This is a genomic window from Pseudomonas shiyinii, assembly GCF_056725765.1.
The window spans coordinates 4,122,022-4,178,243 of record NZ_CM161522.1 but is presented as its reverse complement, the minus strand read 5'-3'; the positions used below and the strand labels follow the sequence as shown (position 1 = coordinate 4,178,243).

At 64.6% G+C, this 56,222-nt stretch carries 51 protein-coding genes (1 of these 51 running past the window's edge); 19 read left to right on the top strand and 32 right to left on the bottom strand.

What is annotated here, in order from left to right; genetic code table 11:
• From livM to ACXHGZ_RS18860, 4 genes are all read left to right on the top strand, one after another.
• Window positions 1–745, top strand: the 3' portion of a protein-coding gene (gene livM, locus ACXHGZ_RS18875) for a high-affinity branched-chain amino acid ABC transporter permease LivM (RefSeq protein WP_324817887.1). The gene continues 560 nt to the left of window position 1, outside the view; only the last 745 of its 1,305 coding nucleotides appear in the window; its start codon lies beyond the left edge, outside the window; it ends in the stop codon at window positions 743–745.
• Window positions 742–1,617, top strand: coding sequence for an ATP-binding cassette domain-containing protein (locus ACXHGZ_RS18870; protein WP_084854238.1), 876 nt, complete (start codon window positions 742–744; stop codon window positions 1,615–1,617). The genes livM and ACXHGZ_RS18870 overlap by 4 nt, the downstream gene beginning before the upstream one ends.
• Window positions 1,614–2,330, top strand: coding sequence for an ABC transporter ATP-binding protein (locus ACXHGZ_RS18865; RefSeq protein WP_084854241.1), 717 nt, complete (start codon window positions 1,614–1,616; stop codon window positions 2,328–2,330). The genes ACXHGZ_RS18870 and ACXHGZ_RS18865 overlap by 4 nt, the downstream gene beginning before the upstream one ends.
• Window positions 2,331–3,239: 909 nt before the next feature.
• Window positions 3,240–4,007, top strand: coding sequence for an SDR family oxidoreductase (locus ACXHGZ_RS18860; RefSeq protein WP_224457074.1), 768 nt, complete (start codon window positions 3,240–3,242; stop codon window positions 4,005–4,007).
• Window positions 4,008–4,109: 102 nt separating this feature from the next.
• On the opposite strand, the gene ACXHGZ_RS18855 is transcribed toward ACXHGZ_RS18860, so the two are convergent.
• The 3 genes from ACXHGZ_RS18855 to ACXHGZ_RS18845 form a co-directional block, all read right to left on the bottom strand.
• A complete protein-coding gene (locus ACXHGZ_RS18855) occupies window positions 4,110–5,207 on the bottom strand; it encodes an AGE family epimerase/isomerase (RefSeq protein WP_480460955.1) in 1,098 nt (365 codons plus the stop codon).
• A gap of 109 nt (window positions 5,208–5,316) precedes the next feature.
• Window positions 5,317–5,949: a TetR family transcriptional regulator gene (locus tag ACXHGZ_RS18850; RefSeq protein WP_084854253.1), complete on the bottom strand. Its 633-nt coding sequence runs from the start codon at window positions 5,947–5,949 to the stop codon at window positions 5,317–5,319.
• Between the two features lie 121 nt (window positions 5,950–6,070).
• Entirely contained in the window at window positions 6,071–6,571 is a 501-nt protein-coding gene (locus ACXHGZ_RS18845) for a phage infection protein (RefSeq protein WP_480460953.1), read from the bottom strand.
• A gap of 320 nt (window positions 6,572–6,891) precedes the next feature.
• Between ACXHGZ_RS18845 and ACXHGZ_RS18840 the strand changes: the two genes are divergently transcribed.
• Window positions 6,892–8,955: an AsmA family protein gene (locus ACXHGZ_RS18840; RefSeq protein ID WP_480460951.1), complete on the top strand. Its 2,064-nt coding sequence runs from the start codon at window positions 6,892–6,894 to the stop codon at window positions 8,953–8,955.
• 461 nt (window positions 8,956–9,416) lie between these two features.
• Here the strand turns inward: ACXHGZ_RS18840 and osmE are convergent, their stop codons facing one another.
• Complete coding sequence (gene osmE, locus ACXHGZ_RS18835; protein ID WP_084854257.1) at window positions 9,417–9,758, bottom strand: osmotically-inducible lipoprotein OsmE; 342 nt, start codon at window positions 9,756–9,758, stop codon at window positions 9,417–9,419.
• A 125-nt stretch (window positions 9,759–9,883) separates the two neighbouring features.
• On the opposite strand from osmE, the gene ACXHGZ_RS18830 reads away from it, so the two are divergent.
• Window positions 9,884–10,774 carry an esterase/lipase family protein gene (locus tag ACXHGZ_RS18830; protein ID WP_480460949.1) on the top strand — a complete coding sequence of 297 codons (891 nt, stop codon included), beginning with the start codon at window positions 9,884–9,886 and terminating at the stop codon, window positions 10,772–10,774.
• On the opposite strand, the gene ACXHGZ_RS18825 is transcribed toward ACXHGZ_RS18830, so the two are convergent.
• A complete protein-coding gene (locus tag ACXHGZ_RS18825) occupies window positions 10,755–11,648 on the bottom strand; it encodes a DMT family transporter (RefSeq protein ID WP_480460947.1) in 894 nt (297 codons plus the stop codon). The genes ACXHGZ_RS18830 and ACXHGZ_RS18825 overlap by 20 nt on opposite strands.
• A 137-nt stretch (window positions 11,649–11,785) precedes the next feature.
• On the opposite strand from ACXHGZ_RS18825, the gene ACXHGZ_RS18820 reads away from it, so the two are divergent.
• From ACXHGZ_RS18820 to ACXHGZ_RS18810, 3 genes are all read left to right on the top strand, one after another.
• Window positions 11,786–12,571, top strand: coding sequence for an AraC family transcriptional regulator (locus tag ACXHGZ_RS18820; protein WP_480460946.1), 786 nt, complete (start codon window positions 11,786–11,788; stop codon window positions 12,569–12,571).
• Between the two features lie 73 nt (window positions 12,572–12,644).
• On the top strand, window positions 12,645–12,917 hold the full coding sequence (locus ACXHGZ_RS18815; RefSeq protein WP_084854266.1) for a PsiF family protein: 273 nt from the start codon (window positions 12,645–12,647) through the stop codon (window positions 12,915–12,917).
• Window positions 12,918–12,988: 71 nt separating this feature from the next.
• Window positions 12,989–13,996: an AI-2E family transporter gene (locus ACXHGZ_RS18810; protein WP_084854268.1), complete on the top strand. Its 1,008-nt coding sequence runs from the start codon at window positions 12,989–12,991 to the stop codon at window positions 13,994–13,996.
• 134 nt (window positions 13,997–14,130) lie between these two features.
• Here ACXHGZ_RS18810 and ACXHGZ_RS18805 read toward each other — a convergent pair whose 3' ends face one another.
• On the bottom strand, window positions 14,131–15,402 hold the full coding sequence (locus tag ACXHGZ_RS18805) for an Hsp70 family protein (protein WP_480460943.1): 1,272 nt from the start codon (window positions 15,400–15,402) through the stop codon (window positions 14,131–14,133).
• 164 nt (window positions 15,403–15,566) lie between these two features.
• Here ACXHGZ_RS18805 and cbpA point away from each other — a divergent pair, with 164 nt between their 5' ends.
• Both cbpA and ACXHGZ_RS18795 read left to right on the top strand, forming a co-directional pair.
• On the top strand, window positions 15,567–16,514 hold the full coding sequence (gene cbpA / locus ACXHGZ_RS18800) for a curved DNA-binding protein (RefSeq protein WP_084854273.1): 948 nt from the start codon (window positions 15,567–15,569) through the stop codon (window positions 16,512–16,514).
• Window positions 16,515–16,516: 2 nt separating this feature from the next.
• Window positions 16,517–16,822, top strand: coding sequence for a chaperone modulator CbpM (locus ACXHGZ_RS18795; protein ID WP_084854275.1), 306 nt, complete (start codon window positions 16,517–16,519; stop codon window positions 16,820–16,822).
• Between the two features lie 208 nt (window positions 16,823–17,030).
• Here the strand turns inward: ACXHGZ_RS18795 and ACXHGZ_RS18790 are convergent, their stop codons facing one another.
• The 13 genes from ACXHGZ_RS18790 to cbiE form a co-directional block, all read right to left on the bottom strand.
• Window positions 17,031–17,549 (bottom strand): GNAT family N-acetyltransferase, encoded by a 519-nt coding sequence (locus ACXHGZ_RS18790; RefSeq protein ID WP_480460941.1) that lies wholly within the window; start codon window positions 17,547–17,549, stop codon window positions 17,031–17,033.
• Window positions 17,550–17,588: 39 nt separating this feature from the next.
• Complete coding sequence (gene cycA, locus ACXHGZ_RS18785; protein WP_480460939.1) at window positions 17,589–19,004, bottom strand: D-serine/D-alanine/glycine transporter; 1,416 nt, start codon at window positions 19,002–19,004, stop codon at window positions 17,589–17,591.
• A 196-nt stretch (window positions 19,005–19,200) separates the two neighbouring features.
• Entirely contained in the window at window positions 19,201–20,172 is a 972-nt protein-coding gene (locus tag ACXHGZ_RS18780) for an IS110 family RNA-guided transposase (RefSeq protein ID WP_480460242.1), read from the bottom strand.
• A gap of 285 nt (window positions 20,173–20,457) precedes the next feature.
• Window positions 20,458–21,822 carry a PepSY-associated TM helix domain-containing protein gene (locus ACXHGZ_RS18775; protein WP_480460938.1) on the bottom strand — a complete coding sequence of 455 codons (1,365 nt, stop codon included), beginning with the start codon at window positions 21,820–21,822 and terminating at the stop codon, window positions 20,458–20,460.
• 57 nt (window positions 21,823–21,879) lie between these two features.
• Window positions 21,880–23,919, bottom strand: coding sequence for a TonB-dependent copper receptor (locus tag ACXHGZ_RS18770; protein ID WP_480460936.1), 2,040 nt, complete (start codon window positions 23,917–23,919; stop codon window positions 21,880–21,882).
• A gap of 68 nt (window positions 23,920–23,987) precedes the next feature.
• Window positions 23,988–24,422, bottom strand: a complete 435-nt coding sequence (locus tag ACXHGZ_RS18765; RefSeq protein ID WP_480460934.1) for a DUF2946 domain-containing protein — start codon at window positions 24,420–24,422, stop codon at window positions 23,988–23,990.
• A gap of 19 nt (window positions 24,423–24,441) precedes the next feature.
• Window positions 24,442–24,924, bottom strand: a complete 483-nt coding sequence (locus ACXHGZ_RS18760) for a copper chaperone PCu(A)C (RefSeq protein WP_480460932.1) — start codon at window positions 24,922–24,924, stop codon at window positions 24,442–24,444.
• A gap of 46 nt (window positions 24,925–24,970) precedes the next feature.
• Window positions 24,971–25,360: a DUF2946 domain-containing protein gene (locus ACXHGZ_RS18755; RefSeq protein ID WP_480460931.1), complete on the bottom strand. Its 390-nt coding sequence runs from the start codon at window positions 25,358–25,360 to the stop codon at window positions 24,971–24,973.
• Window positions 25,361–25,532: 172 nt separating this feature from the next.
• Complete coding sequence (gene vapC / locus ACXHGZ_RS18750) at window positions 25,533–25,943, bottom strand: type II toxin-antitoxin system tRNA(fMet)-specific endonuclease VapC (protein WP_480460929.1); 411 nt, start codon at window positions 25,941–25,943, stop codon at window positions 25,533–25,535.
• The gene (gene vapB, locus ACXHGZ_RS18745) at window positions 25,943–26,173 is read right to left on the bottom strand and encodes a type II toxin-antitoxin system VapB family antitoxin (RefSeq protein ID WP_084858774.1); all 231 of its coding nucleotides are present in this window, start codon (window positions 26,171–26,173) and stop codon (window positions 25,943–25,945) included. Before vapB ends, vapC begins: the two co-directional genes overlap by 1 nt.
• Window positions 26,174–26,218: 45 nt before the next feature.
• A complete protein-coding gene (locus tag ACXHGZ_RS18740; protein WP_480460927.1) occupies window positions 26,219–26,983 on the bottom strand; it encodes a cobalt-precorrin-6A reductase in 765 nt (254 codons plus the stop codon).
• Entirely contained in the window at window positions 26,980–28,074 is a 1,095-nt protein-coding gene (locus ACXHGZ_RS18735) for a cobalt-precorrin-5B (C(1))-methyltransferase (RefSeq protein ID WP_480460925.1), read from the bottom strand. Before ACXHGZ_RS18735 ends, ACXHGZ_RS18740 begins: the two co-directional genes overlap by 4 nt.
• On the bottom strand, window positions 28,067–29,278 hold the full coding sequence (cbiE, locus tag ACXHGZ_RS18730) for a precorrin-6y C5,15-methyltransferase (decarboxylating) subunit CbiE (RefSeq protein WP_480460923.1): 1,212 nt from the start codon (window positions 29,276–29,278) through the stop codon (window positions 28,067–28,069). The genes ACXHGZ_RS18735 and cbiE overlap by 8 nt, the downstream gene beginning before the upstream one ends.
• A gap of 177 nt (window positions 29,279–29,455) precedes the next feature.
• Here cbiE and cobG point away from each other — a divergent pair, with 177 nt between their 5' ends.
• From cobG to ACXHGZ_RS18695, 7 genes are all read left to right on the top strand, one after another.
• Window positions 29,456–30,781 carry a precorrin-3B synthase gene (gene cobG / locus ACXHGZ_RS18725; protein ID WP_480460921.1) on the top strand — a complete coding sequence of 442 codons (1,326 nt, stop codon included), beginning with the start codon at window positions 29,456–29,458 and terminating at the stop codon, window positions 30,779–30,781.
• Window positions 30,774–31,400 (top strand): precorrin-8X methylmutase, encoded by a 627-nt coding sequence (locus ACXHGZ_RS18720; RefSeq protein ID WP_084858769.1) that lies wholly within the window; start codon window positions 30,774–30,776, stop codon window positions 31,398–31,400. The genes cobG and ACXHGZ_RS18720 overlap by 8 nt, the downstream gene beginning before the upstream one ends.
• Window positions 31,397–32,131, top strand: coding sequence for a precorrin-2 C(20)-methyltransferase (locus ACXHGZ_RS18715; protein WP_480460919.1), 735 nt, complete (start codon window positions 31,397–31,399; stop codon window positions 32,129–32,131). Before ACXHGZ_RS18720 ends, ACXHGZ_RS18715 begins: the two co-directional genes overlap by 4 nt.
• Entirely contained in the window at window positions 32,119–33,825 is a 1,707-nt protein-coding gene (cobJ, locus tag ACXHGZ_RS18710; protein WP_480460917.1) for a precorrin-3B C(17)-methyltransferase, read from the top strand. Before ACXHGZ_RS18715 ends, cobJ begins: the two co-directional genes overlap by 13 nt.
• 113 nt (window positions 33,826–33,938) lie before the next feature.
• Window positions 33,939–34,622, top strand: coding sequence for a hypothetical protein (locus ACXHGZ_RS18705; RefSeq protein WP_480460916.1), 684 nt, complete (start codon window positions 33,939–33,941; stop codon window positions 34,620–34,622).
• A gap of 53 nt (window positions 34,623–34,675) precedes the next feature.
• The gene (locus ACXHGZ_RS18700) at window positions 34,676–35,362 is read left to right on the top strand and encodes a hypothetical protein (RefSeq protein WP_480460914.1); all 687 of its coding nucleotides are present in this window, start codon (window positions 34,676–34,678) and stop codon (window positions 35,360–35,362) included.
• Window positions 35,359–36,015: a hypothetical protein gene (locus ACXHGZ_RS18695; RefSeq protein ID WP_480460912.1), complete on the top strand. Its 657-nt coding sequence runs from the start codon at window positions 35,359–35,361 to the stop codon at window positions 36,013–36,015. The genes ACXHGZ_RS18700 and ACXHGZ_RS18695 overlap by 4 nt, the downstream gene beginning before the upstream one ends.
• Here ACXHGZ_RS18695 and ACXHGZ_RS18690 read toward each other — a convergent pair.
• The 8 genes from ACXHGZ_RS18690 to prmA form a co-directional block, all read right to left on the bottom strand.
• Complete coding sequence (locus ACXHGZ_RS18690) at window positions 36,012–36,608, bottom strand: MarC family protein (RefSeq protein ID WP_480460911.1); 597 nt, start codon at window positions 36,606–36,608, stop codon at window positions 36,012–36,014. The two genes, ACXHGZ_RS18695 and ACXHGZ_RS18690, sit on opposite strands and share 4 nt — an antisense overlap.
• 191 nt (window positions 36,609–36,799) lie before the next feature.
• On the bottom strand, window positions 36,800–39,571 hold the full coding sequence (locus ACXHGZ_RS18685; protein WP_480460910.1) for a hybrid sensor histidine kinase/response regulator: 2,772 nt from the start codon (window positions 39,569–39,571) through the stop codon (window positions 36,800–36,802).
• 134 nt (window positions 39,572–39,705) lie between these two features.
• Window positions 39,706–40,998 carry a phosphoribosylamine--glycine ligase gene (gene purD / locus ACXHGZ_RS18680; protein WP_224457042.1) on the bottom strand — a complete coding sequence of 431 codons (1,293 nt, stop codon included), beginning with the start codon at window positions 40,996–40,998 and terminating at the stop codon, window positions 39,706–39,708.
• A gap of 182 nt (window positions 40,999–41,180) precedes the next feature.
• A complete protein-coding gene (gene purH / locus ACXHGZ_RS18675; protein WP_480460909.1) occupies window positions 41,181–42,788 on the bottom strand; it encodes a bifunctional phosphoribosylaminoimidazolecarboxamide formyltransferase/IMP cyclohydrolase in 1,608 nt (535 codons plus the stop codon).
• A 77-nt stretch (window positions 42,789–42,865) separates the two neighbouring features.
• Window positions 42,866–43,186 carry a DNA-binding transcriptional regulator Fis gene (gene fis / locus ACXHGZ_RS18670; RefSeq protein WP_008093076.1) on the bottom strand — a complete coding sequence of 107 codons (321 nt, stop codon included), beginning with the start codon at window positions 43,184–43,186 and terminating at the stop codon, window positions 42,866–42,868.
• Entirely contained in the window at window positions 43,183–44,196 is a 1,014-nt protein-coding gene (dusB, locus tag ACXHGZ_RS18665) for a tRNA dihydrouridine synthase DusB (protein ID WP_480460907.1), read from the bottom strand. The genes fis and dusB overlap by 4 nt, the downstream gene beginning before the upstream one ends.
• Window positions 44,197–44,566: 370 nt before the next feature.
• Window positions 44,567–45,886, bottom strand: a complete 1,320-nt coding sequence (locus ACXHGZ_RS18660) for a DUF3426 domain-containing protein (RefSeq protein ID WP_480460904.1) — start codon at window positions 45,884–45,886, stop codon at window positions 44,567–44,569.
• A gap of 39 nt (window positions 45,887–45,925) precedes the next feature.
• On the bottom strand, window positions 45,926–46,804 hold the full coding sequence (gene prmA / locus ACXHGZ_RS18655; protein ID WP_480460903.1) for a 50S ribosomal protein L11 methyltransferase: 879 nt from the start codon (window positions 46,802–46,804) through the stop codon (window positions 45,926–45,928).
• A gap of 250 nt (window positions 46,805–47,054) precedes the next feature.
• On the opposite strand from prmA, the gene ACXHGZ_RS18650 reads away from it, so the two are divergent.
• Window positions 47,055–49,937: an RHS repeat-associated core domain-containing protein gene (locus tag ACXHGZ_RS18650; RefSeq protein ID WP_480460902.1), complete on the top strand. Its 2,883-nt coding sequence runs from the start codon at window positions 47,055–47,057 to the stop codon at window positions 49,935–49,937.
• A gap of 107 nt (window positions 49,938–50,044) precedes the next feature.
• Here ACXHGZ_RS18650 and accC read toward each other — a convergent pair whose 3' ends face one another.
• From accC to ACXHGZ_RS18625, 5 genes are all read right to left on the bottom strand, one after another.
• Window positions 50,045–51,400 (bottom strand): acetyl-CoA carboxylase biotin carboxylase subunit, encoded by a 1,356-nt coding sequence (gene accC, locus ACXHGZ_RS18645; RefSeq protein WP_084858756.1) that lies wholly within the window; start codon window positions 51,398–51,400, stop codon window positions 50,045–50,047.
• A 17-nt stretch (window positions 51,401–51,417) separates the two neighbouring features.
• Complete coding sequence (gene accB, locus ACXHGZ_RS18640; RefSeq protein ID WP_416767188.1) at window positions 51,418–51,885, bottom strand: acetyl-CoA carboxylase biotin carboxyl carrier protein; 468 nt, start codon at window positions 51,883–51,885, stop codon at window positions 51,418–51,420.
• 100 nt (window positions 51,886–51,985) lie between these two features.
• Window positions 51,986–52,438 carry a type II 3-dehydroquinate dehydratase gene (gene aroQ, locus ACXHGZ_RS18635; RefSeq protein ID WP_070090423.1) on the bottom strand — a complete coding sequence of 151 codons (453 nt, stop codon included), beginning with the start codon at window positions 52,436–52,438 and terminating at the stop codon, window positions 51,986–51,988.
• A gap of 180 nt (window positions 52,439–52,618) precedes the next feature.
• Window positions 52,619–54,403 carry a protein-disulfide reductase DsbD gene (locus ACXHGZ_RS18630; RefSeq protein ID WP_480460899.1) on the bottom strand — a complete coding sequence of 595 codons (1,785 nt, stop codon included), beginning with the start codon at window positions 54,401–54,403 and terminating at the stop codon, window positions 52,619–52,621.
• 117 nt (window positions 54,404–54,520) lie between these two features.
• Window positions 54,521–55,300 carry a methyl-accepting chemotaxis protein gene (locus tag ACXHGZ_RS18625; protein WP_480464101.1) on the bottom strand — a complete coding sequence of 260 codons (780 nt, stop codon included), beginning with the start codon at window positions 55,298–55,300 and terminating at the stop codon, window positions 54,521–54,523.
• Window positions 55,301–56,222 lie beyond the last annotated feature (922 nt).

Here is a 56,222-nt window from a genome sequence, read left to right as displayed (position 1 = left end):
GATCGCCGCGGCGCTGGCCGGGTGCATACTCGGGTTCCCGGTGCTGCGCATGCACGGTGACTACCTGGCGATCGTGACCCTGGGCTTCGGCGAAATCATCCGCCTGGTGCTGAACAACTGGCTATCGTTCACCGGCGGCCCGAACGGTATGCCGGCACCGGCCCCGACCTTCATGGGCCTTGAGTTCGGCCGCCGGGCCAAGGACGGCGGCGTGCCGATCCATGAATTCTTCGGCTTCGATTACAACGCCAACCTCAAGTTCGTGTTCATCTATGCGGTGCTGTTCATCGTCGTGCTGGCGGTGCTGTACATCAAGCACCGCCTGACCCGCATGCCGGTCGGCCGTGCCTGGGAAGCCTTGCGCGAAGACGAGATCGCCTGCCGCTCCATGGGCCTGAACCATGTGCTGGTCAAACTCTCGGCCTTCACCATCGGCGCCTCCACCGCAGGGCTTGCAGGGGTGTTCTTCGCCACCTACCAGGGCTTCGTCAACCCATCCTCGTTCACCTTCTTCGAGTCGGCGCTGATCCTGGCCATCGTGGTACTCGGTGGCATGGGTTCCACCGTGGGCGTGGTGATCGCAGCGTTCGTGCTGACCGTGGCGCCAGAACTGCTGCGCAGCTTCTCGGAATACCGGGTGCTGCTGTTCGGCGTGCTGATGGTGTTGATGATGATCTGGCGACCTCGCGGATTGATCCGTATCAGCCGCGCCGGTGTAGTTCCGCGTAAAGGAGTGGCGCCATGAGCGACGATATCATTCTCTCGGTCGACAACCTGATGATGCAGTTCGGTGGCATCAAGGCGCTCAGCGATGTCAGCCTTAAGGTCCGGCGCAACCAGATCTTCGCCCTGATCGGCCCCAACGGTGCCGGCAAGACCACCGTGTTCAACTGCCTCACCGGGTTCTACAAGGCCAGTGGCGGGCGCATCGAGCTGAACGTGCGCGGCGGCAAGACCAACGTCATCCAGCTGCTGGGCGAGCGCTTCCAGCCAGGCGACTTCGTGTCGCCGGCGCGTTTTGCCAACCGTATGTACTACAAGATGTTCGGCGGTACCCACCTGGTCAACCGCGCCGGCCTGGCCCGCACGTTCCAGAACATCCGGTTGTTCAAGGAAATGTCGGTGGTGGAAAACCTGCTGGTGGCCCAGCACATGTGGGTCAACCGCAACCTGCTGGCGGGCGTGCTCAATACCAAGGCCTACCGCAAGGCCGAGAGCGATGCCCTGGACCATGCATTCTACTGGCTGGAGGTGGTCGACCTGGTCGACTGCGCCAACCGCCTGGCGGGCGAGTTGTCCTACGGCCAGCAGCGCCGCCTGGAAATCGCCCGGGCCATGTGCACCCGGCCGAAGATCATCTGCCTGGACGAACCGGCCGCCGGCCTCAACCCCCAGGAAACCGAGGCGCTGAGCCGTATGATCCGGGTGTTGCGCGACGAGCACGACATCACCGTGGTGCTGATCGAACACGACATGGGCATGGTCATGAGCATTTCCGACCATATCGTGGTGCTCGACCATGGCAACGTGATCGCCGAAGGCGCTCCGCAGGATATCCGCAACAACCCGACGGTGATCGCCGCCTACCTGGGTGCCGACGAAGAGGAACTGGTATGAGTGCACCCATTCTCGAGCTCAAGGACCTGGACGTGTTCTACGGGCCGATCCAGGCGCTGAAGAAAGTCAGCATGCACATCAACGAAGGCGAGACGGTGAGCCTGATCGGAGCCAACGGCGCCGGCAAATCGACCCTGCTGATGTCGATCTTCGGCCAACCGCGGGCGGCCTCTGGGCATATCGTGTATCGCGGTACCGATATCACTCGCAAGTCGTCGCACTACATCGCCTCCAATGGCATCGCCCAGTCGCCGGAAGGGCGCCGGGTATTTCCCGACATGACCGTCGAGGAGAACCTGATGATGGGGACCATCCCCATCGGCGACAAACATGCCGATGCGGACATGCAACGCATGTACGAGCTGTTCCCACGGTTGAAGGAGCGCCGTAACCAGCGGGCGATGACCATGTCCGGCGGCGAGCAGCAAATGCTCGCCATCGCCCGGGCATTGATGAGCCGGCCCAAGCTGTTGCTGCTCGACGAGCCATCGCTGGGGCTGGCCCCGATCGTGGTCAAGCAGATCTTCTCGACCTTGCGCGAACTGGCCCAGAGCGGGATGACCATTTTCCTGGTGGAGCAGAACGCCAACCATGCGTTGAAGCTTTCCGACCGGGCCTATGTGATGGTCAACGGGCAGATCCGCATGAGCGGGACGGGTAAGGAGTTGCTGGCCAACGAGGAAGTGCGCAACGCGTACCTGGGCGGGCATTGACCCCATCGTTCGATCGCCGGCAAGCCGGCTCCCACAGGCATTTCGCAAGTTTTGAGAGCGGCGCAATCTCGGTGGGAGCTGGCGACAGCCTGCGATGGGCTGCAAAGCAGCCCCAAGCCTTCAAACGGTGGAGCCCTCCAGACCTAAGGGGCCGCTTTGCGGCCCATCGCAGGCTGTCGCCAGCTCCCACGAAGCGAGCGGAGCCTGGGCCGTATTTGTACGGCTGAGAAGTATTAAACCAACCTGGGGCAATTTGAGCTTGTCCAGCACCATAGAACCTCCCACAGGTTTGGCGCGGTTCTTCCCTGTGAGAGCCGGCTTGCCGGCGATCGTGCGCCTTGAACGTTATGTGGACAACTTGTCGCACTGCTCGCAGGAAGCCCCGCAAAACCGCTTCGCAAGTCGTTGTTTCCACAGGCTTCGCTTTGTCCACGGATCGTGTGGAACCGGCTGTGGAAAACATGGTGGCATGTGCCGCAAAGCCTTTGTCGTCAAGGCTTGCAGCATTCTGTACGTTTTTTGAACAAAAGCATTTCAGGGATGATTTTCCTTTGGTTTCAACTACCTGGGGAGGCTTGCAGCCGTCTGGAAAACTCTGTGGATAACTCTGTGTAAAAGCCTTGGACAGACTGCTGCAGGCGGCGTCGCTGAAAGCCTTGGGCCATCACGACAGGGCGTTTTCGAGCGCCTGTCGGAGGAAAAGCGTTCCGCAGGATGGACAAGTTGCCCCCAATCCGTGGGGAAAGCCTTGTGGATAACATGAGCATAGGCGTATCCGAGACCTCTGCCACAAGGGTTTCAGGTATCTGGCTATTTCTTGACCAGCAGTTGGATCGGCTTGCTGGCAACCGCGCCGGCGGGCATGCTGCAAGCCTGCCTATCCACTTATCCACCTGAAAGGAGATCAGCATGACGTCCACCGTATTCATTACCGGCGCCACTTCCGGGTTCGGTGAAGCCACTGCCCGACGTTTCGCCAAGGCCGGTTGGAAGCTCGTGCTCACCGGTCGGCGCAAGGAGCGCCTGGATGCCCTGTGCGCCGAGCTGTCGGGCCAGACCGAAGTCCATGGCCTGGTGCTCGATGTGCGTGACCGCAAGGCCATGGAACAGGCGATTGCCAACCTGCCGCCAGCGTTCGACAAACTCCAGGGCCTGGTCAACAACGCAGGCCTGGCCCTGGGCGCTTCGCCTGCGCAGGACTGCGACCTGGACGACTGGGAAACCATGGTCGACACCAACATCAAGGGGCTGATGTACACCACCCGGCTGCTGCTGCCTCGCCTGATCGCCCATGGCCGTGGCGCGAGTATCCTCAACGTGGGCTCGGTGGCGGGTAACTATCCCTACCCGGGCAGCCATGTGTATGGCGGCACCAAGGCCTTCGTCGGGCAGTTTTCCCTGAGCCTGCGCTGCGACCTGCGTGGCACGGGCGTGCGCGTCAGTAATATCGAGCCGGGCCTGTGCGAAAGCGAGTTCTCGCTGGTGCGCTTCGGCGGGGACCAAGCGCGCTACGATGCCACCTATGCAGGCGCCGAGCCGATCCAGCCGCAGGATATCGCCGAGACCATCTTCTGGATTCTCAACCAGCCAGCGCACATCAATATCAACAGCCTTGAACTGATGCCGGTAAGCCAGGACTGGGCAGGGTTCTCGATCGATCGCTCGGCCAAAGGGTAGGTAGGCACCAGACATGTGGGAGCGGGTTTACCCGCGAACAGGCACACACGGGTTGTGTTTTCTTCGCGGGTGACCCTGCTCCCATAGGTAGGGGGAAATCTTTCAAGCCAGGTGCTGCAAGCCTTCCAGGCAGGTCGCCAGGTGGTAGGGCGTGGTCGAGGGCATGTCATGCCGGCTCACCGCGCCGTTGCCGTCGCGGCATTCGTGCCAGCCACCTGCATGCAGGAACCGCTTCTCCAGCGCTTGCAGCTGGACCTGCACCTTGCCCTCGCTACCCGGACGCAAGGCCAGCGCCCGCAGGTACTCGGCCTGGGCCCAGATGCGTTGGGTCGGGTCGATCACCTTGCCGTCTACATCCAGCATGGCCAGCACCGCCGACTCCTTGACCCCATGCCGCTCGGCATAGTCGAACGCCCGGGTGATGGAGGCGTGCAGCGCGCTTTCACGCAACAGCGGCGACGTATCGAGCAGGTAGAACCATTCGAACTGGTGGCCCGGTTCGAACCAGTTATCCACAGCCCCACGGGGCTTTTCCAGCATCAGGCCGTGGGCCGGGTCGATGAAGTGGGCTTGCAGGGCCTCGCACAGGTTCAGCAGGGCCTGGCGGGTAGCGTCATCGCTGCGTACCGCCAGCGTTTGCAGGAAGGCCTCGGCCAAGTGCATCTGTGGGTTCTGCAACGGGCCGCTGCCCAGGTCCGACCAGTCTTCGTCCAGGCTGGCCTCATACAGCCCGTCATCCCGAGCGAAACGCTCGGCGACGATATCCAGGGCGGCATTGAGCGCGGACTCCACCAGACCCTCGCGCACCTTGCCCCAGTAATGGGCGCAAGCGAAGACGATGAAGGCATGGGTATAGAGGTCCTTGCGCCGGTCCAACGGCCGGCCTTCGGCATCGATGCTGTAGAACCAGCCGCCGTGTTCGGCATCGTGGAAGTGACGTTGCAGCGAACGGAACAACGCCGCAGCCCGTTCGGCCGCGCCCGGTTGCTCGATCCGGCTGCTGAACAGGTACAGCTGACGGGCGCAGGCCATGGCTCGGTAGCGTTGGACCGGCATGGGCCGGTGCGTGCCGTCGAGCGCCTCGAAGGGCAGGGCCAATTCGGCGTTCCAGCCCGGGCCTTGCCACAACGGCACGATACGTTCGGCGAAATGCTGGTTGAAGCGGGCCAGTTCGGGGAAAGGGAGGCGGGGGTTGGGCATGAAGGCGCTCGTCGCTATCGGGCAGTGCGCCATGGTAGCAGAACGGGGTTGTGGGTTGCTTTCGCCTTCACGTTCACCCGTGGGAGCGGGCTGTCGACGGAAAGCAGGATCAGCCCGGGTTGCCGAGCCCTTGCCAGTGCCGAGCGCCGACGAAGATGAAGCGCAGTTGCTGGGTGATCTTTTCCTGTGGCGTCAGGGCCTGGGGGTTGTCGGGGTCGGGGCAGTCGATCAGCTCTGGCAAGGTGGCGAACACGGTCTTGACCACTAGGTCGGCCATGACGGCCAGGGCCGCATTATCCAGGTGCTGCCAGCGCGCCATGCGGGCAAGGTCGGTGGCCAGGTCGTCGCTGATGTCCTGGCGCAGGCGGGCGATGGCCTGGCGCACGGCCTGGGAGCCGCCGTACTGCTCGCGGGCAAGGAACAGGAACTGGGCGCGGTGCGCGGCGACCACGTCGAGGAAGATGCGCACCGAGGCGTCGGTGATGCCTCCGAGCTCGAATTCGTTGTGCCGCACGAGGCGGATGGTCTGGCGGAAGGTGGCATCGACTTCGGCGACCAGGGCCAGGCCCAAAGCGTCCATGTCCGGGAAGTGGCGGTAGAAGCCCGTGGGGACGATGCCGGCGGCCCTGGCCACCTCGCGCAGGCTGATGCTGCCGAAACCCCGGCCGCTCTCCATGAGCTGGCAGGCGGCATCCAGCAGGGCCTGGCGGGTCTGTAGCTTTTGTTCGGCGCGCGGCAGCATGGGGCGGATTCTGTGGCTGTACGGCTGGGCACTCTAGATAAAAAAACGAAGCCCGGTCAATGGACCGGGCTTGGAGGGGAACAGCAAGCGCAGGGAGGGTTGTTGTTCTTGGTCATGGCGATCAGCTCATGCGGCTGAGTTCGACCAGGCGATCGGAACCACCCTCGGCAACGCGGTTGTTACGCTCGATCAGGCGATCGGAACCCCCTTCGGCGACGCGGTTGTTACGCTCGATCAGGCGATCGGAACCCCCTTCGGCGACGCGGTTGTTACGCTCGATCAGGCGATCGGAACCGCCTTCGGCGACGCGGTTGTTACGCTCGATCAGGCGATCGGAACCACCCTCGGCAACACGGTTGTTACGTTCGATCAGGCGATCGGAGCCGCCTTCGGCGACGCGGTTGTTACGCTCGATCAGGCGATCGGAGCCGCCTTCGGCGACGCGGTTGTTACGCTCGATCAGGCGATCGGAGCCACCTTCTGCCAGCGTGTTCAGCGGTTGCGAAACAGTGGCGGCGCTGGAGCGCGACTCGGCGTTCAGGTGTTGTTCCTCGGCCGGCAGGGCGAAGGCATTGGCGGCAAGGGCAGACAGGGCAAGGCTCAGCAGCAGGTGGCGTTTCATGATCTCGGTGCTCCTCTGGGGGGCTGGAAAGTGGGTACGAGGCCAATGCTACGCTTGGTAACTCCACAGAGAAGTTCATACGGATAATGGTAACAATCGACGGCATTGATACAGCGGGCGACGGCTCTGGCCCGGCCATTCCAGCGCCGCGGGCGAATGCGTGCGCCTGGCGCAGGGCCGGTGACGGCCGACCAAAAGCTGAGAAAGGCGCCAGGAAAATCTCCGTTATCATCGCCATTGATAAAACCCAGCGGGTTTTCGTCAGTCCGACATACTAAGTTCGCACCCGCTTCGTGCCATGCAGTCAGGAGAATCACGCAATGACGCGTCCCGTCCGAATCCTCGTCTGGATTTTCACCAGCCTGTTGACCCTGCTGGCGATACTGGTGGTAGTGATCGCTACATTCGACTGGAACCGCGTCAAGCCGCTGCTCAACGAGAAGGTGTCCGAAGCCCTGCACAGGCCATTCGCGATCAACGGCAACCTCGCCGTGCAGTGGCGCCGCGAACCCGAGGAGGGCGGCTGGCGGGCTTGGGTGCCCTGGCCGCACTTCATCGCCGAAGACCTCACCCTGGGCAACCCCGACTGGCTCGAGGAGCCACGCATGGTCGGCCTGGAGCGCGTGGCCTTCCGCCTGGCGCCGGTGCCGCTGGTGTTCCAGCAGATCGTCATCCCGCGCATCGACCTCACCAAGCCGACCGCAAGCCTCACTCGGCTGGCCGACGGCCGTGCCAACTGGACCTTCGACTTCGGGCCCAAGGATGAAAATGCCGAGCCGTCCAAGTGGGTATTGGACATCGGCGCCATCGGCTTCGACCAAGGCAACGTGCGTTTCGACGACCAGACCCTCAAGACCCGCATGAGCGTGCAGATCGACCCCTTGGGCAAGCCGATCCCCTTCAGCGAAATCGTCGGCAAGGCCAGTGCCGAGAAAGCTGGTGGTGCCCAGGACTACGCCTTCGGCCTGAAGGTGCAGGGTACCTACAAGGGCCAGGCCGTGTCCGGCACTGGCAAGATCGGCGGCCTGCTGGCCTTGCAGGACGCCAGCCAGCCATTCCCGTTGCAGGCCGATGCACGCATCGGCGATACCCGGGTGGCGCTCGCCGGCACCCTGACCGACCCGCGCAATCTCGGCGCGCTCGACCTGCGCCTGCGCTTGTCCGGCAGCAGCCTGGGCAATCTCTACCCGCTGACCGGCGTGACCCTGCCCGACACCCCGGCCTATGCCACCGATGGCCACCTGATCGCCAACCTGCACGAGCCTGAGGGGGCGCGATTCCGCTATGAAGGTTTCAACGGCAAGATCGGCGACAGCGACATCCATGGTGACCTGGCCTTCGTCGCCAGCAAGCCGCGGCCCAGACTCTCCGGCACGCTGGTGTCCAACCAGCTGCTGTTCAAGGACCTGGCACCGCTGATCGGTGCCGACTCCAACGCCGAGCAGAAGGCTCGCGGCGGGGCGAGCAAGCAGCCAGCAGGCAAGGTGCTGCCGGTGGAGGCGTTTCGTACCGAGCGCTGGCGGGCCATGGATGCTGACGTCACCTTCAGCGGCAAGCGCATCGTTCACAGTGAGCAACTGCCGTTCAAGGACCTGTCCGCCCATGTGGTGCTGGAGGATGGCGTGCTGCGCCTGGAACCCCTGCGCTTTGGCGTGGCCGGCGGCAACCTGAATTCGAACATCCGCCTGGATGGCCGCAGCGTGCCGCTGCAGGGTAGGGCACGGTTGTCGGCCCGTGGCTTCAAGCTCAAGCAGTTGTTCCCGACCTTCGCCCCGATGCAGACCAGCTTCGGCGAGCTCAATGGTGATGCGGACCTGAGTGGGCGCGGCAATTCGGTGGCGGCCTTGCTGGGCACCGCCAATGGTGACCTGAGCCTGTTGATCAATGATGGCGCCATCAGCCGTAGCCTGATGGAGATCGCCGGGCTCAACGTGGGCAACTATGTGCTGGGCAAGCTGTTCGGCGACGAGGAAGTGAAGATCAACTGCGCGGCGGCCGATGTCGGCATCAAGGATGGCCTGGCGACCACCCGATTGTTCGTCTTCGACACCGAGAACGCGATCATCTACGTCAACGGCACAGCGAATTTCGCCAGTGAGCAACTGGACCTGAAGATAACGCCTGAGTCCAAGGGGGTGCGCCTGTTCTCCCTGCGTTCGCCGCTTTATGTGCGTGGCACCTTCGCCAACCCGCGCGCGGGGGTGCAAGCGGTACCGCTGGCGCTGCGTGGAGCGGGGATGGTGGCCTTGGGTGTGGCGATCGGGCCGGCGGCGGGACTACTGGCGCTGATCGCGCCCAGTGGGGATGTGCCCAACCAGTGCACGCCGTTGCTCGAGCGGATGAAGGCGGGCAAGGCGCCGGCTGCGGTGAAGGGCAAAAAGTAAGGTTCTTCACGGAAAGCCGGGGGAAGCGTGGCTGCGATTTGCTTGTCGGGGAGGTAGGGTGAGGGCCTCCAGGTGCATGCCTTGGGATTCAAGGTGAGGTACAGATCGAGCGCCGCCCGCGCGGCGCATCGCGAGCTGCGCTCGCTCCTACGTTTGTTTCGGGCCAGTCCATCCTGTGGGATTTTCGCGCGGACGCTTTGGCGCCTGACGCAAGGTTGTGTCGTACGAACCCGGCGGTCGCGCGCGCTTGTCACAGGCGTTACTGGCCGTAAACAAACGTAGGAGCGAGCGCAGCTCGCGATGCGCCGCGCGGGCGGCGCTCGATCGGATAGGCGCTGAACCTCTCACGACGAACCCGCCCCCCGGCAACCTAAAGCCCCTTCAACAGGTCCGCCATATCGTCGGCATGCTCATGTTCATCTCCGAAAGGATCAGGTGGGTCACGGTCAATCAGGGAGGGCTCAGGCACCAGGGACGGCCTCGCGGTCCTCTTCTCGTTGCTTGCAGGTCTTGAAGCCCTTGGCGTCGACATGGCCGGTGGCGTCGAAGCGCACGTAGTACGGCTGCTGATGGCCGTCACGGTTGAGGATGTAGTCGTTGCAGGTGCCGCCGTTGGGCAGGTCGGTGGCGCTCGAAGGGCTGCCGCCGATGGCGATGACCTTCTGCATGGTCATGCCGTTCTCCACCTGCTTGACCAGCGGTTCGTCGCGGTAGGTCACGTAGTCCACCGGGTTTTCCGGGTGGCTGCCGCAGCCGGCCAGGGCCGCGCTGGTCAGAAGGATTGCCAGGGTCTGCTTGTACATGGTCCCGCTCCTTGCTCAGGGGTCTGTTCTGGTTTGGAACCGCACCGCGCGCCAGGAGTTCGATTGCGATGGCCAGGCCCTGCGCGGTAGTGTTGGGCGCATCGCCCAGGAGAGGGGAGGGAGCCATGAACCAGGCGCTGGCCACGCGCTACCCGCTGGTGCTGGTACCGGGCATGCTCGGTTTCGTGCGGGTGCTGCTCTACCCCTACTGGTTCGGCATCGTGCCGGCGCTGCGCCGGGGCGGTGCGCAGGTGTTCCCTGTGCAGGTCTCGCCGCTGCATTGCAGCGAACTGCGCGGCGAACAGTTGCTGGCGATCATCGAGGATATCTGCCAGCGTACCGGCACCGAGCGGGTCAACCTGATCGGCCATAGCCAGGGCGCCTTGAGCGCCCGCTACGCCGCGGCCAAGCGCCCTGACCGGGTGGCCTCGGTGACCTCGGTTGCCGGGCCCAACCAGGGGTCGGAGCTGGCCGACTACCTCGAGCGCAAGGCACCGGGCGATTCACCCCAGGGGCGGCTGCTCAAAGCGGCCTTGCATGCCCTGGCCGTATTGCTGGTATGGCTGGAGACCGGCTGGCGCCGCGACCCGCTGCCCATCGATGTGCACGCTTCGCACCAGTCCTTCACCACCGCCGGGGTCGCTCGCTTCAACCAGGCCTATCCACAGGGCCTGCCGACGACCTGGGGCGGTGAAGGCGCCTACGAAGTCGATGGGGTGCGCTATTACTCCTGGTCCGGGACCTTGCAGCCTGGGCGCACCGACCAGGGCCGCAACCGCTTCGATGGCAGCAACCGCTTCTGCCGGCTGTTCGCGCGTACCTTCGTGCGTGAAAGGGGCCAGTGCGACGGCATGGTCGGGCGCTACAGCTCGCACCTGGGCCAGGTGATCGGCGACGACTACCCGTTGGATCACTTGGACATCGTCAACCAGTCCCTTGGTGCCGTGGGCAAGGGCGCCGACCCGGTGCGCTTGTTCACCGAGCATGCCGCAAGGCTCAAGGCCGCGGGGCTGTAGCGACCTTGCGCAGCGGCGTAGTCCAGCGCTCGGCAAGGAGCACGCCCAGCAGAGTCAGCAGGCCGCCGTACAAGTGGTAGCTGGCCAGGCGCTCGTCCAGCACCACGGCGGCGATCAGCGCAGTGACCACCGGCAGCAGGTTGAAGAACAGCGTGGTACGGCTCGGGCCCAGGCGGTGCACGGCCTGCATCCATACCCGGGGGGCGACCATGGAGGCGAGGATACAGGCATACAGCACCAGGCCGATGTTATGCGCGTTCAGGCCGGTCTTCGGCGACAGCACGAACAGCGGCAGCAGCACGATGATCGCCACCAGCACCTGCAAGTACAGCAGCTGCATCGCGGGTACGCGCAGTTGCCATTTCTTCAGCAGGAAGCTGTACAGCGCATAGGCGAAGGTGGCCACCAGCATCATCAGGTCGCCGCCGTTCAGGCCTTGCTGCAGCAGCGCCGCAGGCTGGCCTGCCGAGACCACTTCCAGTACGCCGACGAACGACACCAGGGCGCCGAACAGCGCACCGAAGGTCAGCCGCTGGCCGAGCCAGGCGATGGCCAGGGCCAGGGACATCAGCGGCATCAGCGAGAGGATGATGCCCATGTTGGTGGCACTGGTGATGCCGGCGGCGAAGTAGGCCAGGCTCTGGTACATGGCCATGCCCAGCACGCCGAGGATGAAGACCTTGCCCAGGTGCGGAGCGATGGCCGCACGGTTGCGCCAGACCTGCGGCAACAGGAATGGGGTGAACAGCAGGCCTGCCAGCAACCAGCGGTAGAAGCCGATTTCCGCAGGGTGGATAGCGCCTGCGGACATCTTGGTGACTACGGTATTGCCGGCCCAGATAAGGATCGCCAGCAGGGGGAACAGGTAATTCATGCAGCAGTGAATCTCGTGTAGGAGCGGTCTTGTGCCGCGAAAGGGTCGCGCAGCGACCCCGACTGGCAGCCATTATCTCTTGTCCGTCCATATGCCTATACTTGCAAACGGACAATCCACCCCACGAAGCAGCCAACATGGCCCGCAAATACCTCGACATCCCAACCTTCGACCACCTCCCGGCCCCGGTGTACTTCCGCTACGATGAGTTCGGCGCCGACACCCACAGCGCCCCGCACCGTCATCCCTGGGGGCAGCTCAATTACGCTGCCCACGGCGTCATGCACCTAGATGTCGAGGGGCAGCGCTTCGTCTCGCCGCCGCATTACGCCGTGTGGGTCCCGCCGGGCACCGAGCATGGCTGCTATAACCCCCAGGCCATTGTCTATCGCTCGGTCTATCTCGACCGGGACGTGTGCCAAGGCTTGCCGGCAACCCCTTGCAGCCTGGTCATCAGCGACATCCTCAAGGCCATCCTCGGCGACTTCGCCCAGCGCGACCTCAAGGTCGCGCAGGACGAACGTGATCTGCGCCTGGTCCAGGTGCTGCTCGACCAGTTGCACCTGGCGCCGACCCAACGCTGCTACTTGCCCTTCGCCCGCAGCGAGGGCCTGCGCCAGGTGCTCGACGCCTTGCATGCCGAGCCCGGGGACAACCGCCCGCTGGCCGACTGGGCCAGCCAGGTGTTCGTCAGCGAACGGACCCTGGCGCGCCAGTTTCTCCGCGAGCTGGGTATCAGCTTCGGCGAGTGGCGCCTGCGCCTGCGTTTTTTGCGTGCGATCGAGGCGCTGGAGGCGGGCCTGCCGATCCAGGCCATCGCCTTCGACCTCGGCTACAGCACCGCGTCGGCGTTCATCGCCATGTTCCAGCGCCAGGCCCATTGCACGCCGGAGCAGTACCGGCGGCGGGCACGCATGGGCTGAGCAGGGAATGACAAATTTTGTCTACACTCTGCTCGACGACCGCGCGCACAGCGTGGAGACAAGGAGATGCTTCATGAAGATGCTGCACGTACCATTGCTGGTATTGGGTGTGATGATCAGCGCGCAGGGATTCGCCGCCACTGCGCAGCAAGAAAAGATGAAAACCTGCAACGCCGAAGCCACCGCACAAACCCTCAAGGGTGACGAGCGCAAGGCCTTCATGAGCAAATGCCTGAAAACCACCCAGCAGGAGAAAATGAAGACCTGCAACGCCGATGCCACCAGCAAGGCGCTCAAGGGCGATGAGCGCAAGGCCTTCATGAGCGACTGCCTCAAGAAGAAGTGACCTGCGCCTATGTTTGTACGGCGAAGGCTGGCAGACTGCGGATCTTTCCCGTTGTCTGCCGTTGAGGCTGTATGACCTTCACCCCCCGCCAGGTCACCCTGGCCAGCTGGATCATCGTGTTTGCCGGCCTACTGCTGGCGTTGCCCCTGAAGCTGTTGCCCAGCCTGTTGGCCGGCCTGCTGGTGTTCGAGCTGGTCAACATGCTCACCCCCCGGTTGCAACCGGTCATTGCCGGGCAGCGTGCGCGCTGGCTGGCCGTGGCCCTGCTCGGCACCCTGGTGGTCAGCACCCTGACCCTGCTGATCGCAGGTGCCTTCAGCTTCCTCTTGCACGAGGCGGAAAACCCTGGCGCGTCGCTGGACAAGTTCATGGGGCTCGTAGAGCGGGCCCGCAGCCAGCTGCCGCCGTTCATCGAAGGCTACCTGCCGGCCAGCGCTGCCGAGTTCAAGGTGGCCATCGGCGACTGGCTCAAGAGCCACCTGGGCGAGCTGCAACTGGTGGGTAAGGGCATGGCGCACATGTTCGTCACCTTGCTGATCGGCATGATCCTGGGCGCCATCGTCGCCCTGCAGCGGATCCCCGACATCTCCCGGCGCAAGCCGTTGGCCGCGGCGCTGTTCGAACGCCTGAGCCTGCTGGTGCAGGCGTTTCGCAACATCGTCTTCGCGCAGATCAAGATCTCCCTGCTCAACACCTTCTTCACCGGGATCTTCCTGGCCGTGGTGTTCCCGCTGTTCGGCGTGCATCTGCCGTTGACCAAGACCCTGATCGTGTTGACGTTCCTGCTGGGCCTGCTGCCGGTGATCGGTAACCTGATGTCCAACACGCTGATCACCATCGTCGGCCTGTCGCTGTCGATCTGGGTGGCGGTGGCGGCGCTGGGCTACCTGATCGTGATCCACAAGGTCGAGTACTTCCTCAACGCGCGGATCGTCGGCGGGCAGATCAGTGCCAAGTCGTGGGAGCTGCTGTTGGCGATGCTGGTGTTCGAGGCGGCGTTCGGGCTGCCGGGGGTGGTGGCGGGGCCGATCTATTACGCCTACCTCAAGAGCGAGCTGAAGCGGGCGGAGTTGGTCTGATTTCGGTGGTGGCCTGCACTGGCCCTATCGCCGGCAAGCCGGCTCCCACCGAGATTGCGCCGTTCTCAAGACTTGCGAAATCCCTGTGGGAGCCGGCTTGCCGGCGATAGGGCGGTGCAGACAGACGCCGGTTATCAGGCTACGCCGTAGCGCTTGCGCGCCTCGATCGCCAACCCGCTGCCGATGCTGCCGAAGATATTGCCTTCCACATGGCGGGCATTGGGCAGCATCGCTGCCACGCTGTTGCGCAGCGCCGGGATGCCGCTGGAGCCGCCGGTGAAAAACACCGTGTCCACTTGCCCCTCGCTCACGCCGGCCTTGTTCAGCAGTTCGCTGACGCTGCCGCGCACCCGTTCCAGCAGCCCTTCGATGGCCTCCTCGAACAGCCCACGGGTCAGGTCCACGGCCAGCGCCGGCTCGATACGGCCCAGGTCGATGCGCCGGCTTTCGTGCTCGGTCAGCTCGATCTTGCTCGCTTCCACTTCCATGGCCAGCCAGTGCCCGGCACGCTCCTCGATCAGCTTGAACAGCCGGTCTATCCCCAAGGTGTCCTCGATGTCGTAGCGCATGCTGCCCAGGGCCAGTTGCGACTTCTGCGAATACAGCGCGTTGATGGTGTGCCAGGTCGCCAGGTTGAGGTGGTAGCTGGTAGGCATCAAGGCTTGGCTCTTCATCCGGCTGCCGTAGCCGAACAAGGGCATCACGCCTTGCAGGCTCAGTTGCTTGTCGAAGTCGGTACCGCCGATGTGCACGCCGCCCGTGGCGAGGATGTCGCTCTGGCGCTCGGCCACCAGGTGGCGTTGCGGCGACAGGCGGATCAGGGTGAAGTCCGAGGTACCACCGCCGATGTCGACAATCAGCACCAGCTCTTCGCGGCTGATGCCCGACTCGTAGTCGAACGCCGCGGCGATCGGCTCGTACTGGAACGAGACCTCCTTGAAACCGATCTTGCGGGCCACCTCGGCCAAGGTGTCCTCGGCCTCCTGGTCGGCGACCGGGTCGTCGTCGACGAAGAACACCGGGCGGCCCAGCACCACTTCGTCGAAGCTGCGGCCGGCATTGGCCTCGGCGCGTTTCTTCAGCTCGCCGATGAACATGCCCAGCAGGTCCTTGAACGGCAGGGCGGTACCCAGCACGCTGGTGTCGTGCTTGATAAGCTTGGAGCCGAGCAGGCTCTTGAGCGAGCGCATCAGGCGCCCTTCGTAGCCTTCCAGGTATTCGTGCAGGGCCAGGCGGCCATAGACCGGGCGCCGCTCCTCGATGTTGAAGAAGACCACCGAGGGCAGGGTGATCTTGCCGTCTTCCAGGGCGATCAGCGATTCCACGCCGGGGCGGTGCCAGCCGACCGTGGAATTGGAGGTGCCGAAGTCGATGCCACAGGCACGGGCCGGGGATACGTCAGACATGGGGAGCAGCTTCCGGAGGCAAAACGGCCGCGCAGTTTATGCCAGTGGCCAGCTAAATCAAGACCGGTCGTCTGCTCTACAGCAACCCCAGGCGAACCTTGAAAGGCTATGCTTGACCCCAATCTTCAGAAACATCGTAAAAATTTCCAACGGTGATGCCTTAGATGGACTTCAAAGACTATTACAAGATACTCGGCGTGGAGCCGACGGCGGATGACAAGGCGATCAAGGCCGCCTACCGCAAGCTCGCGCGCAAGTATCACCCCGACGTCAGCAAGGAACGCGACGCCGAGGAAAAATTCAAGGAGGCCAACGAGGCCTACGAAGTGCTGGGCGACGCCCAGAAACGCGCCGAGTTCGACGAGATCCGCAAGTACGGTGGCCAGCACGGCAGGCCGTTCCAGGCGCCGCCGGGCTGGGAAAGCCGTGGCGGCGGCGGTGGTTTCGAAGGCGGCGACTTCTCCGATTTCTTCAGTTCGATCTTCGGCGCCCGGGGCGGCAACCCGTTCGGTCGTGGTCAGCAGCGCAGCGCGGGCAGGCGAGGGCAGGACGTGGAGCTGGAACTGGCGATCTTCCTCGAAGAAACCCTGAGCAAGGAATCCAAGCAGATCAGCTTCCAGGTTCCGCAGACCAACGCGGCCGGGCAGCGTACCGGGTTCACCACCAAGACCCTGAACGTCAAGATCCCTGCCGGGGTGACGGACGGTGAGCGCATCCGCCTCAAAGGCCAGGGCGCCCCGGGTATCGGTGGCGGAGCCAATGGCGACCTGTTCCTGACCATCCGCATGGCACCGCACCCGCTGTTCGATGTCGAAGGGCACGACCTGATCATCACCGTGCCTCTGGCGCCATGGGAGGCGGCCCTGGGTGCCAAGGTGGCAGTGCCGACGTTGACCGGCAAGATCAACCTGACCATCCGCCCCGACAGCCAGAGCGGCCAGCGCCTGCGGGTCAAGGGCATGGGCCTTGCGAACAAGCAGGGCGAGCGCGGCGATCTCTACGCCCAGCTCAAGGTGGTGATGCCCAGCCAGTCGGACGCCACCACGCGCGAACTCTGGACCAAGCTCTCCGAGAAAGCCGCGTTCAATCCGAGGACACAATGGAGTAGTTGATCATGAGCAACACCCTGATCGTTCAACTGGACATGCGAACCCTCTGCCAGGAAGCCGACATCACGGCCGACTGCGTGATCGAAATCGTCGAACACGGCATCGTTGAACCCTCAGGGCGAACGCCGGAGGACTGGTTGTTCGATGACCAGGCGCCGTTGCTGGCCAAGCGGGCGGTGAAGCTGCATCAGGAGCTGGAGCTGGAATGGGAGGGCGTGGCCCTGGCATTGGAGTTGCTGGACGAGGTGCAGCAACTGCGCAGCGAGAACAGCATGCTGCGCCAGCGGCTGGGCCGGTTCATCCATATGTGAGCCTGCTTGGATTGATTGTGCAGGCGCCCTGCAGGCCCCTTGTAGGAGCTGGCGGAGCCTGCGATGGGCCGCAAAGCGGCCCCTTAAATCCACCGTTTGAGGCTTGGGGCTGTTTTGCAGCCCATCGCAGGCTGTCGCAAGCTCCCACCGAGATTGCGCCGCTCCCACAGGTTGTGCAAAACCCAATAGTTGGCGAACTGACAGGCCTTCAGTCCCTTGGCTCGGCCCCTGGGTCGAGCATCAGCTGCATGAAGGTCAGGTCCAGCCAGCGGCCGAACTTCACTCCCACCTGCGGCATCTGCCCGGTCACCACGAAGCCCAGCCGCTCGTGCAGGCGGATCGAAGCGGCATTGCCGCTTTCGATCGCCGCGACCATCACATGCTTGCCGCACGCCCGCGCCCGTTCGATCAGGGCCTCCAGCAGCATCAGGCCCAGGCCCCTGCCGCGCTGGTCGCTGCGCACGTAGACCGAATGCTCGATGGTGTGGCGAAACCCTTCGAACGGCCGCCAGTCCCCGAACGAGGCATAGCCCAGCACCCCGCTGTCATCCACCGCCACCAGGATCGGGTAACCCTGTTCGGCCCGCGCGGTGAACCAGGCCAGGCGGTTGGCAAGATCCACCGGCGCTTCGTTCCAGATCGCCAGGGTGTTGCGCACGGCGTCGTTGTAGATGTCGAGGATGCCGGGGAGGTCTTCGGGCTGGGCTTCGCGGATTTCAGGGTGCATGGTGGCGGCTCGCAAGGGAGAGTGCGGGTTGGGGCAGCTTCAGCTGCCCTGGTTGCCACGCACGGCGGTGCGTGGGTGGCGTTTGTTCCGCACCACCTGGTAGGTCACGGCCAGGATCACGAACCACAACGGCGTGACGACCAGCGCAGCGCGGGTATCGGCCTCCAGGCTCAGCAATACCAGGATGAAGGCGAAGAACACCAGGCATACATAGCACATCAGGCGCCCGCCAGGCATCTTGTAGGTCGAGGCCTGGTGCAGTGCGTGGCGGTGCTTGCGGTAGGTCAGGTACGACAGCAGGATCAGCGTCCAGACGAACATGAACAGCAGCGCCGAAACCGTGGTGACCAAGGTGAAGGCCTCCACCAGGTCGGGGATCACGTAGATCAGCACGGCACCGAGCAGCAGGCAGGTGCAGGAGAAATACAGCCCGTTGGCCGGCACGGCCCGCCGCGACAACTTCTCGAAGGCCTTGGGCGCGTCGCCTTCCTGGGACAGGCCGTAGAGCATGCGGCTGGTGGAAAACACGCCGCTGTTGGCCGAGGACGCCGCTGAGGTCAGCACCACGAAGTTGATGATGCTCGCTGCCGCCGGCAAGCCGGCCAGGACGAACAGTTCGACGAACGGGCTCTTGCCCGGCACCACGTCGCGCCACGGAGTGACTGCCATGATGGCGATCAAAGCCAGCACGTAGAACACGATGATGCGCACGGGGATGGAGTTGATCGCCCGTGGCAGGGTGCGTTCGGGGTTCTTCGCTTCGGCGGCCGTGGTGCCTACCAGCTCGATGCCGACGAAGGCGAACACGGCGATCTGGAAACCTGCGAAGAAGCCCATCATGCCGTTGGGGAACATGCCGCCATCGTTCCACAGGTTGGCCAACTGCGCCGTGCGCCCGGCGGGCGACGCGAAGCCGGTGATCACCATGTACAGGCCCGTTGCGACCAGGCCCAGGATGGCGACGATCTTGATCATGGCGAACCAGAACTCGATCTCGCCGAACATCTTCACGGTGATCAGGTTCAGCGACAGCAGCACCGCCACGCAGGTGAGCGCCGGTATCCACTGGGGCAGGTCGGGGAACCAGAACTGCGAGTAGGCGGCGATGGCGATCACGTCGGCGATGCCGGTGATGACCCAGCAGAACCAGTAGGTCCAGCCGGTGAAATAACCGGCCCAGGGGCCCAGCAGGTCGGCGGAGAAATCGATGAAGGACTTGTAGTTGAGGTTCGACAGCAGCAGTTCGCCCATGGCGCGCATGACGAAGAACAGCATGAAGCCGATGATCATGTAGACGAAGATGATCGACGGGCCCGCCAGGCTGATGGTCTTGCCCGAGCCCATGAACAGGCCGGTACCGATGGCGCCGCCGATGGCGATCAGCTGGATATGGCGGTTGGTGAGGTTGCGTTGCAGATGGGTGTCGTCTGCCGGTGTGGAGGAGGTCTGGGTCATGGGCTGCATTCCATTGAGATCGGTCTTCTTGCGGGAAAGCCAGGTAGGCTAACACGCGCGTTCCAGATCGTGGCGCGACAGATCGACTCCATTTTGCCGGGGCAGAGCGTGTGCAAGAGGGGCTGCTGTACAGCCCTTTCGCGGCACAAGGCCGCTCCACAGGGGCACGGCTCTTTTGTAGATACCGTCTTGACCCTCACCCCGCAAGGGCGATTTGAGGGTCAAACGGTTTACCGGACTTCACCACGCCATACACCAGGTGCAAAAGCTTGCGCATAGCAGCGCAAACTATCTGCTTATAGGCTTTACGCCGGCTGTTCAAACGCTCTGCCAGTGCCTTCACGACCGGGTTGTGTCTGATCGAGACCGTGCCTGACATCCACAAGCCGGCGCGCAGCCTCGGCGCTCCTGTGCGAGAAATGGTCGATTGGCCAATCTTCTCCCCCGATTGATGGATCATCGGGTTCAGACCTGCAAACGCAACAATGGCTGACGGGCTTTCGTATTTCAGCGGATCACCCAGTTCTGCGAGGATCAGTGCGGCTGTGGTATCACCCAGACCATCAATCGATGTAATCAGTTTTCGCCGTTGGCGCAGATCCGGATCGTCATCGATCGTCTGCTCAATCGCCTTGCGGGTTTTCTCTATTTCTTCGGTGATATGCCCAATTACAGCTCTGATTGACTCCTGCACAGCTGTCTGCGCCACATCCAGACGGTTCTGCTCCATCTGCTGCATTTCTTTCAGGTCGTCCAGACGCCGTACTAAGGCCCGCAAACGCCGCTGAGCTGGCGGCTCAGGCTCCCACTGACGGAGCTCATCCTGTTTTTGCTGGCCATAAGCAGCAATAACCTTGGCATCAGCCTTATCGGTTTTGACGCGTCGAAGGTCGGCCTCGGCAAACTTGGCAATTACGGCGGGATTCAGAATGCACACCCGGTAACCCTTGGCATGAAGGCAATCGGCAAGCGCCTCGTGATAAGTGCCAGTGGCCTCCATGACAACCCAGGCACGCGGTTCGGCATGTTTCTCAAGCCAGGTTGCGAACTGCTCAAAACCACTCGGATCATTGGACAGCTTGGCCTTGGTGCGAACCTTCCCATTGGGAAGTGGAGTCGCAATATCGAAGGATCGCTTGGCTACATCGACGCCAACAACAACAGACATGATCTTCTCCTTCAGACAACGAAAGTTCGATCACCCAGCACTCGGTTCAACCTTGTGAATGCGTGCTCACGCCGGGGGCGGGCACTAGATACCGTTCGAACTGTTCGAGTGGGGTTGGAGGGTCTGAGCGTTATCTACAATACGGGCTCGATGCCCTTGGAGCGGCTCCGCTTCATGACCCTCCCTCGATGATCAGTCGAGAACTTTCGCCTCTTGGAAGGCGAAAGTCGAGATACAAGGAGCGGCCTTGTGCCGCGAAAGGGCCGCACCGCGGCCCCTATGGAGTCACGCCCTGGCGAGCACCTTGCGGCGCACCACCAGGCTGTCGACGGCCCACATCACCAGCATCGACACTCCCACCAGCGGGAACGCGACACCCAGCACCAGCATCACCCCTGTGGCGGTCTTCCAGCGTGGCAGGTCATGGCGCAGCGGCGGCACACCCAGGCCGCCGTTGGGGCGGCGCTTCCACCACATCACCAGCCCGCTGACCGAGCCCAGCAGGATCATCAGGCACACCAGCAGGATGATGAGCTGGTTGAGCGGCCCGAACATCTTCCCTTCGTGCAGCATCACCCCAAGCTCGGTAGCGCGGGCGACCGGGCTGTAGTCCTGCCAGCGCACATCGGCCAGCACCCGGCCGGTGTACTGGTCAACGTGCAAGGTGGCGTCATTGCGAGGGTCGTCGGCGAACACCGCGATGGTGAACACGCCTTCGGCGGTGGTCGGCAGGGTGATGCTGTAGCCTGGCTCGACCTTGCGCGCGGTGGCCACGTCCTCGACCTGTTGCAAGGTCACCTGGGGTGCTGCGGGGCCGCTGGCCATGGCGTGGTGGCCCGCATGCTCGGCATGGGCGCCGGACACCGGCATCGGCGTATTCTCCACGGCCCAGGGCACGGTCTGGCGGTGGGCATTGTTCAGCTCGCGGGCCTGCTGATCGGACTTGGGCACGTCGTTCCACATGGCCGCCGGGAAGCGATTCCACAGGTCGGCGTACTGCTTGCCCCACAGGCCCGTCCAAGTCATGCCGCTGAGCAGCATCAACAGCAGCAGGAGCGAGCCCCAGAACCCCGTGACCGCATGCAGGTCGCGCCACAGCACCCTGCCGCGTGCCGACAGCCGTGGCCACAACACGCCAGCACTGCTGCGCCCGCGTGGCCACCACAGGTACAGGCCGGACACCACCAGCACGATGCCCCAGCCGGCGGCCAGCTCCACCAGCCGATCACCCACGGTGCCGACCATCAGCTCACCGTGCAGGGCCCTGGCCACTGCTTGCAGGTTGTTCTTGCCGTCCTGCTCGCCGAGTACCTTGGCGCTGTACGGGTCGATGAACACGTTCAGTTCGCGCCCGCCGTCGTGCACCACGAACTGCGCGCTGCGCTCGGCATCGACCGGCGGCAGGTACTGGCCCACGTGCCCCTGTGGATAAGCCCGGCGTACCTCGGCCAGGAGCGTGTCGGCGTCCTGCCGGTGGTGGCCGGCCTCGACCACCATCAGGTCGCGGTAGAGCAGTGGGTCGAGCTGGGGCTTGAACAGGTAGATGATCCCGGTGATCGCCAGCAGGATCATGAAGGGCGCGACGAACAGCCCGGCATAGAAATGCCAGCGCCAGGCCAGGTTGTAGAAGGAGATGCGTTTTTCGTTCATGTGAACCTCCCGAGAGACCGGTCAGGCGCGGGGATGGCCGCGCCTGGTTCGTTGTTGTCAGAAGCTGATGTCGACCTTGGTCCAGAAGGTCCTGCCGGGCTCCATCACCGGCTGCGGGTCGCTGGCCGGGTAGCCGAACCCGGCGTTCCCGGCCAGGTTCAGGTGCTCGGCGTAGGCCTTGTCGAACAGGTTGTCGACGCCTGCGCTGAGCTTGAGGTTGCGGTTCACCTTGTAGGCGCCGTTGAACGAGAACACGCCGAAGCCTGCGCTGTTCTCGTAGTCCTTGCCGACCACGTTGCCCTGGTTTTCGGCGATGCGGTTCTGCGCCGCCACCAGGCGCCACAGGGCTCCGACGCTCCAAGTGTCGCGGCTGTAGGTCAGGCCGAGGCGGCTTTCCAATGGCGGCATCTGCGGCAGGGCCTTGTCATCGCTGCTGTTCTTGCCCCAGGCGTAGGCCACGGTGGCGTCGGCTTTCCAGTTTTCGTTCAGCTTGTAGGCCGCGCCGAGTTCGCCGCCCATGATACGGGCGTCGATATTGCGTGCCTGGCTGTTTATGCCTTGATAGTCGAACAGGATGTAGTCACGGATCTGCCCGACATAGCCCGAGGCCCAGGCGTCCAGGCGCTCATCGCGGTACTGGATGCCGAAGTCCAGCTGGGTGGTCTTTTCCGGCTTGATGCTGTCGAAGGCATTGCGCGAACCGTTCGGTCCCTGTTTGGGCGAGAACAGCTCCCAGTAGTCTGGGAAGCGTTGGGCATGACCAAGGCCGATGTAGGTGGTGGCAGGAATCGCCATCAGGTCGTGCTCGTAGCGCACGAAACCGCTGGGCAGGGTGTCGGCGCGGGTGTCCCCGGCGGTCGGGCTGTCCTTGCGGAAATCGCGGGCCGAGGCGCGATCCAGGCGCGCCCCGGTGACCAGGCGATCCTCGCCGGTGGCGTACCAGGTCAGCTCGCTGAACAGCCCATAGTTGTGGAAGTCGGCGTCCTTGGTCCAGGGCTGGCCCTTGTGTGCGTCCACCGCCATGCCACCGCGCTTGCGGTGTTCGTTGGTCTGCGCATCGATACCGGAAACCAACTGCACATCGGCCCAGCGCCAGGTGGCCTTGACGCGTGCGCCCATGGTGCGACGGTCGACGTTGCTGACCATCGCCATCATGCCCGGCGTGCGCAGGCTGTAGTTGTCCATCACATGGTCGGCGTAGTTGTAGTAGACCTGTGCTTCTACCTTGTCGAGCACTTCGCCCAGGTTGGACTTCTCGAAACGCAGGCCCAGGCTCTCGCGCTTGAACTGCGAGCCGTCCATGCCGCGCCCGGCGTAGCGGGCCTCGCCGTCGCCCTTGCCGGCGGTGAGTTCCAGCAGGGTGTCCTGGTCCGGCGTCCAGCCGAGGGTGACGTCGCCGTTCCACTTGTCCCAGCGTGAGGGCACCGTGTCACCGTTACCGTCATCGTAGTCATCGGCTCGCGACTGATTGCCGACGAAGCGGGCGTAGCCCTGGCCGGTGCCGGCAGCGGCATCGAGCACTTTGTCGAAGCGGCCATGGGAGCCGGCCAGCAGGCTGGCGTTGACGCGGCTGCCGAGTTCGCCGAACTGCTCCGGCTCGCGTTCGAAGAGGATGGTCCCGGCCGAACCGCCCGGGCCCCAGATCACGCTCTGTGGGCCCTTGATCACTGTCAGGCGGTCGTAGGTTTCCGGCGAGATGTAGGACGTTGGTGCGTCCATGCGGCTGGGGCAGGCGCCCAGCATCACGCCGCCGTTGGTGAGGATGTTAAGCCGCGAGCCGAACATGCCGCGCAGTACCGGGTCGCCGTTGGTGCCACCTGCGCGGATGGCCGAGAAGCCGGGGATGGTCTTGAGATAGTCGGCACCGTCGCTGGCCGGTACGGGTTGGCGTGGGTCCTTGGGGTTGGCGACCACGGTCAGCGGCGAGCTGGGGGCGATGGCGGTGACCACCGTCGGGCTCAGCTCGGCCGAGTCGTGCACATGACCTTCGAGGCGGCCGGTTTCGGCGGCCAGGGCCACGGGCGCGAGCAGCGAGCCGCACAGTGCGGCGAGGGTGCCGCGCAGGGAAAGGGCAAAAACAGGGGTACAGCCGGACATAGTGATTCCAGTCGATCAGTCGTGAACAGGCGCGAAGCCCTGTGGCTCCGTGCGTTGGCAGGTTGTGTTCAGGCGATGACCGAAAGGGGTGGAGCGCGGCTGCGAGCGCCCGGGAATATGGCCTGGCGAGCATGCCCTTGGCGAACCGGGGCGGGCGTGAGCAGTGGGGGGAGGGTGGCCGCGGCGTTGAGCGGGCTGAGGGTCTGGGGCAGGGCCGGGCAATTGAACAGCAGGCTGCAGTAGCCGCATTTTTCCCAGACCACGTGCAGCTTGCCATCGGCCTGGCCGTGGTGGCCTGCACTGCCATGGTCGTGCTCGGCCGCCATCGCCATGTCCATCGGCATGGACATGGTCATGCCGGCATGGTGCTCCATCGGCATCGACTGGGAAACCAGCGGGCCGATGAAGATCATCCACATGGCGAACAGGCTCAGCCAGCCACCCCCCAAGCGCCTGCGGTCAGGGCGGGAAGTGCGGGCGAACCGGTTGCGCGGCAGGCTCATGGCGAATGTTCGTCGACGATCAGTGGCTATGCGTGTGCGTTTGCTGCTCGACAGGTGGCTGCTGCTGCACGGCCACCTCGACGGTGACATCGCCGGCTTTCTCGAAGTGCAGGGTCAGCGGGAAGCGCTTGCCGTCGCTGAGCAGGCTGCGGTCCTTGGGTTGCATCAGCATCACGTGGTAGGCGCTGGGGGCAAAGATCAGGTCCTTGCCTGCCGGCACCGGGACGCTCGGCACCTGCTGCATTTTCATCAGGCCATCGGCAGTCCTGGCGTGCTCGTGCAACTGGGCGTCGTCGGTGATGGGGCTGTCGACCGAGAGCAGGCGGTCGTCCTGCTGGCCGTTGTTGTGCACGACGAAGTAGGCCGCGACATTGGGGGCGTTGGGCGGCAGCGCCAGGGACCAGGGGTGGGCGATATGCAGGTTGCCCACGGTGTATTCATGGGCATTGGCGAAAGCGCCGGGCAGCATCAGGGCGGCCAGGACGAGGGCTTGCTTGAGCATGGTGAGTCTCCGATCTGTACAGGTTCAGGCAGACAGCGGGTTGAACTCAGGCCAGGGGGGACGCGCGGGGATTGAGCGCCGGCCATAGCTGGCGCGGCGTGGGTCGGTAGTCGGCAAGAGGCGCTACGAAGCCGGCTTGCACCAGCGGCGGGTTATGCAGCTGCGCAGGGTAGCCGGGCAATGCGAGCAGGGGCGCGACGCCGGTGCAGCACCAGCAATTCATCATGCTGGCGCTGTCGTCGCTCTGCGGCCCCAGGTCGATCTTGGCCAGGGCCTGGACATCGACCTTGCTCTTGTTCGCCATGCTCGAACAGAAGGCACCCCACAGCAGCTGCTCGGCCGGCCCTTTGGGCGCGGCCGACGACAGCGGCATGGCCAGCAGGTTGAACAGCACTGCCAGGCAGGCTATCCACGCAATGTGCCGACGTGGGGTCATGGGAGAGATCCGGTCAGGAATCAGGTGGCTATTGTAAGGGCGAGTATAGGTAAAAATGCCCGGGTGCGATGAAGTGTCGCACCACGGGTGAGGGTTGGGTGTAGGGGCTTTCTCAAGGTGGCCCCCGTAAAAGCTGGCGCTGTGAGCGATGCCCGCCGAAATACCTGACAGGTCAACGGGCAGAAGACAGCCAGTCTTCTACACGTAACCCCGGCACACGAAGGAATTCTCGCCGGTTGTTGGTGACCAGTACTAGGCCGCGCGCTCTGGCGTGGCCCGCGATCATCTGGTCGTAGGGCCCGATGGGGCTACCTTCACGTGCAAGTTCCGCTCGTAGTTGACCTGTGTGAGCCGCAGCATGATTGTCGTACTCCAGAACCTCCAGTCGTGCAGCGAAACCTTCGATGACCGCCAGATTACGCTCGGGGGCGGCGGATTTTTCTGCGCCGTAAATCAGTTCCATCAAGGTGACAGTGCTGATCGACAATTGGCCATGGTGGCGATTGAACGCTTCACGCACACATTGCGGTTTGTTCTTGATCGTGAAGATGCAGATATTGGTATCGAGCATGTACCTGAGCATCAGAACCCTTCGCGCTCCTGGTCGGCAGGTTGGTCGCGGCTGGCCATGAAGTCCTGGCTTGCATCCTCTCCATCGAACCAGCTATCCCACGCTTCTCCAGCAGGCGTAATGATGCGGGCGCGGCCAACAGCGACGATATCCACGCGAGTGACTTCTTCGGGAAGGGCTAGTGATTTGGGCAAACGGATGGCCTGGCTGCGGTTGCTTTTGAAGACAGCACCTTGATCCATGACGAGCCTCCTGGGAAGCAAGAATGTATGTCCGAAGTTTAGGCTTCAGCTGGTATATGTCAATGGGATATACATCGGGCGAGGCTGGCCAAAGTCGGCAATGGCGTTCAGAAGCAAGCGTACCTCTTCATACTCCCGGTCGACTTTGGGCAATACCGGCCGCTTGAGCACCAGTACCGGCACTCCCAACTCCCGGGCCACCTCGAGCTTGGGCTCGGTGGCGGTGCTGCCGCTGTTCTTGCTCACCAGTACATCGATTCGCCGCCGGGCGAACAAGGCGCGCTCGTCCGCGAGGTGGAACGGCCCGCGTGCGCCGATCACCTCACAACGCTCATTGCCGGGGCAGGCCTCAAGGGCGCGCAACGTCCAGAACTGGTGGGCAGGGATTTCATGCAGGTGCTGCAAGGGTTCGCGACCGAGGGTGAACAAGGGCCGCTCGAAGGGGGCGAGGGCCTTGATCAGCTCGGCCCAGCCGTCCACCTCGCGCCAGTCATCGCCGGCCTGAGGCTGCCAGGCCGGGCGGCGCAAGGCCCAGCAGGGAATGCCGACGGTGGCGGCGGCCTGGGCTGCGTTGGCGCTGATCTGCGCCGCATACGGGTGAGTGGCGTCGATCAGCAGGCCGATGCGTTCTTCGCGCAGGTAGGTGGCCAGGCCATCGGCGCCGCCATAGCCGCCCACGCGCACCTGGCAGGCGAGGTCCTGGGGCACGCGGCCGATGCCGGCGAGGCTGTAGATATGTTCAGGCCCCAGCTGGCGGGCAATGGCCAGGGCTTCGCTGACGCCGCCAAGCAGCAGGATGCGCATGCTCATTGCACGCCCGCCCTGCCGACGATGCCACCTTGGCGATCGATGGCGAACACCTCGACCTGCACCTGGGCCGGCACCACGCTGCGCGCGAACGTCAGGGCGTGGGCGCACACTGTATCGCCCAGGGCGATGCCCGCCGTGTGGGCCAGGGCCAGGGCCTGCTGGCTGGTGTTGGCGCCGATGATGGCCGCCTGTAGCGTTGAGTCCGCGCCGATGTCGGCAGCCCAGCGCGCCAGCTGGGAGAGGTCGATGCTCGAGCTGCGGCTGTGCAGGTCCATGTGCCCGGCGGCGAGCTTGCTGATCTTGCCGAAGCCGCCACACAGGGTCAGGCGCGGTACCGGTACCTTGCGCAGATGCTTGAGCACGGCGCCGACGAAGTCGCCCATCTCGATCAGGGCGATTTCCGGCAGGCCGTAGACCTGGCGCATGGTGTCTTCGCTGGCGTTGCCGGTGCAGGCGGCGATGTGGGTGTAGCCGTTGGTGTGTGCAACGTCGATGCCTTGCTGGATCGAGGCGATGTAGGCCGAGCAGGAGAATGGTCGGACGATGCCGCTGGTGCCGAGGATCGACAGCCCGCCGAGGATGCCCAGGCGCGGGTTCATGGTCTTGAGGGCAAGCTGTTCGCCGTCGCGCACGTTGACGGTCACTTCGAACCCCCCTGCATGGCCGCACGCGTCCGCCAGGCGTTGCAGGTGTTCGCTGATCATGCGCCGCGGTACTGGGTTGATGGCTGGCTCGCCCACCGCCAGTACCAGGCCCGGGCGGGTGACCGTGCCCACACCGGCGCCGGCGACGAAGCGCACGCCCGGCGCGTCGAGCAGGCGCACCTGGCTGTAGAGCAGGGCGCCGTGGGTCACGTCGGGGTCATCGCCGGCATCCTTCAACGTGCCGGCCTCGGCGCCTGCGGCGGTGAGGCGGCAGAATTCCAGGCGCATCTGCACCTGCTTGCCCTTGGGCAAGGTGATCTCCACGGCATCGGCAGGCTCACCGGTGAGCAGCAGGCGCGCCGCCGCCAGGCTGGTGGCCGTGGCGCAGCTGCCGGTAGTCAGGCCGCTGCGCAGGGGCGCGGCGTTCTCGCGGGTTTCTTCACGCATCGAGAGGTTTCACCACGTCGAGCAGGGTGATCGGCAGGGCCTGGCGCCAGGTGTCGAAGCTGCCCAGGGGCTGGGCATGGGCCACGTGGAGGCGGGTCAGCTCGCCGCCATGGGTGTCGCGGAACGTGGCCAGGGCCAGTTCGCTCTGCAGGGTCACGGCATTGGCCACCAGACGGCCGCCAGGGCGCAGCCGCTCCCAGCACGTGGCCAGTACGCCATCGCCGGTGACGCCGCCACCGATGAAGACCGCATCGGGGCGCTCCAGCCCGGCGAGCGCTTCGGGGGCCTTGCCGCGGACCAGTTGCAAGCCGGGTACGCCGAGGGCGTCGCGGTTATGCTCGATATGCGCCTGGCGCCCTTGGTCGGCCTCGATGGCCAGGGTGCGGCAACTGGGGTGGGCGCGCATCCACTCGATGCCGATCGATCCGCAGCCGGCGCCCACATCCCACAGCAGCTGACCAGGGCGAGGGGCCAGGCGGGCGAGGGTGATGGCGCGCACGTCGCGCTTGGTCAGCTGGCCGTCATGGCGAAAGGCGTTATCGGGCAGGCCGACAACGGGCGACAGCTGCAGGGTGGCGGCTGAGGCCTGGCATTCGATGGCCACCAGGTTCAGGTCTGCGGCCCGGCCGTGGGGCCAGTCTTGCGCGCTGCCGGACAACTGGCGTGCCTGAGGGCCGCCCAGGTGTTCAAGGACCTGCAGCCGGCTGGGGCCGAAGCCGCGCTCGCAAAGCAGATGGGCGATGGCCGCCGGGCTGTCGCCGTCGTTGCTCAGCACCAGCAGGCGCAGGCCGCTGTAGAGGTGGGCATTGAGCGCGGCCAGGGGGCGGGCGACGAGCGACACCACCTGCACGTCCTGCAACGCCCAGCCCAGGCGGGCGGCGGCCAGGGCGCAGGACGATGGCATCGGCAGCACCAGCAGCTCTTCGGCGGGTAGGTGGCGGGCGAGGCTGGCACCGACGCCATAGAACATCGGGTCGCCGCTGGCCAGCACGCACACCGGCTCGCCACGCAGGGCCAGGACCGGGGCCAGGGAGAACGGGCTCGGCCAGTTCAGGCGTTCGCCAGCCACGCAGCGAGGCAGGAGCGCCAGCTGGCGCGGGCTGCCAAAGATCCGTGGGGCACTCAGCACGGCGCGCCGGGCCTGCTTGCCCAAGCCGTTGAAGCCGTCTTCGCCGATGCCCACTATTGTCAGCCAGGGTGCCATCTGTTGTTGATCCGCCATGTTGGGGCTGCGCTGCAGCCCATCGCGGGGCAAGCCCGCTGCTACAGAGTCCGCGTGTACCGCCCTGAAATTCTGTGTCGTGTTCGACCGCCGGTTTTTCATGCCGCCGGACAAAGCAGGCATAATACCGCGCCTTCTACACTCAAGCGCATTTTCAAGATGCCGGATGCCCCCTTGACGCAGCCCCCTGTCACCCTCGTGTCGCCCCGCCCCTCGGCCTGCCCGGGGTTGTGGCGCATCGTCGATGCGCGCGACGGCGGGATCTGCCGCATCAAGCTGCCTGGTGGCGTGCTGCAGGCCGGGCAGGCCGAGGCCGTAGCCGACGCTGCCGAGCGTTTCGCCACGGGCGTGATCGAAGCGACCAACCGCGCCAACCTGCAGATCCGTGGCATTGGCCACGACCGCCAGGGCCTGGTGCAGAACTTGCTCGATGCCGGGCTCGGGCCGCGTGATGCCGCATTCGACGATGTGCGTAACCTGATGCTCAGCCCGCTCGCAGGCCTCGACCCCGCCATGCTGCTCGATACCCGCCCATTGGCCGGGGACATTCTGCGGATGCTGGAAACCACCCCGCGCTTGCATGAACTGTCGGCCAAGTTCGCCATCCAGCTCGACGGCGGCGAAGGCCTGGCGATGCTCGAGCACCCCCATGACCTGTGGCTGTCGGCAATGACGCTCGACCAGCACACTTGGCTTGCGTTCGGCCTGGCCGGGTGCCCCGGCCAGGCGATGGGCGCCGTGCCGGTCGAGCAGGGGCTGGCGCTGGTGCAGGCAGTGCTGGTGCGCTTCCTCGACCTGGCCGGGCCGCAGCAGTCGCGCATGCGCCAGTTGCTCGCCGATTGCCCGGTCGGCGCGTTCATCGGCGGCCTGGGCCTGGATATCCGTCGTGATGCAGCGGTACTCGGCTGGCGCCGCGCGCCGGCCCGGGCCCCGTGGCTTGGCCCCTTGGCCCAGCGACAGGGCATGGCCCTGGGTATCGCTCCGCCGTTGGGGCGCCTGACCTCGAGCCAGCTGCGCGGCATTGCTGGCGTGGCCCGTACCGCGGGTGATGGCAGCCTGCGCCTGAGCCCTTGGCAAAGCCTGGTGATACCCAACCTGAACCCGGCGCGGCTCGAGCAGGCCCAGGCAGCATTGCACGCCCTGGGGCTGCTTTGCCACGCCGATCACCCCCTTGCCCGGCTCACCGCCTGTACCGGCTCAATGGGGTGCGCCAAGGCCTTGGCCGACACCAAGGCTGACGCCCTGGCGCTCGCGTCCTTGTTGCAGGCCGGGCGACCCGGCAGCGTGCACCTGTCCGGCTGCCCCCGCTCCTGCGCTGCGGCCCACGTCGCCCCGGCCACCTTGCTGGCCCGCTCGCCGGGCCGATACGACCTTTATCTGCGTGACGCTTACCAGCCGGGCTTCGGCAGGCTTCGCGCAACCGACATCACCCCAGAAGAAGCAGGCGCCATGCTCGACCTGCCGACGGAGCACCTTGATGATTGACTACATCCGCGATGGTCAGGAGATCTATCGCAATTCCTTCCGGATCATCCGCGAGGAAGCCCGGCTCGAGCGGATACCCGCCGACCTGGAGAAGCTCGCTGTGCGGGTGATCCATGCCTGTGGCATGGTCGATGCCATCGACGGCCTGCAGTTTTCCGAAGGTGCCGGGCGTGCCGGCCGCGAAGCCCTGGCCAAGGGCGCGCCGATCCTGTGTGACGCACACATGGTCGCCGAAGGCGTGACCCGCGCGCGCCTGCCGGCCGACAACCCGGTGATCTGCACCTTGCGCGACCCCAGCGTACCGGACCTTGCCAAGGCGCAGGGCAACACCCGCTCGGCCGTGGCCCTGGAACTGTGGCGCCCGTACCTGGAGGGCAGCGTGGTGGTGATCGGCAATGCCCCGACAGCATTGTTCTACCTGCTGGAGATGCTCGACGCCGGCGCTCCCAAGCCTGCGCTGATCCTGGGCTTCCCGGTGGGCTTCGTCGGCGCCGCGGAGTCCAAGGCGATGCTGGCCGCCGACAGCCGCGGCGTGCCGTTCGTGATCATGCAGGGCCGCCTGGGCGGTAGCGCGATGGCCGCCGCCGCGGTCAATGCCCTGGCCACGGAGGTGGAATGATGCAGCCGCGTGGACGTCTGTTCGGCCTGGGCGTAGGCCCCGGCGACCCGGAACTGATCACGGTCAAGGCCCTGCGCCTGCTGCGCGAGGCCCCGGTGGTGGCCTACTTCGTGGCCAAGGGCAAGCGGGGCAATGCCTTCGGCATCATCGAGGCGCACCTGCAGGCGGCGCAGACCTTGCTGCCACTGGTGTATCCGGTGACGACCGAAGTGCTGCCGGCGCCGCTGTCCTACGAACAGGTGATCAGCGACTTCTACGACGAGGCCGCCGTGCAGGTGGCCGCGCACCTGGACGCTGGGCGTGACGTGGCGGTGATCTGCGAGGGCGACCCGTTCTTCTACGGCTCCTACATGTACCTGCACGACCGTCTGGCCCAGCGCTACGAGGCCGAGGTCGTCCCTGGCGTGTGTTCGATGCTCGGAGGGGCCTCGGTGCTGGGCGCGCCGCTGGTGTATCGCAACCAGAGCCTGTCGGTACTCTCCGGCGTGTTGCCCCATGACGAACTCAAGCGGCGCCTGGCCGATGCCGATGCTGCCGTGATCATGAAGCTTGGGCGAAACTTCCCCAAGGTGCGCCAGGTGCTGGGCGAACTGGGCCTGGACGAGCGTGCGCTCTACGTGGAGCGTGCGACCATGGCCAACCAGAAGATCGTCCCGCTGGACGAGGTGGACCCGCAATCTTCGCCATACTTCTCGCTGATCGTCGTGCCGGGTGAAAAATGGCAGGGCTGAACATGCAGACGGCCCCGGCGATCGTCATCCTCGGCCCCGGCAGCCTGGCTACCGCGCAGCGGATCCAGCGGTGTTATCCACAGGCGACGATCCATGGCCTGCAAGGGCGGGTCGAGGACGTGGATGCACGCTACGACAACTTCGGTGACACCCTGCGCCAGCTCTACCGGCAGGGCTCACCGATCATTGCCTTGTGTGCTGCCGGCATCGTGATTCGCAGCCTGGCCGGCCTGCTCGCGGAAAAGGGCGCCGAGCCACCGGTACTGGCGGTGGCCGAGGATGGCAGCGCCGTGGTGCCGCTGCTAGGTGGCCTGGGCGGGGTCAATGTCATGGCCCGGGAGATCGGCCTGGCGCTGGATGTGGCACCGGCCATCACCACCAGTGGCGAGCTGCGTTTCGGCACCTGCCTGCTCAACCCGCCGCCAGGCTACACACTGGCGGACCTGGAGCAGGGCAAGCGCTTCGTCTCCGACCTGTTGGCCGGTGAGGCGGTACGCGTGGAAGGCGAGGCGCCCTGGCTTGCCCAGGCGGACCTGCCGCAGGACCAGGCGGCCCAACGCGCCATCCATGTGGGCTGCCAAGCGCGGCCGGCCAGCCGTGACGAGCTGGTGATCCATGCCCGCTGCGTGGTCGTGGCGGTCGAGGGCGGTGGTTCGGGTGTCGTCGAGCGGGTACGCGAGGGGCTGCGCAAGGCCGGTATCGCCGAGCAATCGCTGGCATGTCTGCTGGCCGCGGAGCAGGCCATGGCCGACCAGGGCTTGCACGATGCCGCGCAAGCACTGGGCGTCGAACTGCGCTTCGCCACCCTGGCCTCGGACCTTGCCGGGATGGTCGCCGAAGCCGTGCCCGGAGCCCGGTTGATCGAACAGGATGGTCTCGTCGTCGCAGTGGCTGCGGCGCCCGTGGATGCCCTGCAGGTGGGCAGGCGTCGAGGGCGCCTGGCCGTGATCGGGCTTGGCCCCGGCGCGGCCGAGCTGATGGTTCCGGCGGTCAAGGCCGAGCTGGCCCGTGCCCAGGACGTACTCGGCTACGAGACCTATGTGCGTATGGCCGGCCCGTTCCGTGAGGACCAGGTACTGCATTGCACCGACAACCGCGAAGAGATGCAACGCGCCCGTCATGCCTTCGAGCTGGCGGCCCAGGGGCGTTCCGTGGTGGTGGTGTCCTCCGGGGACCCGGGGGTGTTCGCCATGGCAGCCGCCGTGCTCGAGGCCTTGCACGAATCCAGTGACCCGGCCTGGCATCGGGTGGACCTGGAGATCCTGCCCGGGGTCTCGGCTTCGCTGGCCACCGCTGCCCAGGCGGGGGCGCCGCTGGGCCATGACTTCTGCGTCATGTCGTTGTCGGACAACCTCAAGCCTTGGTCGATCATCGAGCGGCGCCTGGACCTTGCCGCCCAGGCTGACCTGGTGCTGGCCTTCTACAATCCGATCTCTCGCTCGCGACCCTGGCAACTGGGGCGTGCCCTGGACATCGTGCGCCAGCATCGCCAAGGGTCCACGCCTGTAGTCCTTGGGCGCGACGTTGGTAGGCCGGGGCAGACGCTGACGGTAGTCTCCTTGGCCGAACTGGTACCGGAAATGGTCGACATGCGCACCATGGTACTGATCGGTTCGTCGACTACCTGCACCTTCGAGCGCGCCAACGGTGGGCGCTGGGTCTATACGCCGCGCTGGTACGGCACCAAGCCTTGAGCGGTCGCAGGTACCGAGCATAGGAAGCGCTTCGTGGCAGGTTGAACCGCGCTTTGCCGTTAGGTTGCGGCTGGAGCCCCATGGCTCCATTCGCACCCTGACGGAGATTACCGATGACCCGCGACAACGAGAAGCTGCAACTCCAGGTCCTGCCGGACAAGAACCTGTTCGTGTTCCCCGACCACATGCAGGAGGCCAACCGCGACGCCGCAAAAGCCTCCCACGCGTTAGCCACGCAAGGCGCAAACAAGCAGTACAACCCTATTTCGCAAACCAAGCTGTGGTTCAAAGAGTACATCCGCCTGATGTCCGCAATGGGATGGGTGTCCGTCCGTACCGACGTCCAGCAAATCACTGCCAGTAACATGCACCTGGAGGTCAGCAACCTGCTTGGCAAGGGCCTGATGGCGGCAAAGGGGGTGTTTACCGGCGATGTGGCGGAGGCACTCAAGAACCTAGGAGAGGCAGTAGTGGCTGCCCTGGCGGCAAGCACTCGTAATGTCGAAGTGCTCGATTACAAGTCAGTCGAGGATGACCGCACCAGTCTGAGCCTGAACAAGTGCGAGCAATCGGCAGGCGGCCAGGTCGCCATGCTGGTGAGTGCCATCCAGACCGATGCCGAGCCAGACAAGGCCAGCAACTACCTGTTGTTCAAGTGGGAGAGCAGTGGAACCGCCAACTTTGCCTGCGGTGCGATCCTGATGTTCGACCAGCGTCGCTACGAGAAGGCGCGACCGATCATCGAGGGCAAACTCGATGACAAGGCCCTCGAGACCCTGCTCGCCCTGGAGCTCTGACCATTGAGCCGGCCCACTGTCCGTTTGCGGGCAGTGGGCCGAAAGGAGGCTTCATGAACAACGACTACACCGTGTGGCTCAACGGCAACAGCCTGGTGATGATCCACGATGCCGTGGGCGAGCTGCGCGCGGAAGATGCACTCAATATCCAGTTGGCAGCGTACTTGATGGCGGGCAAGCGCTACCCCGGGGCGGCCGCAGGTAGCGACTGGCAGCGCGAGTACCTGAAGGTACAAGGCGCTTTTGGTTGTCACCTCGACACCCTGCAGTCCCAGCTCACGACGAACCTGCAAGCGACACCCACCGAGCCATGGGCACTGATGTCTGAACGCTTGTCGATCAAGGTCGGTGTCGAGCAACGCGAGCAGGTCTTGCAATGCCTCGAAGATTTCAGGGCTAACGCCGCCCCCGCGCTGCGCCAGCTCTTGTGGAGCGAATGCGTCAAGCCGGGGGTGGGTAAGCAGAGTTGGCAGGTACGTGTGGAGCTGCGGGTGGTGTTGCCCGACGCTTCCATCATCAGCACCGAACTGGCGTTCAGCACGAGCGTAACGCTGGACATGCAGTGGTTGTGGGTGCCCTTGCGGATCACCGATACCCTGGAGTACGAATACTTCGATGGCCGTTATCGGCTGGATGAAAAGCGAGTGGCCTTGGTCCGCGAGGGGCTTGGCAAGTCCGTGTTGGCGAAGAAAGCGCAATACCGATGCAGGGTCCGCACCATTGCAGGAGCGAACGTATGAACGATTCCAATCGGCAAGCGGCCAGCGGCAAGCTCGTCCACAGCAGCTTGATGTCTTTTCTGCCGGATGTCAGCCCTCAGGCCCGTGACGACATCCTCCTGGCCAACGCCTTTGCCCAGCAGGTGGCCTGGAATGACCACGACCACGGCATCGAGGGTGACTGGTTCAGGAACTACTGGCGCAACCTGAGCATGCTGGGATTCGATGGCAAGACCTACCCAGGCTTTCGACGCCCGGGGCCGAACCGGGAAAGCATCGCGGCCCAGGCCCTGGCACAAGTGGCCCAGGCCGGGAACCAGGCCCAGTGCGAGCTTGCCCGGCGCTCCATGCAGGCGTTGGGTCGCGATCCGCTGGCGTTGTATGCGTTCGAGGCCCGGGCGCTATCGAAACAGAGGGCGCGCTTCCAGTTGCTGCCCTGTGCACAGCAGGCCAACGGCACCGTCAACATGGTGATGCTTCACATGGAAGTGGCCCTGACGCAGCACGCCAGGGGGGTGTTGTTCCTGCAGTCCGCCAGCCACAGTGAGGTGACGGATATGCGGGTGGAGGTCATCAGTTTTCATTTGCATGGCTTTCGCGACAACTACCGCCGCAAGGTCGAAGGCAGCGTGAACAAGCACAGCCTGCAGACCATCCTCGACCTACAACTCTAGAGCACCAGGTAACCCTTGATCCCGGTGAAGATGATCTGCGCTGCCAGGGCGCAGACGAACAGACCCATCAGGCGGCTGACGATCTGCAGGCCCTGGTCGCCGAGGAGGCGTTCGATGTGGTACGAGAGATAGAGCACCAGGCCTACGGTGAAGCTGGCCAGGGCGATGCTGACAATGGCCAGCAGCTTGTCGTCCCAGTGTGGCTGGCCCACGCCCATCACCAACAGTGCACCGATGGTGCCGGGGCCGACGGTGAGTGGGATGGTCAGTGGCACGATGGTCACATCCTGCTGCACATTGTCGGCCTGTACCGCCGACTTGCCCTGGGCCATGCCCAGAGCCGAGATGAACAACACGCTGCCGGCGCCGATACGGAAGGCGTCGGCGGTGATGCCGAATACGCCGAAGATCACTCGCCCGAACAGGTAGAGCAGGACGCTGGCCACCAGCACGGCGACGGCCACGCGCCAGGCCAGTTGCTTGCGCTCCTTGCTGGAATAGCCGCGGGTCAGGCTGATGAAGCAGGACAGCACGAAGAACGGGCTGTAGAGCACGAGCATTTTCAGGTAGACGCTGAACAACTCATGGAGCATGGCGCGGATCCATGGCGGGGGAGAGGTGTGGGCAAGTGTATCAGCACTCCAGGGACAACCCTCTGATTCTGAATGGGGAGCGGGGTTGCCGGTGAGGGATGGCACCGGCGTTGCCGGTGATCGCGGGGCAAGCCCGCTCCTACTTGTCGGGGAGGAGCGGGCTTGTCCCGCGATGAAGCCTGCGCCGCTGTTCAGGGGGTGTGTAACGGGTCCGAGGCAGCTGCGCGCTGGCTGGCCCAGTACTGGATCGTTTCGCGCAATTGCGACAGCTCCACCGGCTTGGCCATGTGGCCGTCCATGCCCGCCTGGCGCGCGCGTTCCTTGTGTTCGCTGAGGATGTGCGCGGTCAGCGCCACCACCGGGGTGCGCTGACGCTGGTTGGCAGCTTCCCAGGCGCGCAGCTGCTCGGTGGCGGAGAAGCCATCGAGCACGGGCATCTCGCAGTCCATCAGCACCAGGTCGTAGCGCTGTGCCTTCATTGCCCGCAGGGCCTCCTCGCCATTGCTGGCGGTGTCCGGCTCCAGGTTGAGCTTGCCGAGCATGCCGCGGATGACCTTGGTCGAAATGCTGTTGTCCTCGGCCACCAGCACGCGAAAGTCGCTGGGCAGGTCCAACGGCCCGGATGGGCCTGTAGGGCCGGGTGCGGGTGATTGTTCGCGGCCGCGCAGGGCAAGCTCTTCGGCCAGGGTGGTCTTGAGGGTGTAGCCAGCCACCGGCTTGGCCAGGATGCGCTTGACCCCGGCATTGCGGGCGATGATCTTGCTCGGCGCGTTGCTGATACCGGTGAGCATCACCACCAGGATGTCGTGGTTCAGGCTGGGGTCCTCCTTGATCTTCGCGGCCAGTTGCATGCCCGTCATGCCTGGCATGTTCTGGTCCAGCAGCACGGCGTCGAAATAGTCGCGCAGGTGCGCCTTGGTGCGCAGCAGGGCCAGGGCCTCCTTGCCCGACGGCACGGCGCTGACATTCATGCCCCAGGCGCTGCACTGCTGCACCAGCACCTTGCGACACGTGTCGTTGTCGTCCACCACCAGTACGCGGGCGTCGCGCAACGGGCCGTTCAGGTCGGTAGGCGGTTGCTCCAGGCGCGAGGGATCCAGGGGCAGGGTGAGCCAGAGGGTGTTCCCGGTATTGTTGCTGCTCTTGATCCCGAACTCGCCTTGCATCAGACCGATCAATTGCTTGGCAATGACCAACCCCAGGTGGCCACCAAGCTTGTTGCTGGAGAGGAACTGGTGGCTGTGCAGCTCGGCCTGCAGCAAGGCTTCGCGCTCGGCAGGCGGCATCGCATCGCCGCTGTCCTGCACGGCGATGCGCAGGCGCGGCACGCCACCCCGTTGGTCGAGGGCCACCACCAGCAGGATCTCGCCCTGTTCGGTATTCTTCAGGGCATTGTCCAGCAAGCTCGACAGGGCCTGGCGCAGGCGTGTCGGGTCGCCGCTGATCACTTGCGGAACCTGCGGCTGGGTGAAACTGATCAGCTCGATGTTCTGCTGCTCGGCCTTGGCCCGGAAGATGTTCAGGCAATCCTCGATCAACGCGTTGAGGTCGAACTGCACATCGTCCAGTTCGATCTGGCGGGACTCGAGCTTGGAAATGTCGAGGATCTCGTTGATCAGGGTAAGCAGTTCGTTGCCGGCGCTGTGGATGGTCTGCACATAGTCACGCTGCTTGACCGACAACGGCGTGCCCAGCAGCAGTTCGGTCATGCCCAGCACGCCATTCATGGGGGTGCGGATTTCATGGCTGATCTTGGCAAGGAACTCGGCCTTGGCGTTGATCTCGGCATCGCTGGCGGCCAGGGCGCGGCTGGCGCGGAAGCGTTCCTCGCTGATCCTGCGCAGGCGCTCGCTGACCGCCAGGTTCAACAACAGCCCGCTGGCCACGGTCAGCCCCATGAGAATGCACAGCAGCCAGGGGGTCGTGGTGCGGGTAAGGCCCAGCAGGGCAGGCAGCAGCACCAGCCCTCCCAGGTTGAATACCAGCATGGCCACGGCGAACAGACGCGCAGGCCCATAGCCCTTGTACCAGTGGTAGGCACTGACCAGCAGCATGGTGACGCTGCCCAGGGCCATCAGGGCGTAGGTCATCAGGTTCAGCGGCAAGGTATCGACGAACAGCAGCACCAGGCCACTGACCGCGACGATCAGCATCTCCCCGTGCAACAAGCGGTTGCACCGCAGCGAGCTACAGGGGCTGAAGAAGTGTTGGGTGAAATACAGCCCGGCCAGGCCTGCCAGGACCAGGGTCAGGTAGGCTGCCGGCGTCTGCGCGCTGTGCCACAGGTGCCACCAGGGGCCGCTGAGGTTGAGCAGGATCAGGGCGCTGAGCAGCATCAGGCCATGGTAGAGGGCCAGGATCAGCGTGGTGTTGGAACGGGTGTAGAGGAAGCGGATCAGGTTGTGCAGGATCAGCATTGCCAGGCCGCCGAACAGCAGGCCGAACAACAAGGGGCGTGTCTGGTCGGCGGCGACCGACGCAGCAGGCTCGAGGCTGATGGCAGGGCGCAACTGGTGTTCGGAGACCAGCCGTACGTAGATTTCCAGGGCGTTGGGGCTGTTGGGCAATGGCAACAGGTGGTCGCTGCTGCGCAGGGTCGGGCTGGCATTGCCAGCCTGGCGGCCATGGTGCATCTGGCGCACCAGCTTTTCGCCATCCAGGGCGTAGAAGTCCAGGCGCGAGAGGTCTGGGGCGAAGATGCGCAGCAGTTGTTCCTGCTCACCGGGTTCGAGCCGGTAGTGCAGCCAGAGGGCCTGGTCGGCCGGTGCGGCGTCGAGCTCGAGCAGGCGGATGGGGCTGAACTGGTTGCGGTAGCGCTCCGAGCGCACATCGCTCAATTGCAGGTTGGCCTGTTCATCGAGCAGGACCGACCAGCCTGCGCCTTGCTCGGCTGAGGCAGGAGGCAGGCAGAGCAGTGTCAGCAGGCTGACGAACAGGGCAATGGCAATCCGAAGCCGACGCACGACGAGGTCCTTCCTAGCTAAGATGCCGGATTACAACTATGCGCGGGGCGCCAAGACCGAGGCAAGCCCCCGGGGAGGCCTTGTCGGCGGGCCGAAGGCCGTGCGCCAGGGGCGACACGGCGATTCGGTGCAGGTTACTGGTGCTCGCCACGCTCGCGGGCGATGGCCCGGTAGCCAATGTCGGTGCGGTAGAAGCTGCCGTTCCAGTCGATCTGCTCGGCCAGGCGATAGGCCTGCTGCTGGGCAGCCTCGACCGTGGCGCCCATGGCGGTGGCGCAGAGCACACGGCCGCCAGCGGTGACGACCTGGCCGTCCTTCAGGGCGGTGCCGGCATGGAAGACCTTGCCTTCGAGCTTGGCGGCCGCATCCAGGCCGTTGATGACGTCACCCTTGGCATAGTCGCCCGGGTAGCCGCCGGCAGCCAGGACCACGCCCAGGCTCGGTTGCGGGTTCCACTGCGCCTCGACCTTGTCCAGGGCCTTGGCGAAGGCGGCTTCGACCAGCAATACCAGGCTCGATTCCAGGCGCAGCATGACCGGCTGGGTTTCCGGGTCGCCGAAGCGGCAGTTGAACTCGATGACCTTGGGGTTGCCCGCCTTGTCGATCATCAGGCCCGCGTACAGGAAGCCGGTGTAGACGTTGCCCTCCTCGGCCATGCCACGCACGGTCGGCCAGATGACCTGGTCCATCACGCGCTGGTGCACGTCCGGGGTGACCACCGGAGCCGGGGAGTAGGCGCCCATGCCACCGGTGTTCGGGCCGGTGTCCTTGTCGCCGACGCGTTTGTGGTCCTGGCTGGTGGCCATCGGCAGCACGTTATGGCCATCGACCATGACGATGAAGCTGGCTTCCTCGCCGTCGAGGAACTCCTCGATGACCACGCGCGAACCTGCGTCGCCGAAGGCGTTGCCGGCGAGCATATCGCGTACGGCGGCTTCGGCTTCCTCGAGGGTCATGGCGACGATCACGCCCTTGCCCGCGGCCAGGCCGTCGGCCTTGATGACGATCGGCGCGCCCTTTTCCTTCAGATAGGCCAGGGCCGGCTCGATTTCGGTGAAGTTCTGGTAGTCGGCGGTCGGAATCTTGTGACGTGCCAGGAAGTCCTTGGTGAAGGCCTTGGAGCCTTCCAGCTGGGCTGCGCCCTTGGTTGGGCCGAAGCAGTCCAGGCCGCGGCTGCGGAACAGGTCGACGACGCCGGCGACCAGCGGGGCCTCTGGGCCGACGATGGTCATCTGTACGTGCTGTTCGGCGAAGTCGGCCAGTTGCTCCAGGGCGGTGACGTCGATGGCGACGTTCTCGCACTTGGCTTCGGTGGCGGTGCCGGCGTTGCCTGGAGCAACGTAGACCTTCTCGACCCGTGGGTCCTGGGCGACTTTCCAGGCCAGGGCGTGCTCACGGCCGCCGCTGCCGATGATCAAAACTTTCATGTCAAAACCTCGAATGCTTTCGGGCGGGAGGCAAAGCCTCACGCTGTACGAGGTCGCAATGAAGCAGGTAGGTGCAAGGCGGGGCCGGTTCCGATGAGCGGAATTGCCTTTTGGCAATGAGCATCAGCGGAAGCGGCCCCAACGCAGCAGATGCCTGCTTCAGTGCGGCCGATTGCCGTAAATCAGTGGCGGAAGTGGCGCATGCCGGTGAACACCATGGCGATGCCGGCTTCGTCGGCAGCGGCGATGACTTCGGCATCGCGCATCGAGCCACCTGGCTGGATCACCGCGGTGATACCCACTTTAGCCGCATTGTCGATGCCGTCACGGAACGGGAAGAACGCATCCGAGGCCATGACCGCGCCCTGTACCTGCAGGCCGGCATGCTCGGCCTTGATGGCGGCGATGCGGGCGGAGTTGACGCGGCTCATCTGGCCGGCACCCACGCCGATGGTCTGGCGTTGCTTGGCGTAGACGATAGCGTTGGACTTGACGAACTTGGCCACTTTCCAGGCGAAGACCAGGTCGTGGATCTCCTGCTCGGTCGGGGCGCGCTTGGTCACGACCTGCAGGTCTTCGGCAGTGATCATGCCGATGTCACGGCTTTGCACCAACAGGCCACCGTTGACACGCTTGAAGTCCCAGCCGGCAGCACGCTCGGCAGGCCATTCGCCGCACTCGAGCAGGCGTACGTTCTGCTTGGCGGCCACCACCTCGCGGGCAGCCTGGGAGATCTTCGGCGCGATGATCACTTCGACGAACTGGCGATCGACGATGGCCTTGGCGGTTTCGCCATCCAGTTCACGGTTGAAGGCGATGATGCCGCCGAAGGCCGACTCGGTGTCGGTGGCGTAGGCCAGGTCGTAGGCCTTGCGGATGCCGCCTTCGTCTTCCGGAACCACGGCCACGCCGCACGGGTTGGCGTGCTTGACGATGACGCAGGCCGGCTTGACGAAGCTCTTCACGCACTCGAGGGCGGCGTCGGTGTCGGCCACGTTGTTGAACGACAGTTCCTTGCCCTGCAGCTGAAGCGCGGTGGAAACGCTGGCCTCGCCCTTCTTGGCCTCGACGTAGAACGCCGCGCTCTGGTGCGGGTTCTCGCCGTAGCGCATTTCCTGGGCCTTGACGAACTGGCTGTTGAAGGTGCGCGGGAACTCGCTGCGACCTTCGGTGGACAGGGTGTCCTTGGCCTGGTCGATGGTGCCCATGTAGTTGGCGATCATGCCGTCGTAGGCGGCGGTGTGCTCGAAGGCCTTGAGCATCAGGTCGAAGCGCTGGGCGTAGGTCAGGCCGCCGGCCTTGAGGTTCTCCAGGACGCTGGCGTAGTCGCTGGCGTTGACCACGATGGCGACGTCCTTGTGGTTCTTCGCTGCGGAACGGACCATGGTCGGGCCGCCGATGTCGATGTTCTCGATGGCGGTCGGCAGGTCGCAGCCGGGCTTGGCGATGGTTGCCTCGAACGGGTACAGGTTGACCGCGACCAGGTCGATCGGCTTGATACCGTGTTCGTTCATGATGGCATCGTCGATGCCGCGACGGCCCAGGATGCCGCCGTGGATCTTCGGATGCAGGGTCTTGACCCGGCCATCCATCATTTCAGCGAAGCCGGTGTAGTCGGCCACTTCCACCGCGTTCACACCGTTGTCCTTGAGCAGCTTGTAGGTGCCGCCGGTGGACAGGATCTCGACGCCGAGCTGTTGCAGCTCACGGGCGAACTCGAGGATCCCGGTCTTGTCGGAGACGCTGATCAGGGCGCGGCGGATCGGCAGGCGGGTAGTCTGGTCGGTCATTTCGGATTCCATAACGCGGTGGATTCAGCAAAAAAGGCGCCTCTTGGGGAGAGCCGCCTTTTCTGGTTGGGGTTCGATTACAACAGGTCGTACTGCTTGAGCTTCTTGCGCAGGGTGCCACGGTTGAGCCCGAGCATCTCGCTGGCCTTGGTCTGGTTGCCCTTGACGTAGTTCATCACGCTTTCGAGCAGCGGTGCCTCGACTTCCGACAGCACCAGGTTGTAGACGTCCGTGACGGTCGCCCCTTCCAAGTGTGCGAAGTAGTTGTGCAGCGCCTTCTCCACGCTGTCGCGCAGGGTCTGGCCCTCTTCGCTCGGCGTATTGAGGTGCTGTTTCAGGTTGGCGTTGTCGCTCACGGGCGTTGTTCCACTCACTAATGTCTCGGTCATCATCGTCATGCGGCCACCCCTTGTCCGTCCTCTGTCTCAAGGCTCTCTCGACGTTCGCGGAAAAACGCGCGAACGTTGGCGCACTGCGCTTGTGTGTCTTCCAGCGCATTGAACCGGGCGCGGAACTCCTTGCCGCCCGGTCGTGTTGCCAGGTACCAGCCAACGTGCTTGCGGGCGATACGTACGCCCATCACATCGCCATAGAAGGCATGCAACGCCGCCAGGTGCTCCAGCAGAATGTGTTCCACTTCCTCCAGCGCCGGAGCAGGCAGGTGCTCGCCCGTACGCAGGTAATGCTCGATCTCGCGGAAAATCCACGGCCGCCCCTGGGCGGCACGGCCGATCAGCAGGCCGTCGACACCGGTGGTGTGCAACACCGCCCGGGCCTTTTCTGGCGAAGTGATGTCGCCGTTGGCGAAAACCGGGATCGACACCGCCTGCTTGATCGCAGCGATGGTGTCGTACTCGGCTTCGCCGGTGTACAGGTCGGCGCGTGTGCGGCCATGTACCGCCAGCGCCTGGATGCCGGCCTGCTCGGCGATCTTCGCCACGGTCAGGCCGTTCTTGTTCGCCCGGTCCCAGCCGGTGCGGATCTTCAGGGTCACCGGTACCTCCACTGCGCCGACCACGGCGTGGAGGATTTCGCTGACCAAGGCTTCATCTCTCAATAAAGCAGAACCGGCGGCCTTGTTGCAGACTTTTTTCGCCGGGCAGCCCATGTTGATGTCGATGATCTGGGCGCCAGCCTCGACATTGGCCCGGGCCGCCGCGGCCAGCATCTGCGCATCGCCACCGGCGATCTGCACCGAGCGTGGCTCGGGATCGCCATCATGGATGCGGCGCAGGCGCGACTTGCGGCTGTTCCACAGGCTCATGTCGCTGGTCACCATTTCCGAGACGACCATGCCGGCGCCCAGGCGCTGGCAAAGCGTACGGAAAGGTTGGTCCGTGACCCCGGCCATGGGCGCGAGGATCAGGTTGTTTCGCAGTGTGTAAGGGCCGATGCGTACCGCCGACATAGGTGTTCCCTGTTGTGGGGCCGAATCATTGGAGTCCGAAAAAGGGTTGGCATGATACCCGCTCTCGATGACCGGATAAAGATGAATCTGGATAAAATCTGAACAGCTGTGGGCTTATGACTTTGCGGTCCAAGCTGCAAATTTTGGGCCGTTGACGGGTTTTTCCGGGCCTGCTTCGCGGGCCATCGCGACACGAGACTGCTCGCCAGGCGCGGTGGAAATCTACTGGCCCTTGAGGGAACCCTCTAGGAGCGGGCTTGTCCCGCGATTAGGCCGGGCCCGATATCACCGGCGCCTGGCAAGGGCTTCGCCCTTGATCGCGGGGCAAGCCCGCTCCTACAGGTGTTCGGGCGCAAGGCGCCCCTTGTGGTCATTCCGGCGAACGGAAGCTCAGGCTGTAGTTCACGGCCTTGGGACCGGGGTCGAGGATATCCAGGGCGATGTGGATCGGCGTCTGGCTCGGCATGTCGCCGCGCCCGGCCAGTTCCCCCGAGAGGTATTCGCTGGGCTTGAAGCGACGGCTGGCGATCAGTTGGCCGTTGAGGTCGGCAAATCGCAGCTCCAGCAGCGGGAACGGCTGGGAGAACGGGGCCCGGTTGTAGATGATCGCATCGACGATCAGTGCGCCCTTGAAGTCCGGATGACTACGCACCACCAGGTTGCTGCTCTTGATCCGGCTGACATCCACCCGGGTCGGTACCTGGCAACCAAGCATCGGGCACAGTTGTTGGAACCAGGGGCGGTACTGGTCCTGGCGAGCCATTTCGTCGAAGTGGTAGCTGATGTACTGGAACGCCAGCAAACCCGCGGCCAGCAGGGTCAGCACACCCCACAGCAGGCGCTTGGCCCAGTTGGGCCTGGCCTTTTGCCAGTCGAGCTGCAGCGGGTCGTCCACCACATGCACCAGCGGTTCCTTGCGCGTCGGGCGTTCGGCCTTGGCCGCCAAGGCCGGCTCGGGCCGCTCGTCGGCGAGGCGCTCGAGCTCGTCGTCTCGGGCCGACAGGCGCAGATGGCCATGCTCGTCATCGTCCCGTGCCGAGAGCCCTTTTTCAGGGATATCGTCATCCAGGCCAGTGAAATGGTCGCCCTGCCCGTCGTCGTGATGGGGCTCGGCCTGGCCGAATGCTCGCGGCTCGTCGTCGTCCAGGACCAGGCCATTGCCCAGGGTCGGCTCGGTGCGGTCACCGGGCTGCGGTTCTGCCTGGAGGTCGAGGACCTCTTGTTCGACCAGCACCGGAGCCGGTTCGTCGGCGGCCTGGAGTGCCGGCGGCTCGCCGGTTGCCGTACCGAAGGGTTCGTCGGCATGGTCGTCAGGACCATGCTCGTCACGACGGGCCTGCAGGGCATCCTCGCGAGGCGGGGCCTGGCGTTCTTCGGGCGCACCGCGACGCTCCAGGCGAGCCAGTTCCTGGTCCAGGTCCAGGTCGTCCAGCGCCTGGGCGGTGATGGCCCAGTCCTCAGGCTCGGTATTCGGCTGTTCGTTGATCGTCGGTTGCGTCGCCTCCGGTGCCGGTATCGGTGCCGCCGGGGCAGGGGAGGTGCGGTTCTGCTCCAGCAACTGCTTGGCGGCGTTGAACACCTGCAGGCAATGGCCGCAGCGCACCACGCCCCGGGCCACGCTCAACTGGTTGTGCGTGACGCGAAAGCTGGTCTGGCAATGAGGACACTGGGTGACGAAACTGTCGGTCATGCGGCGATCCGGGTTGTGCAGAAAGTTGAGTCTAGTTGGCTAGCGGCGGCGACCACTGATGCGTACCCAGCCGTCGCGCACGACGATCGGGTCCAGTTCGAAGTCGCCCGCGTAGGCTGCGGCCACTTCCTCGCCCTGTTCGGCGAGGATGCCCGAGAGTGCCAGCAGGCCGCCGGGGCGGACCAGGCCGGACAGTTGCGGGGCCAGCGAGACCAGCGGGCCGGCCAGGATATTGGCGACCAGTACGTCGGCTTGCATGGCGGGCATCTGCTCGGGCAGGTACAGGGCCAGTCGCTCGTCGGCGATGCCGTTGCGCTGGGCGTTGTCACGCGAGGCTTCGATGGCCTGCACGTCGATGTCGGTGCCGATCGCCTCGCGGGCGCCCAGCAGCAGGGCGGCAATGGCCAGGATCCCCGAGCCACAGCCGAAATCCAGCACCTGGGTGCCTTCGAGCTGCTGGCCGTCGAGCCATTCCAGGCACAGAGCGGTGGTCGGGTGGGTGCCGGTACCGAAGGCCAGGCCCGGATCGAGCAGCAGGTTCACCGCGTCCTTTTCCGGCGCCTCGTGCCAGCTGGGCACGATCCACAAGCGCTGGCCGAAACGCATGGGCTGGAAGTTGTCCATCCAGCTGCGTTCCCAGTCCTGGTCCTCGATTACCTCGGCGTGGTGCTCCGGCAGCTCGGCGCCGGTCAGCAAGCGCAGGTGGGCGAACACGGCCTCGGGCTCGGCATCGGCTTCGAACAGGGCCAGCAGGTGGGTGTGCGACCAGAGCGGCGTGGTGTTGAGGTCCGGTTCGAAGATGGGCTGGTCCTCGGCGTCCATGAAGGTCACCGAGACAGCGCCGACTTCGAGCAGGGCGTCTTCGTAGGTTTCGGCTTGGTCTGGGCTGATGGCCAGGCGAACTTGCAGCCAGGGCATGGCGGGCACCTTTGGTAAATCGACAGGGGCAGCCCGAGGCTGCGCGGAGCTAGGCAGTTTACTTGAGTGCGTGGGGTTTGTAGAGGTCGTCGCAGGGGGGGCGCCAGCTGGCATTTTTACGAGTCCTGCCGTCGTCGTCTTCTCGCTAGTGTGGTGTTTTGCAAAGAGCGCCGCGCGTTATGGGCGTTATTTGTGAAACACCACACTAGGGTACCTGCTCAATTGGACGGCACCCGCTAGGAGATAGCCAATGCACAATGTCGAGCCTGAGTTGCACCGAAACACACCGACGGTCACGGTAATCGATAACCGTGGCCTGAACATTCGCGAAATTGTTTATCACCGCCACCCGGACACGCCCCAGAGGGTCGAAGAGCGCATTACCTATCACCAGCACGATGCGCGTGGTTTTCTGGCACGAAGCGCAGACCCGCGCTTGGCCAATGCGGGACGGGTGAATTTCAGTTACCTCTCGGACCTGGGTGGCGGCACGCTGCGAACGCGCAGTGTCGATGCCGGTGGTTCTGTCGCGCTGAACGATGTGGCAGGGCGACCTTGCCTGGCTGTGAGCCAGATCGGTATCGATGCACAGGGATGTGACGATGCCAGCCAGGCGGTTACCCGAACCTGGTTCTACGAGAATGGCGCATCCGGTCGCCTGCTGGGCGTGACGGAGCAGGCGGCTGGACAGAGCTCGCGGATCATGGAGCGCTGTGTCTGGGCCGGCCTGGCTCAGGAGGCACGTGATCTTAACCTGGCCGGGCAACGTATTCGCCATTACGATCCGGCGGGGATGGTGGAGGTCGAAAGCATTGCGTTGAGCGGGAAGCCGCACACCGTCACGCGGCGGCTGCTGAAGGGGACCGATGAATGGGAGGTCGTCGCCGACTGGCAAGGTGCCGGGGCCGCTGATTGGGATGCGCTGCTGGATACCGATGCCTACACCAGCGTGAATACGGCAGATGCGACGGGAGCGGTACTGACGACCTTGGATGCTGTGTGCAACCTGCAACGTGTTTCCTATGACGTGGCAGGTCAGCTCAACGGCAGTTGGCTGACGCTCGAAAATGGGCTGGAGCGAACGATCGTCAAGTCCCTGGAGTACTCGGCGACGGGCCAGAAGCTGCGTGAAGAACATGGCAATGGTGTGGTGACGCACTACACCTACGAGCCTGCCACGCAACGCCTGGCCAGCATCCAGACCGAACGCCCCGCTGGTCGTGCCAGTGGCGCCAAGGTCCTGCAAGACTTGCGTTACGCCTTCGACCCGGTCGGCAATGTGCTCAACGTACGCAACGACGCCGAGGCCACCCGTTTCTGGCGCAACCAGAAGGTTGTGCCGCAAAGCACCTACACCTATGACACCCTGTACCAGCTGGCCAGCGCCAGCGGCCGCGAAATGGCCAGCGCCGGCCAGCAAGGGCAGGGCGGCCAGTTCTCGCCGTTCACACCCATCGACAGCGCCACGTTCACCCGCTACACCCGCACCTACACCTACGACAGCGCAGGTAACTTGATTCGGATCCGCCACAGCGCCCCCGCCACCAACAACAGCTATACAAACGACATCACCGTCAGCGATTGCAGCAACCGGGCGGTGTCGAGCACGCTCGAGCCAGATCCGTCGCAGGTGGAGGCGTTGTTCACGCCCGGTGGCCAGCAGGGCCTGTTGCTGCCCGGCCAGCGGTTGGCCTGGACACCACGGGCAGAGCTGCGGCATGTCACCTTGGTGGCGCGCCAAGGCGGTATGGATGACGGCGAAAGCTACCGCTACGACAGTGATAGCCAGCGCGTCATGAAGGTCAGCATCCAGCAAGCTTCCGGCAGTGCGCAGGTTCGGCGCGTGATGTACTTGCCTGGGCTTGAGCGGAGGACCGTGACAACCAACGGCAACATCACGGAAAACCTTCATGTCGTGACGGCGGGGGAGGCCGGGCGCGCGCAGGTGCGGGTGCTGCACTGGGAAACCGGCCGCCCCGCAGAGCTCGCGAACGACCGGCTACGTTACAGCTACGACGACATGCTGGGGAGCAGTACGTTGGAAGTCGATGGGGCGGGCAACGTGATTACCCGAGAAGAGTACTACCCGTTTGGCGGCACTGCGGTATGGGCAGCACGCAACGAGGTGGAGGCCCACTACAAGACGGTTCGTTATTCGGGCAAGGAGCGGGATGCGACGGGGTTGTATTACTACGGGTACCGGTATTACCAGCCTTGGGTTGGCAGGTGGTTGAGTGCGGATCCGGCGGGGACTGTGGATGGGCTCAATCTTTACCGAATGTGTCGAAACAACCCAATGTCACTGGTCGACGAATACGGAATGATCCCTATTTGGCCGTTCGATCGATGGTTACAGTCTAGGTCCCAGTCTGCACAGCCTGCAACCGGTGCCTCGCAACTGAGGTCAGCACTAAATTTGAGTCCAGAGCAAAACTTGAACATGGAGCGAAGGGCGCATACAGCGGAGTCGGTTACCGCGACATCTGAACAGGGGGCAAGTAATTACCTGTTTACCTTGGGCGCCCGACAGAACGTTGGCCTTAGTTTGTACTATCCCAGCACCCGAACTGGCATTGTCATGCATTTCAACCATGACCATTTTCCCTACATCGGTGCGGCAATCGAACGGGCGTTTCAGGCGCTGGATCCTGCCCGGATCGATCCGTTTGGGCCGCACTTCCAACCTTCCGAAGTACGTGCGGTGATGATAGGGGGAGAGTGGTTGACCGGGCCCAACATCGGTGAACCCATCAGGTCACTCCTCCACCAGCGAGGTGTCGGTGTTCAGTGGAGGCATTGGTCTTTCGCGTCGATCACTTCACGAAACTATGGAATGCGGTTGGACCTCGAGTCGGGTGATACGTACGTCTTTACCCATCGAGAGGGCTTGGGTGACAGCGATAGTCGCATCATGGTGCCTGCACGTTACCTTCAAGCACAGAACGTGGGTGATCAGGCGGCGCCAACAAGAATGGTCGATCTGACCGCACGCCAGCGTGCTGCCGAACAGAGGCGGGCTGCTGCTCGTGCCGTACAGGAAGACATTCTCAGGGCGCGTGAAGCCGCTGCGTTGCAGGCTGTAAGAGAGGGGCAGTCAATCCCGTTCAAAGTGGTAGCCCGCAGAGCGGGCTGAAGTCCATGCCAGCTGGACGGGGATGAGCGAGGCTATAAATCCCCCGACGCTTTCCTGCAATAAAAACCCCGGCACCAGGCCGGGGTTTTTTCATCACGCTAACGCGATCACTCCTGGTTGGCCAGTTTGTGCTCGAGGTAGTGGATGTTGACGCCACCTTTGCAGAAACCTTCATCACGCACCAGGTCGCGGTGCAGTGGGATGTTGGTCTTGATGCCGTCGACGACGATCTCGTCCAGGGCATTGCGCATGCGCGCCATGGCTTCGTCGCGGTCCTTGCCGTAGGTGATCAGCTTGCCGATCAGCGAGTCGTAGTTCGGCGGAACCGAGTAGCCGCTGTACAGGTGCGAGTCGACACGCACGCCATTGCCGCCCGGGGCATGGAAGTGCTTGACGGTACCTGGGCTCGGGATGAACTTCTTCGGGTCTTCGGCGTTGATACGGCACTCCAGGGAGTGACCGCGGATCACCACGTCTTCCTGGCGGATCGACAGCTTGTTGCCAGCGGCGATGCTCAGCATCTCCTTGACGATGTCGATGCCGGTGACCATCTCCGAAACCGGGTGCTCGACCTGGACGCGGGTGTTCATCTCGATGAAGTAGAAGCGGCCGTCCTCGTACAGGAACTCGAAGGTGCCGGCACCGCGGTAGCCGATCTCGATGCACGCGTCGACGCAACGCTTGAAGACTTCCTGGCGGGCCTTCTCGTCGATGCCCGGAGCCGGGGCCTCTTCCAGCACCTTCTGGTGACGGCGCTGCAGCGAGCAGTCGCGGTCGCCCAGGTGAATGGCGTTGCCCTGGCCGTCGGACAGTACCTGGACTTCCACGTGGCGTGGGTTGGTCAGGAACTTCTCCAAGTAGACCATCGGGTTGCCGAAGGCGGCACCGGCTTCGGTACGGGTCAGCTTGGCCGAGGCGATCAGGTCCTCTTCCTTGTGCACCACGCGCATGCCGCGACCACCGCCACCACCGGCAGCCTTGATGATCACCGGGTAGCCGACGTCACGGGCGATCGCCAGGGCGACTTCCTCGTCTTCGGGCAGCGGGCCATCGGAACCAGGTACGGTCGGTACGCCCGAACGAATCATCGCGTCCTTGGCCGAGACCTTGTCGCCCATCAGGCGGATGGTGTCGGCTTTAGGGCCGATGAAGGCGAAGCCGGACTTCTCCACCTGTTCGGCGAAGTCGGCGTTTTCCGCCAGGAAGCCGTAACCGGGGTGGATCGCGGTGGCACCTGTCACTTCGGCGGCAGCGATGATCGCCGGGATGTGCAGGTAGGATTCCTTGGACGATGCAGGGCCGATGCAGACCGACTCGTCTGCCAGGCCCAGGTGCATCAGTTCGCGGTCGGCCGTGGAGTGAACAGCGACGGTCTTGATACCCAGCTCTTTGCAGGCACGCAGGATCCGCAGGGCAATTTCCCCGCGGTTGGCGATCAGGACTTTTTCGAGCTTCCCAGACATCGTTGGCTCTCCGCGATTCAAACGATGGTGAACAGCGGCTGGTCGAACTCAACCGGCTGACCGTCTTCCACCAGGATGGCGTCGATGACACCACCGACATCGGCTTCGATGTGGTTCATCATCTTCATGGCTTCGACGATGCACAGGGTGTCGCCCTTCTTCACGGTCTGGCCGACTTCGGCGAAGTTGGCAGAGGTCGGCGAAGGCTTGCGGTAGAAGGTGCCGACCATCGGCGAGCGGATCACGGTGCCTTTGAGGGCCGGGGCAGCGGCGGCGGCTTCGGCGGCCGGGGCAGCGGCAGCGACCGGAGCGGCAGCGGCAACCGGGGCGGCTACTGGAGCCGGGGCTGCGAAGTACTGGGCGCCGGCTGGGGTCTTGCTGTGACGGCTGATGCGAACGGACTCTTCGCCTTCCTTGATCTCCAGTTCGTCGATGCCAGACTCTTCCAGCAGTTCGATCAGCTTCTTGACTTTACGGATATCCATTAATCATCAACTCCCAAGGTTCGGTCGGGGACGTAATTTAAAAAACGTGGCTAGAACGTTTATCCAGGCCCTGGCCCGAAGGGGCCAAGGCCTTGTGTCATCAGGGCTGTGCGTTGGCAGCCAGGTATTCCAGTGCAGATTCCAGGGCCAACCGGTAGCCGGTGGCGCCCAGGCCGCAGATCACCCCTACGGCGACATCGGAAAAGTAGGAGTGATGACGGAACGGTTCACGCTTGTGCACGTTGGAAAGGTGCACTTCGATGAATGGGATGCTCACAGCCAGCAATGCGTCACGTAATGCGACGCTGGTGTGGGTGAAAGCAGCCGGGTTGATCAGGATGAAGTCCACGCCTTCGTTGCGCGCGGCGTGGATACGGTCGATCAGCTCGTACTCGGCATTGCTCTGCAGGTATTGCAGGTGGTGGCCAGCGGCGCGGGCGCGCTGCTCCAGGTCCTGGTTGATCTGGGCCAGGGTCACGGCGCCATAGTGGCCTGGCTCGCGGGTACCGAGCAGGTTGAGGTTGGGGCCGTGTAGCACCAGTAGGGTTGCCATCTGCGAATTCCTTGGTCTTGTAGGGCAATACGACATGAGCGCGGCGACTATGCCGCAAGAGGGCGTCGGGTGTCCAGTTCCCGGCAATAGCCAGCACGTTGTCCGAGATTCGCGCAAAGTATGTGACCAGATGATTAAGTCTGGTCACTAATGGCGGGAAAATTGCCGGCTCGCGGGAAGTTATAGACCCAGATCGCGACGCACGCGCGCCAAACGATCGGCAAATTCGACGGCATTCACTTCGCCAATGACCCGATCGACGGTTATTTCGCTGCCGTTCGCGGCAAAGAACAGCAATGCGGGAGGGCCGAACAGCTGGTAGCGGTCGAGCAGGGTGCGTTGCTCGGCATTGCTCTCGGTGATGTCGAAGCGCAGCAGCTTGAAGCCGGCGAGCTGGGGCTGCACCTGGGGCGCATTGAGCACCTCGTGCTCGATCACTTTGCAACTGATGCACCAGTCGGCGTACCAGTCCAGCAGCACTGGCTGGCCGGCTGTCTTGGCCTGGGCCAGGGCAGCGTCCAGCGCAGCTGGGGTGGTGACGGTCTGCCAGGCATCGGCCTGGCTGGCTGGCGTGCCGGTGGCGGTTGCCATGGCCGGTGGTGGCAGGGGGCGCAAGGGGTCGCCTTGGCCGTTGAGTGCGCCATACCAGCAGGCCAGGGCGTAGACCAGCAGGGCCAGGCCAAGAAGCTGCGCCAGGCGCTGGCGTGGCGTCTTGACCACGAACTCCAGGGCACCGAGGAACAGCGCCACGCCCGCAGCCAGCAGGCCCACCAGCAACAAGGTGGCCGGCCCCGGCAGCACGCGGCTGAGCAGGCCGATGGCCAGGCCCAGCAGCAACACGCCGATGGCGTTCTTGACCGTGTTCATCCATGGGCCGCTTTTCGGCAACCAGGCCGCGCCACCGGTGGCGACCACCAGCAATGGCGCCCCCATGCCCAGGCCCAGGGCGAACAGCTTCAGCGCTCCGCCCAGGGCGTCGCCGCTGGCACTGATATACAAGAGTGCTCCGGCCAGCGGTGCCGATACGCAGGGCGAAACCAGCAGGCTGGACAGCACGCCTAGCACCGCAGCGCCCAGCAGCGAGCCGCCTTTGGTGCGGTTGGCGACGTTGTTCAGACGGCTGCTCAGGGCCTGGGGCAGCTTGATGTCGAACAGGCCGAACATGGCCAGGGCAAAGAGCACGAAGAACAGGGCGAAGGGCACCAGCACCCAGGCCGACTGCAGGCGTGCCTGCAGGTTCAGGCTGGCGCCGAACACCCCCATCAGGGCGCCGAGCACGGCGAAGGAAATGGCCATCGGCAACACGTAGGCCAGCGACAGGCTCAGGCCGCGCCAGCCACCCACCTGGCCGCGCAGTACCACGCCGGAGAGGATCGGCAGCATGGGCAGCACGCATGGGGTGAAGGTCAGCCCCACCCCCGCGAGGAAGAACAGCAGCAGTGATTGCCAGTTCCAGCCCAGTTCGGTGCCGGTTGGTGCGCTACCCGCTGGGCCGCCTGTGCCGTCGATGCTCAGGCGTTCGGTTTCCGGGGGGTAGCACAGGCCCTTGTCGGCGCAGCCCTGGTAGCCCACCAGCAGGGTGAAGGGGCGCGGGTCGTTGGCCGGGCGGGGCAGCTCGATGTCGAGCACGCCATGGTACACCTCCACGTCGCCGAAGAATTCGTCGTGCTTGGCTTCGCCTTTGGGGATATTCGGCGTGCCGAGGGGGATATCGGCAGGCTCGGTGCGGAACTGGAAACGATGGCGGTAGAGGTAGTAGCCCTCGGTAGCGACGAAGCGCAGCTTGATGGACTGGGCGTCGGCCTGGACCAGGCTGAGCTTGAAGGCTTCATGGACGGGGAGGAAATCGGCGTTGTTGCCCAGCGAAGCGGCGCCAAGGGTGGCGCTGGGGCGATTATCGAGCAGGCCCGTGGCGAACGCAGGGCTGGCCTGCAGCAGGAACAACAGGAAAAACAGGCGGCGCATGGCGGTCTCGCTAGGTGAAACGTGGGGGCATGATAGCGGAGTTGCCGTGGGTTGGGGGGTAGTGCTCGACATCGTCATCGCCTGTGAGACCAAGCGCCCCCCGCGCGGCGCTCGGTCTCACACCCTGAAAGCCCGCACCGCCCGGTTCAGTTCCCCTCCCAGGCTCAGCAACTGCTCCCCTTGCGCCCGCCCTTCGCCGATGCGTTGCAGGTTGTCTTCGCCCAACGCATGAATTCGCTCGCTGTGATCGCGGATCTCGCTCACCGCGCCCGTCTGCTGCGCTGTCACATCGGCAATGCGTACGGCCGTATCGGCAATGGTACGAATCGCCCCGACGATCTCATCCAGCGCGCCATCGGCCGCCTGGGCCTGGCTGGCCGTGGCCTCGGCGTGCGCGAGCTGGGCGCGCATGCCGCTCACCGACTCGCGGGCGGCTTGTTGCAGGCGGTCGATCAGTGCCTGGATTTCGCCGGTGGCGCCGGTGGTGCGCTGGGCCAGGGAGCGCACTTCGTCGGCGACCACGGCGAACCCCCGGCCCATCTCGCCGGCCCGTGCCGCTTCGATGGCGGCGTTGAGGGCCAGCAGGTTGGTCTGTTCGGCGATGGCGCGGATCACCGTCAGCACGCCACCGATGGTGGCCGATTCCTCGGCCAGTTGCTCGATCGCCTGGGCGTTGCCTTGAACCTCGTCCACCAATGCCCGTAGGCCGGACAGACTCTGGCCGATCACCGCCTGCCCCTGTTCCACCGCGCGGCCAGCGTCACGGCTGGCATCGGCGGCGGCGCTGGCGTCACCGGCCACCTGCTGGATGGTCGCCTCGAGCTCGCCAAGGGCGTCACGGATCTGCCCCGTGTCCCCGGCCTGGCGTTCGGCACCTTCGTGCAGGGCACTGCTCATGCTGGCCAAGGCATGGCTGCTGCCGGCCACCTGCTCGGCGTTGTAGCGCAATGTGCCGACCAGCTCCACCAGGTACTGGCGCAGGCGGTTGAGCGAGGCCTGGATATCGTGCAGTTCGCGGTTGGTGCGGCCCAGGGCGACCGGCCGGGCGAAATCGCCATCGGCCCAGCGCGACAGGGCCGGTGCCAGGCCGGTCAAGGTACGTGCCAGGCGCCGCTGGAGGGTATCGATGAGCAGGGCGATGAGCAGGATCAGGCCGATCATCAGGCCCTGGATCAGGCGCACTTCGCTGGCGATCTTGGCATGCAGGCCGCGCACTTCCGGTTCCAGCCCGGCGATGGCCTGCTGCACGGCGCCCAGGCGTTCGCCGGTGCTGGCGGCCAGGGCCGCGCGGCGCTCGATCTGCTCGCGGGTTCGTTGCAGCTCGGCCGGGTAGCGCGCCAGCAGGCTCTGCAGTTCGCGCTTGAGGCCTATCGCGACATCTTCCTGCTGGGCGCTGGTTTGGGTGTCCAGGCCCATCAGTGCGGCGAAATCGTCGGCGTTGGATTCGGTGGCACGGGTCACGCCGAGCAACGGCAGCCCATCGACCACCTGGGCCTGTGCCCGAATCAGCTGCAGTTCGCGCTCGACTTCCTCGGCAAGTTCCGCGCGGCCGCTGGCGACCAGCTTGCCACGGGCCAGCGACAGGCGCCCCAGGTGTACCGAAGCGTCCAGCAAGGGTGCCAGGTAGCGGGCAGCATCCGGGTTGTCGCTGTTGCGGGCATACTCGGCCAGTTGCTCGAAATGGGCGCCCAGCTCGCGTTCGGCCTGCAGCAGCAAAGCCTGCGGGTCGCCGGCCAGCTTGCCGGCGGCGAGCAGTTCGTTGGCGGTGAAGGCCTGCAGGTCGTCCAGGCTGGGGCGTAGCGTTTCGGCCAGGTTCGCC

Coding starts and splice junctions, on each gene's coding strand:
- ACXHGZ_RS18695 (WP_480460912.1), top strand. CDS start 35,359: ATGAACGATTCCAATCGGCAAGCGGCCAGCGGCAAGCTCGTCCACAGC.
- ACXHGZ_RS18765 (WP_480460934.1), bottom strand. CDS start 24,422: ATGAGCCTGCCGCGCAACCGGTTCGCCCGCACTTCCCGCCCTGACCGC.
- ACXHGZ_RS18720 (WP_084858769.1), top strand. CDS start 30,774: ATGATTGACTACATCCGCGATGGTCAGGAGATCTATCGCAATTCCTTC.
- vapB (WP_084858774.1), bottom strand. CDS start 26,173: ATGGATCAAGGTGCTGTCTTCAAAAGCAACCGCAGCCAGGCCATCCGT.
- ACXHGZ_RS18715 (WP_480460919.1), top strand. CDS start 31,397: ATGATGCAGCCGCGTGGACGTCTGTTCGGCCTGGGCGTAGGCCCCGGC.
- aroQ (WP_070090423.1), bottom strand. CDS start 52,438: ATGGCAACCCTACTGGTGCTACACGGCCCCAACCTCAACCTGCTCGGT.
- cbpA (WP_084854273.1), top strand. CDS start 15,567: ATGGACTTCAAAGACTATTACAAGATACTCGGCGTGGAGCCGACGGCG.
- ACXHGZ_RS18820 (WP_480460946.1), top strand. CDS start 11,786: ATGGCCCGCAAATACCTCGACATCCCAACCTTCGACCACCTCCCGGCC.
- ACXHGZ_RS18855 (WP_480460955.1), bottom strand. CDS start 5,207: ATGCCCAACCCCCGCCTCCCTTTCCCCGAACTGGCCCGCTTCAACCAG.
- cobJ (WP_480460917.1), top strand. CDS start 32,119: ATGGCAGGGCTGAACATGCAGACGGCCCCGGCGATCGTCATCCTCGGC.
- ACXHGZ_RS18700 (WP_480460914.1), top strand. CDS start 34,676: ATGAACAACGACTACACCGTGTGGCTCAACGGCAACAGCCTGGTGATG.
- purD (WP_224457042.1), bottom strand. CDS start 40,998: ATGAAAGTTTTGATCATCGGCAGCGGCGGCCGTGAGCACGCCCTGGCC.
- cobG (WP_480460921.1), top strand. CDS start 29,456: ATGCCGGATGCCCCCTTGACGCAGCCCCCTGTCACCCTCGTGTCGCCC.
- ACXHGZ_RS18650 (WP_480460902.1), top strand. CDS start 47,055: ATGCACAATGTCGAGCCTGAGTTGCACCGAAACACACCGACGGTCACG.
- cycA (WP_480460939.1), bottom strand. CDS start 19,004: ATGACCCAGACCTCCTCCACACCGGCAGACGACACCCATCTGCAACGC.
- ACXHGZ_RS18690 (WP_480460911.1), bottom strand. CDS start 36,608: ATGCTCCATGAGTTGTTCAGCGTCTACCTGAAAATGCTCGTGCTCTAC.
- ACXHGZ_RS18815 (WP_084854266.1), top strand. CDS start 12,645: ATGAAGATGCTGCACGTACCATTGCTGGTATTGGGTGTGATGATCAGC.
- cbiE (WP_480460923.1), bottom strand. CDS start 29,278: ATGGCACCCTGGCTGACAATAGTGGGCATCGGCGAAGACGGCTTCAAC.
- osmE (WP_084854257.1), bottom strand. CDS start 9,758: ATGTACAAGCAGACCCTGGCAATCCTTCTGACCAGCGCGGCCCTGGCC.
- ACXHGZ_RS18760 (WP_480460932.1), bottom strand. CDS start 24,924: ATGCTCAAGCAAGCCCTCGTCCTGGCCGCCCTGATGCTGCCCGGCGCT.
- ACXHGZ_RS18845 (WP_480460953.1), bottom strand. CDS start 6,571: ATGAAACGCCACCTGCTGCTGAGCCTTGCCCTGTCTGCCCTTGCCGCC.
- ACXHGZ_RS18770 (WP_480460936.1), bottom strand. CDS start 23,919: ATGTCCGGCTGTACCCCTGTTTTTGCCCTTTCCCTGCGCGGCACCCTC.
- ACXHGZ_RS18625 (WP_480464101.1), bottom strand. CDS start 55,300: ATGAGCAGTGCCCTGCACGAAGGTGCCGAACGCCAGGCCGGGGACACG.
- ACXHGZ_RS18705 (WP_480460916.1), top strand. CDS start 33,939: ATGACCCGCGACAACGAGAAGCTGCAACTCCAGGTCCTGCCGGACAAG.
- prmA (WP_480460903.1), bottom strand. CDS start 46,804: ATGCCCTGGCTGCAAGTTCGCCTGGCCATCAGCCCAGACCAAGCCGAA.
- ACXHGZ_RS18795 (WP_084854275.1), top strand. CDS start 16,517: ATGAGCAACACCCTGATCGTTCAACTGGACATGCGAACCCTCTGCCAG.
- ACXHGZ_RS18870 (WP_084854238.1), top strand. CDS start 742: ATGAGCGACGATATCATTCTCTCGGTCGACAACCTGATGATGCAGTTC.
- accB (WP_416767188.1), bottom strand. CDS start 51,885: ATGGATATCCGTAAAGTCAAGAAGCTGATCGAACTGCTGGAAGAGTCT.
- accC (WP_084858756.1), bottom strand. CDS start 51,400: ATGTCTGGGAAGCTCGAAAAAGTCCTGATCGCCAACCGCGGGGAAATT.
- ACXHGZ_RS18825 (WP_480460947.1), bottom strand. CDS start 11,648: ATGAATTACCTGTTCCCCCTGCTGGCGATCCTTATCTGGGCCGGCAAT.
- ACXHGZ_RS18755 (WP_480460931.1), bottom strand. CDS start 25,360: ATGACCCCACGTCGGCACATTGCGTGGATAGCCTGCCTGGCAGTGCTG.
- ACXHGZ_RS18840 (WP_480460951.1), top strand. CDS start 6,892: ATGACGCGTCCCGTCCGAATCCTCGTCTGGATTTTCACCAGCCTGTTG.
- ACXHGZ_RS18630 (WP_480460899.1), bottom strand. CDS start 54,403: ATGCGCCGCCTGTTTTTCCTGTTGTTCCTGCTGCAGGCCAGCCCTGCG.
- ACXHGZ_RS18735 (WP_480460925.1), bottom strand. CDS start 28,074: ATGCGTGAAGAAACCCGCGAGAACGCCGCGCCCCTGCGCAGCGGCCTG.
- ACXHGZ_RS18790 (WP_480460941.1), bottom strand. CDS start 17,549: ATGCACCCTGAAATCCGCGAAGCCCAGCCCGAAGACCTCCCCGGCATC.
- ACXHGZ_RS18780 (WP_480460242.1), bottom strand. CDS start 20,172: ATGTCTGTTGTTGTTGGCGTCGATGTAGCCAAGCGATCCTTCGATATT.
- fis (WP_008093076.1), bottom strand. CDS start 43,186: ATGACGATGATGACCGAGACATTAGTGAGTGGAACAACGCCCGTGAGC.
- purH (WP_480460909.1), bottom strand. CDS start 42,788: ATGACCGACCAGACTACCCGCCTGCCGATCCGCCGCGCCCTGATCAGC.
- dusB (WP_480460907.1), bottom strand. CDS start 44,196: ATGTCGGCGGTACGCATCGGCCCTTACACACTGCGAAACAACCTGATC.
- ACXHGZ_RS18865 (WP_084854241.1), top strand. CDS start 1,614: ATGAGTGCACCCATTCTCGAGCTCAAGGACCTGGACGTGTTCTACGGG.
- ACXHGZ_RS18660 (WP_480460904.1), bottom strand. CDS start 45,886: ATGACCGACAGTTTCGTCACCCAGTGTCCTCATTGCCAGACCAGCTTT.
- ACXHGZ_RS18830 (WP_480460949.1), top strand. CDS start 9,884: ATGAACCAGGCGCTGGCCACGCGCTACCCGCTGGTGCTGGTACCGGGC.
- ACXHGZ_RS18740 (WP_480460927.1), bottom strand. CDS start 26,983: ATGAGCATGCGCATCCTGCTGCTTGGCGGCGTCAGCGAAGCCCTGGCC.
- ACXHGZ_RS18805 (WP_480460943.1), bottom strand. CDS start 15,402: ATGTCTGACGTATCCCCGGCCCGTGCCTGTGGCATCGACTTCGGCACC.
- ACXHGZ_RS18850 (WP_084854253.1), bottom strand. CDS start 5,949: ATGCTGCCGCGCGCCGAACAAAAGCTACAGACCCGCCAGGCCCTGCTG.
- ACXHGZ_RS18860 (WP_224457074.1), top strand. CDS start 3,240: ATGACGTCCACCGTATTCATTACCGGCGCCACTTCCGGGTTCGGTGAA.
- ACXHGZ_RS18810 (WP_084854268.1), top strand. CDS start 12,989: ATGACCTTCACCCCCCGCCAGGTCACCCTGGCCAGCTGGATCATCGTG.
- vapC (WP_480460929.1), bottom strand. CDS start 25,943: ATGCTCAGGTACATGCTCGATACCAATATCTGCATCTTCACGATCAAG.
- ACXHGZ_RS18775 (WP_480460938.1), bottom strand. CDS start 21,822: ATGAACGAAAAACGCATCTCCTTCTACAACCTGGCCTGGCGCTGGCAT.